The sequence below is a fragment of the Methylomonas albis genome (assembly GCF_014850955.1).
Lineage (GTDB): Bacteria > Pseudomonadota > Gammaproteobacteria > Methylococcales > Methylomonadaceae > Methylomonas > Methylomonas albis.
Genome location: NZ_JACXSS010000001.1, coordinates 5296230 through 5353900, shown reverse-complemented (window position 1 = coordinate 5353900; position 57671 = coordinate 5296230). Strand labels below are relative to the sequence as shown.

The 57671-nt window shown below is 53.4% G+C and carries 50 protein-coding genes and 1 pseudogene (2 of these 51 cut by a window edge); 21 read left to right on the top strand and 30 right to left on the bottom strand.

The genetic code is table 11. The annotated features are described in order from the left end of the window. The 15 genes from EBA_RS24235 to gshB form a co-directional block, all read right to left on the bottom strand. A protein-coding gene (locus EBA_RS24235) for a hemolysin family protein (protein ID WP_192377103.1) crosses the window boundary here: on the bottom strand, positions 1-322 show its 5' end (the start). It extends 977 nt beyond the left edge of the window; only the first 322 of its 1299 coding nucleotides appear in the window; its start codon is at positions 320-322; its stop codon lies off the left edge, out of view. A 72-nt stretch (positions 323-394) separates the two neighbouring features. Then, positions 395-2179 (bottom strand): vWA domain-containing protein, encoded by a 1785-nt coding sequence (locus tag EBA_RS24230; RefSeq protein ID WP_192377102.1) that lies wholly within the window; start codon positions 2177-2179, stop codon positions 395-397. Beyond that, positions 2176-3162, bottom strand: a complete 987-nt coding sequence (locus EBA_RS24225; RefSeq protein WP_192377101.1) for a vWA domain-containing protein — start codon at positions 3160-3162, stop codon at positions 2176-2178. The genes EBA_RS24230 and EBA_RS24225 overlap by 4 nt, the downstream gene beginning before the upstream one ends. Beyond that, positions 3159-3626, bottom strand: a complete 468-nt coding sequence (locus tag EBA_RS24220; protein ID WP_192377100.1) for a DUF4381 domain-containing protein — start codon at positions 3624-3626, stop codon at positions 3159-3161. Before EBA_RS24220 ends, EBA_RS24225 begins: the two co-directional genes overlap by 4 nt. An 18-nt stretch (positions 3627-3644) precedes the next feature. Continuing rightward, the gene (locus EBA_RS24215; protein ID WP_192377099.1) at positions 3645-7793 is read right to left on the bottom strand and encodes an EAL domain-containing protein; all 4149 of its coding nucleotides are present in this window, start codon (positions 7791-7793) and stop codon (positions 3645-3647) included. 18 nt (positions 7794-7811) lie between these two features. Then, complete coding sequence (locus EBA_RS24210) at positions 7812-8729, bottom strand: DUF58 domain-containing protein (protein WP_192377098.1); 918 nt, start codon at positions 8727-8729, stop codon at positions 7812-7814. Continuing rightward, a complete protein-coding gene (locus EBA_RS24205; protein WP_192377097.1) occupies positions 8729-9715 on the bottom strand; it encodes an AAA family ATPase in 987 nt (328 codons plus the stop codon). Before EBA_RS24205 ends, EBA_RS24210 begins: the two co-directional genes overlap by 1 nt. A gap of 66 nt (positions 9716-9781) precedes the next feature. Next, complete coding sequence (locus EBA_RS24200; RefSeq protein ID WP_036273879.1) at positions 9782-10486, bottom strand: LOG family protein; 705 nt, start codon at positions 10484-10486, stop codon at positions 9782-9784. Between the two features lie 65 nt (positions 10487-10551). Next, complete coding sequence (locus EBA_RS24195; RefSeq protein ID WP_192377096.1) at positions 10552-11841, bottom strand: dihydroorotase; 1290 nt, start codon at positions 11839-11841, stop codon at positions 10552-10554. Next, on the bottom strand, positions 11838-12803 hold the full coding sequence (locus EBA_RS24190; RefSeq protein WP_192377095.1) for an aspartate carbamoyltransferase catalytic subunit: 966 nt from the start codon (positions 12801-12803) through the stop codon (positions 11838-11840). The genes EBA_RS24195 and EBA_RS24190 overlap by 4 nt, the downstream gene beginning before the upstream one ends. Continuing rightward, complete coding sequence (gene pyrR / locus EBA_RS24185; RefSeq protein WP_192377094.1) at positions 12800-13321, bottom strand: bifunctional pyr operon transcriptional regulator/uracil phosphoribosyltransferase PyrR; 522 nt, start codon at positions 13319-13321, stop codon at positions 12800-12802. The genes EBA_RS24190 and pyrR overlap by 4 nt, the downstream gene beginning before the upstream one ends. Before the next feature lie 82 nt (positions 13322-13403). Continuing rightward, positions 13404-13850 carry a Holliday junction resolvase RuvX gene (ruvX, locus tag EBA_RS24180; protein ID WP_192377093.1) on the bottom strand — a complete coding sequence of 149 codons (447 nt, stop codon included), beginning with the start codon at positions 13848-13850 and terminating at the stop codon, positions 13404-13406. Continuing rightward, entirely contained in the window at positions 13843-14409 is a 567-nt protein-coding gene (locus EBA_RS24175; RefSeq protein ID WP_192377092.1) for a YqgE/AlgH family protein, read from the bottom strand. The genes ruvX and EBA_RS24175 overlap by 8 nt, the downstream gene beginning before the upstream one ends. A gap of 16 nt (positions 14410-14425) precedes the next feature. After that, complete coding sequence (locus tag EBA_RS24170) at positions 14426-15319, bottom strand: energy transducer TonB (RefSeq protein ID WP_192377091.1); 894 nt, start codon at positions 15317-15319, stop codon at positions 14426-14428. Position 15320: 1 nt separating this feature from the next. Beyond that, the gene (gene gshB / locus EBA_RS24165; RefSeq protein ID WP_192377090.1) at positions 15321-16271 is read right to left on the bottom strand and encodes a glutathione synthase; all 951 of its coding nucleotides are present in this window, start codon (positions 16269-16271) and stop codon (positions 15321-15323) included. Between the two features lie 140 nt (positions 16272-16411). Here gshB and rpmB point away from each other — a divergent pair, with 140 nt between their 5' ends. Together rpmB and rpmG are read left to right on the top strand one after the other, a co-directional pair. After that, complete coding sequence (gene rpmB, locus EBA_RS24160) at positions 16412-16648, top strand: 50S ribosomal protein L28 (protein ID WP_192377089.1); 237 nt, start codon at positions 16412-16414, stop codon at positions 16646-16648. 11 nt (positions 16649-16659) lie between these two features. After that, entirely contained in the window at positions 16660-16815 is a 156-nt protein-coding gene (gene rpmG, locus EBA_RS24155) for a 50S ribosomal protein L33 (RefSeq protein ID WP_013816853.1), read from the top strand. Between the two features lie 56 nt (positions 16816-16871). Here rpmG and EBA_RS24810 read toward each other — a convergent pair whose 3' ends face one another. Further along, positions 16872-18203, bottom strand: a complete 1332-nt coding sequence (locus EBA_RS24810; RefSeq protein WP_192377088.1) for a cyclic nucleotide-binding domain-containing protein — start codon at positions 18201-18203, stop codon at positions 16872-16874. A 152-nt stretch (positions 18204-18355) separates the two neighbouring features. Here EBA_RS24810 and EBA_RS24145 point away from each other — a divergent pair, with 152 nt between their 5' ends. Continuing rightward, the gene (locus tag EBA_RS24145) at positions 18356-19696 is read left to right on the top strand and encodes a DegQ family serine endoprotease (RefSeq protein WP_407663608.1); all 1341 of its coding nucleotides are present in this window, start codon (positions 18356-18358) and stop codon (positions 19694-19696) included. Between the two features lie 7 nt (positions 19697-19703). Here the strand turns inward: EBA_RS24145 and rep are convergent, their stop codons facing one another. Further along, complete coding sequence (rep, locus tag EBA_RS24140; protein WP_192377086.1) at positions 19704-21710, bottom strand: DNA helicase Rep; 2007 nt, start codon at positions 21708-21710, stop codon at positions 19704-19706. Between the two features lie 491 nt (positions 21711-22201). On the opposite strand from rep, the gene EBA_RS24135 reads away from it, so the two are divergent. Both EBA_RS24135 and EBA_RS24130 read left to right on the top strand, forming a co-directional pair. Next, on the top strand, positions 22202-22477 hold the full coding sequence (locus tag EBA_RS24135) for a type II toxin-antitoxin system Phd/YefM family antitoxin (RefSeq protein ID WP_192377085.1): 276 nt from the start codon (positions 22202-22204) through the stop codon (positions 22475-22477). After that, positions 22477-22809, top strand: coding sequence for a type II toxin-antitoxin system RelE/ParE family toxin (locus EBA_RS24130; protein ID WP_192377084.1), 333 nt, complete (start codon positions 22477-22479; stop codon positions 22807-22809). Before EBA_RS24135 ends, EBA_RS24130 begins: the two co-directional genes overlap by 1 nt. A gap of 220 nt (positions 22810-23029) precedes the next feature. Here EBA_RS24130 and EBA_RS24125 read toward each other — a convergent pair whose 3' ends face one another. After that, on the bottom strand, positions 23030-24016 hold the full coding sequence (locus EBA_RS24125) for an integron integrase (RefSeq protein ID WP_192377083.1): 987 nt from the start codon (positions 24014-24016) through the stop codon (positions 23030-23032). Between the two features lie 193 nt (positions 24017-24209). On the opposite strand from EBA_RS24125, the gene EBA_RS24120 reads away from it, so the two are divergent. Further along, entirely contained in the window at positions 24210-24671 is a 462-nt protein-coding gene (locus EBA_RS24120) for a hypothetical protein (RefSeq protein WP_192377082.1), read from the top strand. Between the two features lie 78 nt (positions 24672-24749). Here EBA_RS24120 and ltrA read toward each other — a convergent pair whose 3' ends face one another. Continuing rightward, the gene (ltrA, locus tag EBA_RS24115) at positions 24750-26039 is read right to left on the bottom strand and encodes a group II intron reverse transcriptase/maturase (protein WP_192377081.1); all 1290 of its coding nucleotides are present in this window, start codon (positions 26037-26039) and stop codon (positions 24750-24752) included. Positions 26040-26607: 568 nt separating this feature from the next. Between ltrA and EBA_RS24110 the strand changes: the two genes are divergently transcribed. The 5 genes from EBA_RS24110 to EBA_RS24095 all read left to right on the top strand — a co-directional run bounded on the left by EBA_RS24110 (position 26608) and on the right by EBA_RS24095 (position 30123). Then, positions 26608-26877, top strand: coding sequence for an AAA family ATPase (locus tag EBA_RS24110; RefSeq protein ID WP_192377080.1), 270 nt, complete (start codon positions 26608-26610; stop codon positions 26875-26877). Positions 26878-27746: 869 nt separating this feature from the next. Next, a complete protein-coding gene (locus EBA_RS24105; protein ID WP_192377079.1) occupies positions 27747-28607 on the top strand; it encodes a hypothetical protein in 861 nt (286 codons plus the stop codon). Between the two features lie 70 nt (positions 28608-28677). Beyond that, a complete protein-coding gene (locus EBA_RS24805) occupies positions 28678-28890 on the top strand; it encodes a hypothetical protein (RefSeq protein ID WP_324615374.1) in 213 nt (70 codons plus the stop codon). Between the two features lie 109 nt (positions 28891-28999). Further along, positions 29000-29272 (top strand): hypothetical protein, encoded by a 273-nt coding sequence (locus EBA_RS24800; RefSeq protein ID WP_324615373.1) that lies wholly within the window; start codon positions 29000-29002, stop codon positions 29270-29272. Positions 29273-29667: 395 nt separating this feature from the next. Then, complete coding sequence (locus EBA_RS24095; protein WP_192377078.1) at positions 29668-30123, top strand: hypothetical protein; 456 nt, start codon at positions 29668-29670, stop codon at positions 30121-30123. A 296-nt stretch (positions 30124-30419) separates the two neighbouring features. Here the strand turns inward: EBA_RS24095 and EBA_RS24680 are convergent, their stop codons facing one another. After that, the gene (locus EBA_RS24680; protein ID WP_192377077.1) at positions 30420-30758 is read right to left on the bottom strand and encodes an SDR family oxidoreductase; all 339 of its coding nucleotides are present in this window, start codon (positions 30756-30758) and stop codon (positions 30420-30422) included. 7 nt (positions 30759-30765) lie between these two features. Beyond that, positions 30766-31302 (bottom strand): SDR family NAD(P)-dependent oxidoreductase, encoded by a 537-nt coding sequence (locus EBA_RS24085; RefSeq protein WP_229427864.1) that lies wholly within the window; start codon positions 31300-31302, stop codon positions 30766-30768. 292 nt (positions 31303-31594) lie between these two features. Between EBA_RS24085 and EBA_RS24080 the strand changes: the two genes are divergently transcribed. Together EBA_RS24080 and EBA_RS24075 are read left to right on the top strand one after the other, a co-directional pair. Beyond that, positions 31595-32209, top strand: coding sequence for a DUF998 domain-containing protein (locus tag EBA_RS24080; RefSeq protein WP_192377076.1), 615 nt, complete (start codon positions 31595-31597; stop codon positions 32207-32209). 223 nt (positions 32210-32432) lie between these two features. Then, complete coding sequence (locus tag EBA_RS24075; protein WP_192377075.1) at positions 32433-32819, top strand: MAPEG family protein; 387 nt, start codon at positions 32433-32435, stop codon at positions 32817-32819. A 46-nt stretch (positions 32820-32865) separates the two neighbouring features. Here the strand turns inward: EBA_RS24075 and EBA_RS24070 are convergent, their stop codons facing one another. Further along, positions 32866-33297, bottom strand: coding sequence for a DUF2721 domain-containing protein (locus tag EBA_RS24070; RefSeq protein WP_192377074.1), 432 nt, complete (start codon positions 33295-33297; stop codon positions 32866-32868). Between the two features lie 263 nt (positions 33298-33560). Here EBA_RS24070 and EBA_RS24065 point away from each other — a divergent pair, with 263 nt between their 5' ends. After that, complete coding sequence (locus tag EBA_RS24065) at positions 33561-34541, top strand: TIGR03790 family protein (protein ID WP_225616424.1); 981 nt, start codon at positions 33561-33563, stop codon at positions 34539-34541. Here EBA_RS24065 and EBA_RS24060 read toward each other — a convergent pair. Genes EBA_RS24060 through nosP form a run of 4 tightly spaced genes read right to left on the bottom strand, consistent with a single transcriptional unit; the run spans position 34538 to position 38954 of the window. After that, positions 34538-35926, bottom strand: a complete 1389-nt coding sequence (locus EBA_RS24060) for a sensor domain-containing diguanylate cyclase (RefSeq protein WP_192377072.1) — start codon at positions 35924-35926, stop codon at positions 34538-34540. The genes EBA_RS24065 and EBA_RS24060 overlap by 4 nt on opposite strands. A gap of 45 nt (positions 35927-35971) precedes the next feature. Further along, on the bottom strand, positions 35972-36574 hold the full coding sequence (locus EBA_RS24055) for a nitroreductase family protein (RefSeq protein ID WP_192377071.1): 603 nt from the start codon (positions 36572-36574) through the stop codon (positions 35972-35974). Between the two features lie 57 nt (positions 36575-36631). Beyond that, positions 36632-37801, bottom strand: coding sequence for a sensor domain-containing diguanylate cyclase (locus EBA_RS24050; RefSeq protein WP_192377070.1), 1170 nt, complete (start codon positions 37799-37801; stop codon positions 36632-36634). Continuing rightward, entirely contained in the window at positions 37794-38954 is a 1161-nt protein-coding gene (nosP, locus tag EBA_RS24045) for a nitric oxide-sensing protein NosP (protein WP_192377069.1), read from the bottom strand. The genes EBA_RS24050 and nosP overlap by 8 nt, the downstream gene beginning before the upstream one ends. A gap of 267 nt (positions 38955-39221) precedes the next feature. Between nosP and ileS the strand changes: the two genes are divergently transcribed. From ileS to sodB, 3 genes are all read left to right on the top strand, one after another. Further along, positions 39222-42053: an isoleucine--tRNA ligase gene (gene ileS, locus EBA_RS24040; RefSeq protein ID WP_192377388.1), complete on the top strand. Its 2832-nt coding sequence runs from the start codon at positions 39222-39224 to the stop codon at positions 42051-42053. After that, the gene (gene lspA, locus EBA_RS24035; RefSeq protein ID WP_192377068.1) at positions 42046-42525 is read left to right on the top strand and encodes a signal peptidase II; all 480 of its coding nucleotides are present in this window, start codon (positions 42046-42048) and stop codon (positions 42523-42525) included. Before ileS ends, lspA begins: the two co-directional genes overlap by 8 nt. Positions 42526-42809: 284 nt before the next feature. Then, positions 42810-43391, top strand: coding sequence for a superoxide dismutase [Fe] (sodB, locus tag EBA_RS24030; protein ID WP_192377067.1), 582 nt, complete (start codon positions 42810-42812; stop codon positions 43389-43391). Between the two features lie 121 nt (positions 43392-43512). Here sodB and EBA_RS24025 read toward each other — a convergent pair whose 3' ends face one another. Together EBA_RS24025 and EBA_RS25040 are read right to left on the bottom strand one after the other, a co-directional pair. Beyond that, positions 43513-44307, bottom strand: coding sequence for a C40 family peptidase (locus tag EBA_RS24025; RefSeq protein WP_192377066.1), 795 nt, complete (start codon positions 44305-44307; stop codon positions 43513-43515). 261 nt (positions 44308-44568) lie between these two features. Next, positions 44569-45674, bottom strand: a pseudogene (locus tag EBA_RS25040) (IS3 family transposase). 268 nt (positions 45675-45942) lie between these two features. Here EBA_RS25040 and EBA_RS24010 point away from each other — a divergent pair. Genes EBA_RS24010 through EBA_RS23995 form a run of 4 tightly spaced genes read left to right on the top strand, consistent with a single transcriptional unit; the run spans position 45943 to position 47576 of the window. After that, a complete protein-coding gene (locus EBA_RS24010; RefSeq protein ID WP_225616423.1) occupies positions 45943-46140 on the top strand; it encodes a transposase in 198 nt (65 codons plus the stop codon). 15 nt (positions 46141-46155) lie between these two features. Next, on the top strand, positions 46156-47115 hold the full coding sequence (locus EBA_RS24005) for a DDE-type integrase/transposase/recombinase (RefSeq protein WP_225616422.1): 960 nt from the start codon (positions 46156-46158) through the stop codon (positions 47113-47115). Next, positions 47112-47315 carry a hypothetical protein gene (locus EBA_RS24000; RefSeq protein WP_192372468.1) on the top strand — a complete coding sequence of 68 codons (204 nt, stop codon included), beginning with the start codon at positions 47112-47114 and terminating at the stop codon, positions 47313-47315. The genes EBA_RS24005 and EBA_RS24000 overlap by 4 nt, the downstream gene beginning before the upstream one ends. Before the next feature lie 45 nt (positions 47316-47360). Continuing rightward, on the top strand, positions 47361-47576 hold the full coding sequence (locus EBA_RS23995) for a hypothetical protein (RefSeq protein ID WP_192377062.1): 216 nt from the start codon (positions 47361-47363) through the stop codon (positions 47574-47576). A gap of 165 nt (positions 47577-47741) precedes the next feature. Here EBA_RS23995 and EBA_RS23990 read toward each other — a convergent pair whose 3' ends face one another. Next, entirely contained in the window at positions 47742-48206 is a 465-nt protein-coding gene (locus tag EBA_RS23990) for a hypothetical protein (protein WP_192377061.1), read from the bottom strand. Beyond that, a protein-coding gene (locus EBA_RS23985; protein WP_192377060.1) for an Ig-like domain-containing protein crosses the window boundary here: on the bottom strand, positions 48196-57671 show its 3' portion. Its footprint extends 334 nt past the window's final position; 9476 of the gene's 9810 nt are visible here — the last part of the coding sequence; the start codon falls outside the window, past its right edge; the stop codon is at positions 48196-48198. The genes EBA_RS23990 and EBA_RS23985 overlap by 11 nt, the downstream gene beginning before the upstream one ends.

The following is a 57671-nucleotide window of genomic DNA, read 5'->3' as shown; positions in this document are numbered from 1 at the left end:
GCAGAAATACCGTCGCAATCAGGGCAATGCTCTGAGCATAGGGCACCAACAGGGGAAAATTTAATAGTTGACGATACAGCGGCTCGGTCAAAGCCTCTTCGCCCAAGGCGCCGCTGAGAATACCGACCGAGGTAATGCCGACTTGCACGGTGGATAAAAATCGCGATGGATCTTTGTGCAGCTTCAACGCGGTACGCGCACCCGGACGTTTTTCGCCGGCCAGTTTCTGCAAGCGAGCCAGGCCGGAAGACACTAGCGACATTTCCGACATCGCAAACACGCCGTTGATCAGGATCAAAATCAGTATCAGGCCAATATCCATGGTCTCATCGCCTCGAAATTTAAAAGAGTATTGAGCTTGCGGTACCTCGCCCCTGGTGATCGGCCTGCGGATTTACCACGCCGGTCCGGACTGGTTTGCTCGATTGCGCTGACCGTATTGATATTTGAATTTTCGCTTTAATAAGCCGGTCGGCTCGTCGGGTATGCGCTTCAATAATTGCTCGTTAGCGCGCTGGGTTTCGTCTTTTTCCGTAGCTTGTGCGGCTTTTTCGGTCTCGGTAGGTTCTTGCTTGGCCGGCTGCGCTGGTTGTTTGGCCTCGGCTTCGGACTGCTGCTTATCTTCTGCCGCTTTGTTCTGTTCAGCGTCCTGCTTTACTTCGGAGGGTTGTTTGTCTTGTGGTTTTTGTTCCTGTTGCGAATCTTTATCGGTTTGACCCGATTCCCCATCCTGCTTTTGCTGTTTTTGCTGTTGATCGGCCGACTGCTGCTGGTCTTTGTCTTGCTGGTTTTGTTGATTATTGTCCTGCGGTTTTTGTTCCTGTTCTTTCAGCTTGTTCTCGACAAGTTCCTTATTGAATTTTGCATCCTGATGGCCGGGATCGAGTTGCAAGGCCTGCTGATAAGCTTGCACGGCTTCTTGCAATTGGCCGGCCTGGGCCAGCGCATTGCCGCGATTGTAATGGCCTTCCGCAGTTTGGCTGTTTTTCAAGGTTTCGGCGGCTTCTTGGAAATTACCAGCCTTGTATTGAGCGGCGGCGCGCCAGTTCGGATTGTCGAACTGTTCTGCGGCTTGTTGATATTGCTGGCTATCGAAAGCCTGCTGGGCACGTTGATCTGGCGTTCGCCACAGGCTTTGCCAATCCAGCGCGTAGCTATTCTTCGGCAATGGCAATAAACACAGCAATGCCAATAACAAACCTTTTCTAAATTGCAAAGCCGCCCACGGTAACACCAGCAATAACAGCCAGGGGCCCTTTTCATCCCATTGTTGCAGCAACAAATTGCCATCCAAATTTTCGTTACCGGTTTCGGCGCTATTGAACAAACGCCCCAAATTATCCACATCCGCATCGTTTGCCGTCACAGGCTGATAAATGCCACGGCCATGCTGGGCCAGCGTGCTCAACGCCGCTTCGTTCAGCTTGGCGACCACGATAGAGCCATTGCTATCCTTCAAAAAACCTGCGCCTTGCAGCTGGATAGGTGCCCCTTCCGGCGTGCCCATAGCTAATACCGAGAGCCGGTAATCGCCCAGCCAATGTTCGGCCTGCTCAGCCACGTCGGCATCGGCGCCGTCGGTTACCAGCAAAATATGCCCTTTGACCAAGCCGGCCTGGCGCAGCAAGGCCGCCGCCGCATTCAGTGCCACACCGGTATTGCTGCCGGGGCTGGGCATAATGTCGGTAGTCAGAGCGCTTAGCTGGCTATCGATGGTAGCGGTATCGTTGGTCAACGGTGTGACGGTAAAGGCATCGCCGCCGTAAACCAGCAGTGCGGTCTGACCGTCCTTGCGCTGCTTCAGTAAATCGGCGATTTTGTAACGGGCCTTACCGATACGGCTGGGTTTGATGTCGGCGGCATCCATGGATTTGGATAAATCCAGCGCAATCACCAGCGCAGCATCGTTTCTGACGGCCGGGCCGGGCAAGCGTTGCCAGGTCGGGCCGGCCAGAGCGATGATGGTCAGCAATGCGGCAAAGCCGGCGCCAAACAAAGGGCCGCGCGATGCTTGCAGCGGTTTGTCTTGCAAAATAAAGGGCAGCAACTCGGCATCGCACACCTCGCTCCAGTTGCCGCGTCCTTGCCGATGCCGCACCAACAAGATCAAAAACAGCACGGCCGGCAGTAATGCCAGTAAGCACCAGGGCCGCAGGAAATGAAAATCGGCAAAATTCATGACCACCTCAATCGGGCCAGTGTTAACCATCCCGTCAATAACAAAGCCAAACCCAGCGGCCAATAGAACAACTCACTGCGCGGCCGGAAATATTGTTTGTCTTTTTCGACCGGCTCCAGCTGATCCAGCATTCTATAGATTTTTTCCAGCTCTTCGGTATTGCGGGCCCGGAAATAGTGGCCGCCGGTAGCGTCGGCAATAGCCGTCAGAGTCTTTTCGTCGAGATCGGCGGAGGGGTTGACCCGGCGGGTGCCGAACAGACTACGGACCAACACTTCGTCAGCGCCTATGCCTATCGTGTAAATTTTCAGGTGATGGTCGGCAGCGAGTTCGGCGGCTTTTAACGGCGTTAATTCGCCGGCGGTATTCGCGCCGTCGGTTAGTAGAATCAGCACCCGACTGGCATCTTTTTGATCTTGCAAACGTTTAATCGCCAAACCGATCGCATCGCCAATCGAGGTTTTCGGATCATCCTCGGTAATACCGATAAACGCTTCGTGCAACAAGGTTTGCACCGTCTTACGATCAAAGGTTAACGGCACGTGCAAATAAGCTTGGGTACCGAACAAGATTAAACCCAGGCGGTCGCCGACCCGGCGTTGAATAAAATCACCGGCCACTTGTTTAATCGCGGTTAATCGATCCACCCGCTGCTTGCCGAGGATGAAATCTTCTTCCTGCATACTGCCGGATACATCCACCGCCAGCATCAAGTCGCGGCCGCTGACCGCTTGCTCGATAGGCTCGCCCAACCACTGCGGACGCGCGGCGGCCACCAGCAAACACAACCAAGCCAAGGCCGCCAGCCACAAGGGCCAGCGTCGTTCGCTGCTGACCACCCGAGTTTCGTTGGGACCAAAATCGTCCAGAAAAGGTACTTTCAATGCCGCCTGCTGGGCCACGGCACGCGCCGGCAACAGCCAACGCAACAACAGCGGTAGTGGCAACAAGCATAACAACCAGGGCCAGAGCAATTCGATCATCGTTTTTTCGCCTGTTGTTTCAACCAACGTTCGCACAACTCGAACAATGCCTCCAGCTCGGCGTCGGCCTGCGGCGTTTGCCGATAATGGCCGTCAGCCAGACAGCGGCCGGAGCCTTGACTAAACGGCGCGTCCGGTAAAGCTTGGTCCAGGTACGCCAACCAAGCTTCGCCACGCAAGCTGGCCGCATCGCTGCGCGGCGCAGTACTAATAGCTACACGCCGCAACAACGCAGACAACGCTACCAAGGTCTGTCTGGCATCGGCCCCGCAATCCCGGCGAATGGCGGATAACAATTTGCCGGCGGTTTTGACCGCCGTTTGCCGGCGGAAGCGTTTATAAAAATACCGGCACAAAAAAATTAACAGCGGCAGCAATACCGCTAGCAACCACCAGCCCGGCGCCGGCGGCCAAAAAGTCACAGAGGGGGGCAAATGAATGTCTTTTAAAGGCAATGATTCCATGTTGAATATCTACAACGCTTACAAGTCGGGGAGTGGGGTGTACAAAACCAGCAGGTCGTCGATTTGCTGCTGAATAGCCCGCAGATCGTTAAATCCAGCCTGCGCGGCTTCGCGTTGGCCTGCCTCATAACGCTTTAGCAGACTCTCGGCCAGCACGTGCAGTTGCCGCTGCAATTGTTCGATGCGTTCCAGCCAATCCTGGCCATACTGTCTGTCTTGTTGCGCCCGCTTTAACCAGCGTCCCAGATGGGTGCGGCGTTGTTCCATGATCGGCCAGCTTTTCACAGCATCGCGCGGCTCGGCAAATAAACAGGCTTGCACCCGCTGCAACCACTGCCGCGTGTCGAAACGGCGAATCGCTATCGCGATTTGTTTCGCCGACAGTTCGGCATCCGCATAAAACTGCCAGTCGCTGAAAGGTTGGTAAGCAATCACCCAGTCGCCAATCGCCGCGGCCGGCATGGGCCGGGCAATCGCATAGCCTTGCAGCACACGGCAGCCCAGCAACAGCAGTACGATACCTTGTTCCTGACTTTCCACGCCTTCCGCCACGACTTCCCGGTTGAAGGCTTTACTCAAGTCGATCACGCTTTCGATGATGGCATAGTCGTCCGGGTCGTCGAGCATATCGCGGACAAAGGTCTGGTCGATTTTCACGGTATCCACCGACAAATGCCGCAAATGGGTCAAGGACGAATAACCGGTGCCGAAATCATCCAATGCCACGCTGATACCCAGCTGTTGCCGGCAACTTTTGATAATGCGATTTACCGCCGATAGGTCGTCCAATGCGGTACTTTCCAGAATTTCCAATTGCAGATAGCTTGCATCTATTTCCGGATGGCTTTGCAGCGTGGATTCGATATAAGCACCAATGCCGGACCACAGCAGATGATAGGAGGAGATATTGACACTTACCTCCAGCAGCAGGCCCCGCGCATGCCAGCCCGCCAGTTGCTCGCAGGCTTGGGCGATCACCCAATTGCCGATGCGGATCTCCAGATCGGTGGAGGCGATTACCGGCAGAAACTCCAGCGGCGGCACCATGCCGCGCTGCGGATGTTGCCAACGAATCAAGGCTTCCACGCCTTTGACCCGGCCGGTTTTGATGTCGACTTTGGGCTGGTAGTACATGCAAAACTCGTTGTTTAAAAACGCTGCTTCGATGTCGCGCAACTGCTGATGGCGATGCATGATCTGCTGGTCACGGTTGGCATCGAACCGCTGACAACGGTTTTTGCCAGCCAATTTGGCCTGATACATCGCATAGTCGGCATGCCGTAATAACGCGTCGGCGTCGGCGTTATCCGGAGGATATACGGTAAAGCCGCTACTGGCTCCGACCGAAATCGGCTGATCGCCGATCAGATATGGCTGGGCAATCGCTTGATGAATACGCATGATGGCTTGCTCGCATTGTTCAATCGACTCTACATCGCCCAGCAATAGCGCGAACTCGTCGCCACCGTGCCGGGAAACGCTGTCTTCCGCGCGAATTGCGTTTTTGATGCGTTCAGCTACTTCAACCAGCACTCGGTCGCCGACATCGTGGCCGAATTGATCGTTGACCGGTTTGAAACCGTCCAGGTCGAGAAAGCAAATCGCCAACAGCGATTTTTCCCGCTTGCTGTGGGCGATAGCCTGATTCAGGCGATCTGCGAATAAAATCCGATTCGGCAAGCGGGTAAGCGGGTCGTAATGGGCAAGCAATTCAAGCAGTTGTTGCTGTTGCTTGGCTTGCGTGACATCGGAGAATAGCCCGATGTAGTGGGTGACGTTACCATAGCCATCGCAGAGTGCGGAAACCGTCAGCCATTCCGCGTAAAGCTCGCCATTTTTTTTCCGGTTCCACAATTCACCCTGCCAATGCTGCGCTTCGCGCAAGGCTTGCCACATATCCCGGTAAAAATCCTGAGCGTATTTACCGGATTGCAACATGCTGGGATTTCGTCCAATGACTTCTTTGCGGCTATAGCCGGTAATCTCGCAAAAAGTGGGATTGACATCGATGATGGTAGCGGTTGCGTCGGTGATCAAAATGCCTTCGTGCGCTTCGCTGAACACGCGAGCGGCCAGCTTTAAATGCTCTTCGGCTTGCTTGCGTTCAGTAATGTCGCGGGTTAAACCCAGTAAGGCGGTGATATTGCCTTCGGCATCGCGCATGGGTACGGCATGGGTGTCCAGCCAAAGTTGCCGGCCCTTCAGGCCGACGAGCTCAAACTCCAGGGTTCCGGATGCGCCGGAAAATACTCGCCGGTTCAATCTGTTGAAAGCCTCGCGATACTTAGGCTGCACCAAATTTTCCATGCTTCCTTGCTGCGCTTGCTCCAGGGTATCGGCTTCTATCATATCCAGACCGGCCCGATTCATTTGCAACAAACTGCCGTCTCGCGCCAGCAGTTTCACGCATTCCGGCTCCGAGTCGACGATAGTGCGAAGTTTTAATTCCGACTCCCTGGCGATATTTGCCGAGACTTGCAACTCCGCAACGGCATCGGCCAGCGCTTGTGTGCGCTCTTCCACCAAGGCTTGTACGGAGGCGGTTCTACCACTAATGATTAACAGTAAAATACTCAACAGGCTGGTAAAACAAAGGCCGCCGATTAGCGTAATCAAGGGTAGCGATGAACCTTGTTCGTTGATAAACAGACTATCGGGTGTGATGGTGATTTGCCAGTTGCGATCTACGAATGGAAAACTATGTTGCCATTTCCGTAATGGGTAATTGAGCGGTACCGGGTTGCGCACCGGTTTTGCAAACAAACCCGTTTGCCCGATCGGCGCGCTGAGGTCGTCGATGCCGATACCTAGTGCGTCGAGATTCAAGCCCTTGGTAACAATCTCCACCATTCTGGTTGGCAAAATGATGGCCGAAACAAATCCGGCTATATCCAGTGCATCTCCGGCAGCGCTGTGCCGGCTAACCGGAATGGAAACCAAAATTCCGGGATCGACATCGCCGCGCTGCATCAATATCAGTTTTTGCGAAGCGCTGGGTTTGCCGCTGGCACGGGCAAGATTTTTTGCTTCGCGGCTAAGCGGATTTGATATGGAGTCGAAGCCGAAAGCTTTTTCGTTGCCAGCCATCGGCTCCACAAACATAATCGGAAAATATTCCGTTCTGGCCGTCGCCTTGACCAGTTGGCCCGAGCCATCACGCTCTGTTACCTGGAAATTAGAAAATCCCTCGGCACGTATCGCTTGTTCGAAGGCTGGCAAATCGGCTTGAACGATACGGGGCAGCCATTCCAGGGCTTGAATTTCCGGATGGCGTTGCAGAATGCCCTGCGAAAATACGGTAAATTCGGCTCTACTCACATCGTTGGACGCCAAAAATACATCTCTTAAAGCCAGCGTACTGTCGATCACATCAACTTTATATTCCACCAAAAGACGCTCTATTTCGCTCGCCCGGCTATCGAAAACCTGCTGAATTCGCGCACGTTCGGCTTGAAATACTTGCAAAAATACCAGCACCAATGCCAGCAATGTACCCAACAAGGGCAAAGCTACGCTTAAGCGCCGTGCCTGCCAAAGCGCATGGGGCCGGCCGAAATAACAAAACAACAGCGGGGTAACAATTATCACGCCCAAACTATCGCCAACCCACCAGTTGCGCCAGGACCACCATAGCTCGGACGAGCTCATCAAATCCAATGAATACAGCATGACAATGCCGATACTGGGCGCTATCAAACACGCCACCGGCCCAACCAAAACAAAAAACTTAAGAATAGTCCCTGGGCTATCCAGCTTCGGCAACCCCGGCTCTATGTACGCTCTGACCAAAGCCGTGGCGGCCAATGCTTGTAAAGTACTGCCGGCGCCGATCACGAAACAGGATATGACGGTCTCTGTGGTCAATTGGCCGGAAAAATCGATAGCCGCCAGGAAATTACTCAGCGCCGCGCCTAGCCAAACTCCCAGCCATAGGTAGCGCCCACCGATAAACAAGGCGGCCAGCGCGATCCCGGCCGCCGGCCACAATGGACTGGCATAGCCGGGCGGAATGATCATTTTTACGCCCATCCAGCCGCCGGCAAGCATCAGCAGAGTCAATACGCCGATATACATCAGCAATACCAGAGGTCTAACAGGTGCGATATTTCGGCCTTCGAGCTCCGGCAAAGATAAATCTACTGCGTTGGGTAAATGGGGGATTTGCATGGCCTGGTCGAGAACGCGTTAAGCCGCTGGGCGCGCGCGGGTTCCGTTCAATGCTTCCAAAGGCGCTTGCTGGGTAGAGCAGGGTATTAAGGTCAGACGCAGTTTGTTGCCAAGCTTTTGCAGATACTGCTGCCTGTCCTGAAAGCGCTGCCGATAGGCTTGCAGACGCTGCTTGTCGCCGCTATCGATCAGCACCTCGCGCCAGCCGTCGGTAAATCGATAGCGGCCCTGATTTGGCAAACTGCTCTCCAGCGGATCGGCAATATGCACCAACACCACGTCGCAATGCCGAGCCAAATTGGCCAGATGATTTTCCGCCGCACTATTCATGCCGCGAAAATCGCTGAGAATATACACCCGGCTACCGGGACGGGCATGATGCAGCAGCCTGGCCAAGGGTTGCGCCAGATTGACCACCGCCGCGCCGTTATATGCGGGATTGATCAACGCGTTAAAAAACCGCAACAGCGCCGGCTTGCCGGTTTGCGGTTTCAATTCCTGGCAACCGTCGTCGCTGAAAATCTGCCCGCCGATGCGATCGCCTTGCTTCAAAGCCGCCCACGCCAACAAACCGGCCAAACGGGCAGCCTGCACGGACTTGAACACGCCGCGCGTAGCAAAAGCCATGGTCGCACGGTAATCCACCGCGATGAACATGGGCCTTTCCCGTTCTTCCTTGAAAATTTTGCTATGGGGTTTATCCGTGCGGGCGGTGACGCGCCAATCGATGCGTCGCACATCGTCGCCTGCTTGATAAAGACGGGTTTCGTCGAAAGCCATGCCACGCCCTTTCAGATGCGATAGATAGTTACCGCTTTGCGCGGCGCGGATATTGGCATGCCCCAGGCTAAGCATACCGGCCGGCTTGACCAGATCCACCAAGGCTTTAAGAGTGACCGTAACCCGTGGGTTGTCGGTCGCTGGCGACTTATTCATCAGGGTACGGCAATTCTGGCGATCAATTCTTTAATCACATAATCGCTGCTAATGCCTTCCGCTTCCGCTTCGTAAGACAAAATCAGCCGGTGGCGCAACACGTCGTAAGCCATGTCCTGAATGTCGCCGGGATCGACGAAATCCCGCTGTTGTAACCAGGCCTTAGCGCGGGCGCAACGATCCAGCGCAATGCTGGCGCGCGGACTGGCGCCGTATTGAATCCAGCCGGCCAAGTCCTGGCCGTAAACGCCCGGATTTCGAGTAGCCAGGACGATTTGTAACAAATATTGCTCCAAGCTTTCGGCCAAATATAAATCCAACACTTCGCCACGCGCCGCGAATAAAGCTTGCTGGCTCACTTTAGGCGATGCGCTGCCTTGGTTTTGCAGAGCACCCTTGGCCTCGGCGCGCGCCAGATGCAGGATGGCCTGCTCGTGTTCGGCATTGGGATAATCAATTTTTACATGCAGTAAAAATCGATCCAGTTGCGCTTCCGGCAGCGGATAAGTGCCTTCCTGTTCGATGGGGTTTTGCGTGGCCATGACCATGAATAAGGGCGACAGTGGATAAGTGGCCTTGCCGACCGTGATCTGCCGTTCCGCCATCGCTTCCAGCAACGCGGCCTGTACCTTGGCCGGCGCGCGGTTGATTTCGTCGGCCAGGATTAAGTTATGAAACAGCGGACCTTTCTGAAACTCGAAACTACCTTGCTGCGGCCGGTAAATTTCGGTACCGGTCAAATCGGCCGGCAACAAATCCGGGGTAAATTGCACCCGATGAAAGTCGGCTTCTATGCCTTGACTAAGTACGTTGATGGCGCGGGTTTTCGCCAGGCCGGGCGCACCTTCCACCAACAGATGGCCATCGGCCAGCAGGGCAATCAACATCCGTTCCACCAGGACTTCCTGGCCGATGATCTGAGTATTGATGTGAGTTTTGAGATTTTGTAAGGCGGCTTGGCTAGGGCTAAGACTTGTCGCAGTCATGTGTATAAAAAATCCTTATGTTTAACGGGCATGTGACCGAGTTGAGTCAGAAAAGTTGCGCGGCGCTTAGTTTTTGCGCTGCAGATCTTTCCATTCGCGATGGGCGACCATGATGTCGACGACTTGTTGCGGATCGTCGGTGACCGTGATCAATTTAAGATCTTCCTCGGAAATAGTGCCGTATTCCATCATCTTGGCTTTCATCCAGTCCATCAGCCCACTCCAGAAATCGGTGCCAAACAATACTAGCGGAATCGGATAGATTTTGTGGGTTTGCATCAAGGTCAACGCTTCGAAGAACTCGTCCAACGTACCAAAACCGCCGGGCATACACACGTAGCCGATGGAATAACGCACGAACATCACCTTGCGCACGAAAAAGTAGCGAAAATTCAGCGAAATATTTTGGTACGGATTGGGCGTTTGCTCCATCGGCAATTCGATGTTCAAGCCGATGGATGGTTGATCGTGCAGGATGGCGCCTTTGTTGGCAGCTTCCATCACACCGGGGCCACCGCCGCTGATGACCGCAAAGCCTTCCTTACTGAGCATTTCCGCCAATTCCACGGTTTTTTGATAATAAAAATGCTCGGGTGGCAAGCGGGCGGAACCGAAAATCGAAATCGCATCGCACAAACCGGATAGTTCGTCGAAACCTTCGGTAAATTCGCTAATGATGCGAAAAATCCGCCAAGATTGATCGCCTTTCAGGTCGTCGATGATACTGGACGACGTTGAGCCGTCGGCACGGCGGTTTTTGATGCAACTCATGATTTATTCCTTAATGAGCACGCGGTGCTCCATGCATTGAGATGAAACGGCAAATCCAAACTTGTTCACGACAACTCTGCCAAACGATAAACCGTGTTGCCGGCCAACAAGGTATGAGTCACGCGTCCGCTGAGGGTTTGCTGCCAATACGGCGTGTTACAGCCAGCGCTGTACCAGTTGTCGCGGTTAACCTGCCAACTGGCTTGCGGATCGAAAATACAGACATCGGCCGCATAACCCGGCGTTAATGCGCCGGTCGCCAAACCTAGAATTTGCGCCGGATTGCAGGTCAGGCTGGCTATGGCTTGCGACAAACCGATGCGATGTTGCCGGGTCAATGCCAGCGTCAACGGCAACAGGGTTTCCAGCGCGGCAACACCCGCTTCGGTTTCCGGAAATGCACCGAGTTTAGCATCCAGATCGTGCGGTTGGTGGTCGGAGCAAATCGCGTCGATGGTGCCGTTAAGCAGTCCTTCGCGTAAATATTGGCGGTCGATGGCGCTACGTAGCGGCGGCAATACGTGGTAATTGCTGTCAAAGGGGGCGATGTTATCTTCGGTGAGATGCAGCTGATGGATAGCTGCGTCGGCGGTGACATTCAAGCCGTATTTCTTGGCCTGCTGCAATTTAATCACCGATTGCTTGCAACTGATTTGGCTGATATGCACGCGGCAGCCGGTCAGCTCCGCTAATTCCAGACACTGGGCCAATGCAATCGATTCGGCGGCTTCCGGAATACCCGGTAAACCGTAACGACTAGCAACCGCACCTTCATGCGCACAACCCTTGCCGGACAAGGCTGCTTCGTTGGCACGGAACATTAGCAATAAATCGTGGCTGCTGGCATATTCCATCGCCCGCCGTAATATCAATAGATTGCCGAGCGGCTCGCTGGCATTGCTGACGGCGATGCAGCCGGCCTGTTTCAACGCGAACATCGCGCTGAGTTCAGTGCCTGCCAAGCGCTGGGTCAATGCGCCTATGCTATGAATTTGCGGATAGTCGGCTTTTTCGGCTTTGTCTTTTATGAACTCAACCACCGCCGGGCTATCGATGCAGGGCTTGGTATCGGGCGGCAGGCATAGCGAGGTAACGCCGGCGCTCAGAGCCGCACGGGTTTCGCTGAGGATATTGCCTTTCTGGGTATGGCCGGGTTCGCGCAAACGCACGCTGAGATCGACGAAGCCGGGGCAGACGATTTGACCGCTGGCGTCGATAATCTGCTCGGGCGTGAAACCAGCGGCTTGCTCCAGCACAGCGATTATCTTGCCTTCGGCGATACAGACAGAGCCGATGGCGTCGATGTTGTTGGCCGGATCGACGACACGGCCGTTCTTAATCAAAATCTTAGTCATGCCGTAACTCCCTGGCTGTGCATGGCCATCGACATGATCGCCATTCGCACCGAGACACCGTTGCTGACTTGTTGCAAGATCACCGATTGCGGGCCGTCGGCGACGCTGGAGGCAATCTCCACGCCCCGATTGATGGGCCCTGGATGCATGACAATCGCGTCGGCTTTGGCGCGTTTTAGTTTGGCTTCGGTCAAGCCGAAACAGCGGAAAAATTCGCTTTCGCTAGGCAGAAAAGCTGAGTTCATGCGTTCTTTTTGCAAACGCAACATAATGACCACATCGGCATCATCCAAGCCTTCATCCATGTCGTGTATAGGTATCACGCCCATGGTTTTGACTTGTGCCGGCAACAAGGTTTTCGGCGCGATTACCCTAACTTCGGCGACGCCCAAGGTATTCAAGGCCAGAATCTGCGAACGCGCCACCCGCGAATGCAGGATGTCGCCGACGATGGCCACCTTCAGGCCTTCAAATTGCTTTTTATGCTGGCGGATCGTAAACATATCCAACATGGCTTGGGTGGGATGCGCATGTTGGCCGTCGCCGGCATTGATCACGCTGATATGCGGCGCGGTGTGCTGGGCGATGAAATGCGCGGCGCCGCTCAGCGCATGGCGAACCACAAACATGTCAACATGCATCGCTTCCAGATTATGGATGGTATCCAGCAGACTCTCGCCCTTGGAGGTGGCGGAGGTGGCGATGTTCATGCTCAGTACGTCCGCCGATAAGCGCGTAGCAGCCAGTTCGAAGGTGGTGCGAGTGCGGGTGCTGTTCTCGAAGAACAGGTTGACGATGGTCTTGCCGCGCAGCAAAGGCACTTTTTTGACTTGATGTTCAGACATGCCGGCAAACGATTCGGCGGTATCCAGAATTTCGGTCAGCAGCGCTTTGTCCAGCCCTTCGATAGTCAGGAAATGCTTGAGCTTACCTTGTTCGGTCAGCTGGATATGCCGGGTCATGCCACCACCACTTGCGGGGATTGGATCTCGATACCCAAAGGATCGGGGCCGGTGAGTTTGATACGTTGATCGCCGGCCAAGTCGATACGAATACCGTGGCAGTCCGGCTGGAGCGGTATCTGCCGGCCGTTGCGCTCGATCAATACCGCCAGCACCACTTGATTGGGGCGGCCATAATCGAAAATCTCGTTCAAGGCGGCGCGGATAGTGCGACCGGTGTAAAACACGTCGTCGATCAGAATAATATCGCGGCCTTCCAGGTGTGGCGGCAGTTGGCTGGTCTTGACCTTGGGATGCATGCCGATTTGCGAAAAATCGTCACGGTAAAAGGTAATGTCCAACATGCCCAAAGGCTCGCTCATCCCCAGACGCTGATGTATTTGTCGCGCGATCCAGGCGCCGCCGCTGTGTATGCCGATCAGCAAGGGATTATTAAGTTTACGCTCGCTAATCTGCCGACGAATCGCGGCTTCCAGAGTGTCGAGCAAGATATCGATGTTAAGAGTGGCGATTGGCATGGCGGTTGACAGTGGGACTCTTGTTATTTTTAAAAAATTCGGGCAAAAGATGAAAGCGGCAGGATAAAAAAGCTTAGTCTTTTTAAGTATCAAACCAGCTTTGCAGAATGATCTGGGCGGCCAGCTGATCTTGCACTGCCCACAGCTTAGCAGCGCTAACCTTTAGGTCGTCGAACAGCATTTGTTTGGCCGCGAATGTGGTTAGCGTTTCGTCGATTTGGTGCACCGGCAGATTGTAACGCCCGTTGAGCTGCCGACAGAACTTCTGCATGCGCGGGGTAATCACATTATCCGAGCCGTCACTTTGCCGGGAAATGCCGACCACCAAACCGATGGGCCTCCATTCGGTAATCAACTGACCGATTTTATGCCAATCGGGAACCTGATTAAGCGACTGGATGGTTTGCAGGGGACTGGCAATGCCGGTATTCGCATGTCCCACCGCGACACCGATTTTTTTATTGCCGAAATCAAAGCCTAAATAGGCGTCGCTGCTGAATTTTGCCGCCAGCGGATCGACCTTAACCATGGCCTGCCGGCGTGGTCAGACGATTAATATCGATACCCAACTGTCCGGCCGCCGCGTTCCAGCGCTGGCTGATCGGGGTTTCGTAGAGTATCGCTTCGCCACAAGGCGTGTTCAGCCAGGCGTTTTCGACCATTTCTTTCTCCAGTTGGCCGCTACCCCAGCCGGCGTAACCCAGCGCGATCAAATAATGGCTGGGGCCTTTACCTTCGGCAATGGCTTCGAGAATGTCCCGGGAACTGGTGAGAGTAATATTGTCGGCGGTGCTGATGCTGGAATCCCAGCGCTGTTCGCAGGTATCATGAATCACGAAGCCGCGTTCCTGCTGCACCGGGCCGCCGGCGAACACCGGGGTTTCCAACACATTTTCCAACTCGGTTTTAATGCCCATTTGCTCGAAAATATCGCGTAATGTCATGCCGGTCGGTCGGTTGATAACGATGCCAAGCGCACCTTCGTCGTTGTGCTGGCATAGGTAAGTCACCGTATGAAAAAAATGCGGGTCGGCCAAGCCGGGCATCGCAATCAAAAACTGGTTATTTAAATACGTAACGTCTGTCATTGGAGTGCTGTATGGGCTAGCGGGCAGTCATGCCGGTTTCGTCTGAGAATTTCCAGACCCTGGTAATCACCAAAACGTTCACTTCTCTTAACAAATCATCGGGTAAAGCGGCAAAGGGTGCGCTCATTTTCACAATGCGTTTCGCGGCGTCATCCAGTGCGGAATTGCCGGAAGATCTGACAATGCGCATACTGTAAATGCTGCCGTCGGCATTAATCCCAACGTCCATGGTCAAGGACTGTGAAACGCCTTTTTTGCGCGCAGCCTCAGGATAATTCAGATTGCCGGTCCGCTCAACCTTGTCCTCCCAATCTTTGACATATTGCGCCGCCAGATATTTATGCGTGCTAACCGAGTTAACGAATTTAATCTTAGTATCTTGCGCGCTTTGTTGGGTGTTTCTAATGCGCTCGCCGAGCTGGGCGATTTGTTGCTGAAGCGCTTCCGGAGATAATTTGGGGGCGGACTCCTGAACTTCAACGGCTTCAGGTAATTCCACCGGTTGCTCGGGCTCCGTCACTACCTTGACCGGGGCTTTGGCTTGGGTAAGCAGCCTCTCGGCGACCGGTTTGACTTGCGGAACCACCGGATGCGGCAAGACTTTCTTTACCGGCGGGCTGATCGTTTGTTCCTGTGTGGCAATTTTTTGCTGTGGCGGCTCCGGCTTGCGAGTTTCCTCGCCGGCGCCTATTTGATGCTCGGCTGCCAGATGTTTCGCATCCTTGGGCGCCTTTTTCACCGGAGCATGGGCCACGGTGATTTCAATCGAGCGGTTGATCTTGGGTGCTTGCGGTGCGGTGAAATTAACCCCCAACAACACGACCACATGCAGCACCGCCGCCACAAACAATGCCGTCAGTAGCGAATCACCTTGCGATAGCGGCGTGGGTGTCAATTCCGGCGCGTGCATATCAGGCCTGGCATTGGGCGGCGATGTGGTCCATTAATTGAGCACTGATATTGATACCGAATTGCTTATCCAACTCCTGCACACAGGTCGGGCTGGTAACGTTAACTTCGGTTAGATAGTCGCCGATAACATCCAGGCCGACAAATATCAGGCCTTTTTCACGCAAGGTCGGCCCGACTTGTTCGGCAATCCAGCGATCACGATCACTCAAAGGCCGGCCTTCACCACGGCCGCCGGCGGCCAAATTGCCGCGACTTTCGCCGCTGGCCGGAATCCGCGCCAGACAATAAGGCACCGGCTCGCCGTTAACTACCAAGATTCGTTTGTCGCCGTCTTTTACCGCAGGCAGATATTTTTGCGCCATGATGTAGCTGCTGCCGTGCTGGGTCATGGTTTCCAGAATCACGCTGAGATTGGGGTCGTTTTCCCGAACATAGAAAATGGACGCGCCGCCCATGCCGTCCAAGGGCTTGAGGATGATTTCCTTGTGCTCTTGCAGAAAGCCGCGAATTTTTTGCGGATCTCTGGCTACCAAGGTATCGGTACAGCATTGCGGAAACCAGGCGGTGAACATTTTTTCGTTGGCATCACGCAGCGATTGCGGTTTGTTGACCACATAAACACCTTTACGCTCCGCCTGTTCCAGCATATAGGTGGCGTAAATATATTCCTGGTTGAAGGGTGGGTCCTTGCGCATGATGATCGCGTCCAACTCGGACAGCCCTATCTGCTGCTCGCCGAGAAACCGATGCCATTGCTTTTCGTCACGCTCCACTTCCAGCACGCGAGTGCGTGCATAGGCGTCGCCGTTATGCATATACAGGTCCGACAACTCCATGTAATGCAGTTCCCAACCGCGCGCTTGAGCTTCCAAAAGCATCGCGAAACTGGTGTCCTTTTTGATATTGATTTGGTCGATGGGGTCCATGACCATGCCGAGTTTGATAGCCATTAAAGTCCTTTGTTATCCGAAGCAAGTGAAAGTAAAAGCGATTTTATCAAATTTATTTTGCAGGCTGTTGTTTACCAACAAAAGTTTTTTTGATATAAAGCCCGGCTATTTTGAATTATAAAGCTCGCATTGAGGTAGTCATGTCCAGAGTATGCCAAGTAACAGGTAAACGCCCAGTAAGCGGGCACAACGTTTCACACGCAATGAACAGAACCAAAAGACGTTTTACGCCTAATCTGCACCACCACAGATTCTGGGTTGAAAGCGAAAACCGTTGGGTTCGTTTGAGAGTAACTTCTAAAGGTATGCGCATTATCGACAAAAACGGCATCGATGCTGTTCTGGCTGATATGCGTAAACGCGGCGAACAATTTTAAGGAGGCTTAACATGCGTGACAAAATCAAATTGGTTTCTAGTGAAGGCACCGGCCATTTCTACACCACCACCAAAAACAAAAAAACCATGCCTGAAAAAATGGAGATCAAAAAATTTGATCCCGTGGTTCGTAAGCATGTGATGTACAAAGAAGCCAAAATCAAATAAACAGCGTTTTATTGATCTGCTTTTAGGCGTTGGCGGGCTAGCAAGGTTTTGTCCGACTAGCCACCGCCACCGGCTTTCTTGATCGCTTCCAGTTCGGCTTTTAACGATTCCGTAAACTTGGCAAGCGCCAAATATTTCATCTCCAAAGCCTTTTTCTCAGCGTCCAAAATATTGTATTTGGTTTTAAGCTGCTGCAGAAACCGGCGTAACCGTTCCATATCGTCTTGCATGGAAGGTTGTTCGGAAAACGAATGACTTGTCTCGGTTTCGCCGCCGGGCTCTCTGAAATTACTGGTTTCAATGCCATCATCAATCGGAAACGATGAAGGGGCTTTTAGTTGATCCGGACTGATGCTTTCGATACCGCCGCTTAAAATCAGCGCATTGAATTTATGCCGCATCAAGATAAATGCCGCCGTTTCACTAATCTTGCCGTTCTGGCAAACCACCACAATAGGATGTTGCCGATTCAAGGTTTTTAGCTGCATACGCAGCGAAAAAAACGGCAGATTGATACTGTAGGGCAAATGCTTGGGCTTGTATTCATCGGGCTCGCGCACATCAATCAAGTCGGCGCCTTTGGCCACTAAATCCTGCGCATCTTGATAGTTTATATATTTAAGCGTCGGTTGCTTAATCAAGGTCAGAAATTGCTCCTTGCCCAAGCGCAATAAGGAAACATCCGTCAAGGCACTGACTGAAACATTACGAGGTTCGCCTGAAATCAGTGCGTCCTCGCCAAAGGTCTCTTGATCGCTTAGTTGCGCCAGCTTAATCTCTTTGGCGTTGGGAGCCGGCTTTCTGCTCACCAAGCATTGGCCTCTTTTGATAATGTAGTAAAAATCGCCCTGCTCACCTTGATTGACAATCACAGTGCCGGCGTTGACGCGTACTTCCTGCATGCCCATCAAAATCTTTTGCAAATTAGCCGGAGGCAATGCCCGAAAGACGGGCGACTTCAACAAAGTCGTCATCCAGTCATCGTTATCCTCTACCTCGTCAACTACCATAAAACTCTCTGTTTCTTCATACGGGACATCTTGAGCCGATTTCATCATATCAGCATTCAATCGCAAAAAACGAATTCGGCTACTCGCAACAGCGTGTACTTTTCTGGGGATTTGATGCGCTAATGCGAAGCGCGCCGACGGGCTATCGGACTTGATCGTTTCGATCTTTAACAGATCGGTTTGCAAGGTCACATTACCATTAAGCAGATAGAGCAGATCGTTACGCTCATCGCCACATTTAAACAAAAATTGCCCCTCTTCCGCGTCCTCGATCTTGATTTGTGCGCATAACGCCTCAAATTTATTGAAGGGTAAGGTAGATAGCGGAATTAATTGCCGAATCACACGGCCTTCAGCGGAATGGATGTCGACAGCCACGTACTCGTTGCGAATAAAAAGTGAAGGGAAACCAACAAGAAAACTTAACCTATGATAGTCGATTATTAAGTAAACTCTCAGTGAAACATTTTGCCGGCCAGCGTGTCCATGCTGGCAACTTAACTGCCTGGAAAGCAAAAACCATGACGAACATGAACAAACTATTGCTGATTATCTTGTTTGGCCTGAGCAGTTGGCAGGCCAATGCGGTATTACCCGGACAAGTCGATGGCGCGCCACTGCCGTCATTGGCGCCGATGCTTGAGCAAAGCATGCCGGCCGTCGTCAATATTTCCACCTCCACCAATGTGCGAGTGCAGGAAAATCCGTTGATGAACGATCCGGCATTCCGGCGTTTTTTCAATATCCCGAAAAATTCAAAGCAACAACAACGGAACAGTCTCGGCTCCGGCGTGATTATCGACAAGGATCAAGGCTATGTGTTGACCAATAACCATGTGATCGACAAGGCCGATAAAATCACGGTCACGCTCAGCGATGGTCGTCAACTCAACGCCAAACTGCTTGGTACCGACCCGGAAGCGGATGTCGCCGTTATCCAAATACCCGCCGACAATCTTAGCGCGCTGAAAATCGCCGACTCCAGCCAACTTAGGGTCGGTGACTTCGTAGTCGCCATCGGCAATCCATTCGGTCTGGGCCAAACTGTTACCTCCGGTATCGTTAGCGCACTGGGCCGCTCCGGCCTGGGCATAGAAGGCTACGAGGATTTCATTCAAACCGACGCTTCGATCAATCCCGGCAATTCCGGCGGCGCTTTGGTAAATCTGCGCGGCGAATTCGTTGGCATGAATACGGCGATTTTGGCCCCCAATGGTGGTAACGTGGGCATCGGCTTTGCAATCCCCTCCAATATGGCTACCCGGTTGATGGAATCGTTAGTGCAGCACGGCGAAGTGCGCCGTGGCTTGCTAGGTGTGACTACCCAAGACTTGACGCCGGAACTGGTGAAAGCCTTTGCCCTAAAAAGCCAGCATGGCGCTGTCGTCAGCCGAGTGGACGCCGGATCGCCAGCGGAAAAAGCCGGTCTGGAGCCAGGCGATATTATCCTAGCCATCAACGGTCAAGATGTGAAAGGCGGCAGCACGCAAATTCGCAACGCGGTGGGTTTGCTGCAAATCGGCGATACCGCCAGCCTGGAAGTCATGCGCGGCGAGGAACGTAAATCGTTGCAAGCCACCATCGGCAAACCAAAGCGCCCGGAGCTAGCCGGCGACAAGTTACACCCGGTCTTGAGTGGCGCCGTGCTCGGTGTGACACCCAAAGATCAGGTGGAAGGCGTGATGATAGAAAAAGTGGAACAGAATTCCAAAGCCTGGAAAACCGGTTTGCGGCCCGGTGACATCATCGTCACCGCAAATCGTTATCGGGTCAGAAGCCTGGACGAGATCAAGCAAGTGGTCAATCCCAATGCACCCTTGCTGGTTAATTTGCAACGCGGCGGCGAGGCGTTTTTCGTGGTGCTGCAATAGAGCCTGATTAGTTCAACATCGATTTCAACGTGGCAAGGCTAGCCTTGCCACGTTGTTTAATTTCTTCCGGCGCCAACTGCTTTTTGTTGGCCCATTCCAGATCCTCTTCCGGCAGTTCGTTTAAAAACCGGCTGGGTTCGCACTCCGCCAAATCGCCGTAACGCTTGCGGTGCGTGCAATAGCTAAACGTCAAGGTTTGCTGGGCACGGGTAATCCCGACATAAGCCAAGCGCCGCTCTTCCTCGATATTATCGGTCTCGATGCTGTTTTGATGCGGCAGCAAGTTTTCCTCCATGCCGATCAAAAATACATGCGGAAACTCCAAGCCCTTGGCGGCATGCAAGGTCATCAAGCTCACCTGATCGCCGGCTTCGTCTTCCTGATTGCGATCCAGAATATCCAGCAGCATCACTTTAGCAATCACATCCGCCAACGATTGCTCGACGCCTTGCTCTTTGGTGGCGATGCGTTGCAGCCATTCGACCAGCTCGTACACGTTTTTCAATTTCCGCTCGGCCGACGCCGGGGTTTTGCTATTCTCCTGCAGCCAAGCCGCATAATTAATGTCGTCGATCATCTTGTTGATCACCACAAAAGTATCTTCTCGCTCGGTCTTTATGGCCGTCTCCTTCAGCCAATCGCAAAACATATTCAGGCGTTGCACCGATTTTTCCGGCAGGCGCTGTTGCAAACCCAACTCGTTGCAGGCCGCGAACAAGCTGATATGCCGCTCGTTGGCGTAGGCACCCAGTTTTTCCAATGTAGTCGGGCCAATCTCGCGGCGCGGCGTGTTGATCACCCGCAAAAACGCCGCGTCGTCATCGCGATTAACCAGTAAGCGCAAATAGGCCAGTACGTCCTTAATCTCGGCATAGGAAAAAAACGAAGCGCTGCCGCTGATAAAGTAAGGCACGTTGTTCTCGCGCAATTCTTTCTCGAACAAGCGCGACTGGTGGTTGCCGCGATACAAAATCGCATAGTCGCCGTAAGAACCGCCGGTTTTGAAACGCTGATGAATAATCTCGGCGGTCACTTGCTTGGCTTCGGCAATGTCGTTTTTGTGGCTTAACACCCGCAGCGGGTCGCCGAAACCCAAATCGCTCCAGAGTTTTTTCTCGAAGGCATGCGGGTTGTTGGCAATCAACTGGTTGGCCACTTTCAAGATCCGCCCGGCGGAACGGTAATTCTGTTCCAGTTTGATGACCTGTAAGCGGCCGTAATCTTTTTGCAGCTGCATAAGATTCTCGGGTTGTGCGCCGCGCCAGGCGTAGATGGACTGGTCGTCGTCGCCGACCACGGTAAAGCGGCCCAGATTACCCGCCAACAGCTTGACCAATTGATACTGGGTGATATTGGTATCCTGGTATTCGTCGACCAGCAAATAGCGAATCTTGTTCTGCCACTTTTCCAGTATGTCCGGATGTTGTTGAAACAACAGCACCGGTAACAAGATCAGATCGTCGAAATCGGTGGCGTTATAAGCCTTAAGGCTACGGGTAAAAGCTTCGTAAAGCAGCGCCGCCGGCAAGCTGTTGGCATCGGCTTGGCTCAAAGCCTGGATAGGCGTGATAAAGGCATTTTTCCACTGGCCGATTTGCCCGTTGTACTGCTCCACATTATCAATATCGCAGCCGCCGACCCCGTGACTGACCAGATTGCGCAGCAAAGTCAGCCGGTCCTGTTCGTCGAACAAGGTAATCGCCGCCTTATAGCCCAGGGCTTTGTGTTCTGCGCGCAATATGTCCAGACCTAAAGAATGAAAAGTCGAAACTCTGAGGCCGCGGCCCTGTTTGTCATCCAGCAAACGGCCAACCCGGCTCTTCATTTCCCGCGCCGCCTTATTGGTAAACGTCACTGCCGCAATATGCCGCGCCGGCGTGCCTTGCTGCACCAGATAAGCGATCTTCTCGGTAATCACCCGCGTCTTGCCGCTGCCGGCGCCAGCCAGCACCAGTAACGGGTGATCGATGATTTTGACGGCGGCGAGTTGTTGGGGGTTGAGTTTGGGAGACACGAAAACGACGAGATGAATAACAGAAAGCTTATTATCTCAAGCTGACGATTTCTGTGCTGCTTGTATTTGGGAGAGGGGTCTGGAGCAGCGGCTTCAAGGAGCTATCCCAAACTAAAATAGGGGCCGTGAAAATCATGGCTTTCCGTTTAGGACGGGACACATAAAAGGCTTAACCGTTCGCCCCGAGCAAAGTTGAAAGGTGGACGATTAAGTCCGCTCATAGTTCGACAGGCTCGCCGGGATACCCACAGGGCACAAGCGCGGGTATCCAGTGCCATGGATGGTAAGTTCAGCCCCATCCCTGGAGTCCGGATTCGCTCCACGCTCTAACGGGTCCGGCAATCCATGCCGGAATGACGCTCTCGAACAAGGTTGTCACGTAATCTACAAAGTAAAATTAAACGAGAAGCCAAAATCGTGACCATTTTGAACTTGTTTGGCGACCATTAAAAGACTACATTAAGTCCACACATTGATTCGCCGAGATTTGTATGCGCTATTCAACACAAGTAAAACCCATAAGCTATTTGAAGGCCAACGCTGCCGAAGTGTTATTGCAACTGACCGAGCGGCGTGAGCCGATGGTTATCACCCAAAACGGCGAGGCCAAAGCAGTGCTTCAGGATGTTGCATCCTACGAGGAAACCCAGGAGACGTTGGCGCTCTTGAAACTCCTGGCGCTTGGTAATAAAGATATTGAACAAGGCAAGGTCACGCCTGTTGGCGACGTGGTTGCTCGGCTACGCGCAAAACCATCCGGCAAGTAATGTCGGAACAACAATACGAAGCCTTGCTCACTAAGGGTGCCGAACAGGATTTGGAAACCATCTACGACTACATCGCTGAGTTCGACTCCGTAGCCAATGCCAACTATGTATTGGACGCTTTGCTGGAGATTGTTGAGAGTTTGGTCAACTTCCCTGACCGGGGGACCTATCCAAAAGAATTACTGGGATTAGGTATTCAAGATTTCCGGCAAGCATTTTTCAAACCATACCGGATCATTTACCGTGTAATAGGTCAAAAGGTTTACATTGTCCTCATTACAGACGGTAGAAGAGATATACAGGCATTGCTGAGCCGCAGGTTGCTTGGGTAACTAGGGAGGATACCGTTAGTTCTACTTTGTCAGATTACTCGAACTACCTCTCTAAGTCCGTCTTTTCGGCAGGGATTGCCGCAATCCAGACTCCATCGACGGATCGAAGCTTACCCTCCATGGCACTGGGTACCCACTTCCCGGCGGGTATGAGGAACCTTTTTCGTAATCTGACAAAGTAGAATTAGACGATCCACCCAATGGCATCCGCCTTACGGGTTCACATCCCTAAATCGTCCAACGGGCTGACGACACCTTGACCGCCCTGATTCAACACATGGGTATAAATCATCGTGGTCTCCAGCTCGCTATGCCCCAATAAAGCCTGAATGGTGCGAATATCGGTGCCGCGCTGCAGCAAATGCGTGGCGAAACTGTGGCGGAAAGTATGCGCAGAAACCTGCTTGGCGATGCCGGCCAGCCGAACCGCCGTCCGTATAGCCTTGTTGATCTGCGACTGGTCGACATGATGGCGCCGAGTCACGCCCGACTGCGGATCGGCCGACAACGAACGCGCCGGAAACACATATTGCCAGCTCCATTCGCGCTCGGCATTGGGATATTTTTTCGCTAACGCATAAGGCAAATAGACCGCGCCGTAACCCTCGGCCAAATCCTTATTGTGAACCGCCTTGACCTTATCGAGATAATTTAACAACAAAGGCGCCAGCGTGGCGGCAAAAGTCGTCACCCTATCCTTATCGCCCTTGCCGGAACGCACGGTAATCTGTTTGTAGGCAAAATCGATGTCCTGCACCCTGAGGCGGACGGCTTCGCTGATCCGCAAGCCTCTGCCGTACAACAGTTTGACCACCAGTTGCGGTACGCCCTCCAATCGCGCCAGCACTTGCTTCACTTCGTTCACCGACAGCACCACCGGAATATGGCGGTGCGTTTTGGAGCGAATGGCGTCTATGCGCTTAGTCAAAGGCTTATCCAGGACTTGCTTGTACAAAAACACCAGCGCATTCATGGCTTGATTCTGAGTCGCCGCCGCCACATTGCGCTGGGTCGCCAAGTAAGACAGGAACGCTTCGATCTTGGCCTCGCCGTCATCGAACAAGGCCTGCCGTTCCGTCATCTTGTGAAATTTGACGAATTGCTTGATCCAGTCGCAGTAACTGCGTTCGGTATGCAAGGAATAATGTTTCAGTCGCATCACGCGGCGCACATCTTCCAGCAAACTGGGCCGTTTTTCACTTGACATAAAACACCTACCTGATAAAGTCAGTGGCGAATTTAATATGCAGGCAAGATTGCCTGATTTGACGACTAATATCAAGTTATCAAGGCAAATATGCCTAGTTTTCCAAATACGCAAGCAAATGTGCCTGAAAAGGCGGGTAATAGCAGCTTATATGGGCAGATTTGCCTGATAATCAATAGTTAGGCGGCGAAAAATGAGCTACTGGCGCAATCTTTTGATTCTTGTTTTGCTTCAGTTTGTTGCACCTCCCCTGTGGGCGTGCTCACGACCTCCGGGTGAAGCGCAGCCCACTGAAGGCGAACTCGTTCAAAAGGCTAAGGCCGTTTTTGTTGCCCACGTGTACCGAACGACCGAGGGATCACGATCTATCGACAGCAGCGAGAAGCTTTTCCCTGTTGTCGAAGGCGAGTTTCGAGTTATCGAAGTGCTAAAGGGAGTACCTCCCTCTAATGGAAAGGTGACAACGCTCGTTCCTAGTCCTGGAAACTGCGCGGTGCTCCTCGTGGCTGGGGTTGATTATGTCTTCTTCATTCAAGAGGGACACGACTTCATCTGGTGGCCTGACGGCTCGCAGGCATTTACAAATCTCCACGCCACCGAACCGAAGAGATTTCTCGAAAGGCTTCGCACATTGGCGACGGAGAGGCCGCAATGAAGCGCGTTTCGCCGCCTAATCGGGTAAGGGCGAGTTTCTCTCTCGCCCTCCCCACACCACCTAGCATGCGGGTCCGCACTAGGCGGTTGAAACAGGGTAATGAAAACGTACCCACTGGTCTTTGATCGACACCAAGCCCTGCGCTTTTAACCACTCGTTGTTCATCGCCATCTGCGTAATCGGTGTCCGCGACATGGCGTAAGGCCCTTTCGAGCTCACGCCGGTTTTAATCGCTTCCTTCAGGCTGACGCCCAAACTGACCAGATGGCTGATCTTGGTGCGCGGCCACCGCCACTGTTTCCAGTAGCAACAGCGCATGCGCCGCCGTAGCCATTCGTCCAGCTCGGGAACTGGCCGGTAATATTCCGATAACGCAAAGCAGTTCATCCAACCCACGATATAGCGTCGCAATTCGCGGTAGCGGTAAGCCAGGCTGACGCCCCACGAGCGCCCCGTGAGTTGTTTGATCCGATGTTTAAAGCGGTGTAACGCTTTGTCGCTCCAGACGATTTTGTTGCCTCGGAAGCAGAACCCGAGAAACTCCAGTTCGTTGCTGGTACAGATACGACTTTTGTTGAGATTGACGTGCAGTTTCAACCGCTGTTCCAGAAACCGTGTGACGTTGGCCTGCACCCGTTGCGCCGCCCGCAGGCTGCGCACGCAGATAACGAAGTCATCGGCGTAACGGGCAAAACGGTGGCCGCATTGATGCAGGTAGACGTCCAATTCGTGCAATACGACGTTAGCCAGCAACGGCGATAGCGGACCACCTTGGGGAACACCCTTCGGGGTCGCTTGCCATTGCTCGTTTTCGATGACGCCGGTGCGCAAATAACGACCGATCAGTTGCAACACCCGCTTGTCGCGGATGCGTTGGCTGAGCAGCCGCATCAACACATCGTGATTGACGTTGTCGAAGAAGGCAGCCAAATCGATGTCCACCACCATCCGGTATTTCGCTCGAATATAGTCGCGCACTTGCCGGATGGCTTGGTGAGCGTTACGTCCGGGACGGAAACCGTAGCTGTTGTGGCTGAACTCGCGCTCGAAGTGCGGCGCGAGCTGTTGCGCGATGGCTTGCTGGATGACGCGGTCGGCGATTGTGGGGATGCCCAACGGCCGTTTATCGCCGTTGGGTTTGGGTATCCACACCCGCCGGACCGCTTCCGGTTGGTAGTCGCCGCTCATCAATTGGGCCTTGATGGTCGGCCAATGTTGTTGCGCCCAAGCCGGAAAATCCGCCACGGCTATTGCATCAACTCCGGCCGCGCCCTTGTTCGCCTTCACGCGCTTCCAGGCGCGTTGCAGGTTGTCGCGGGCGACGATGGTCTCCAGTAAAGATTGTTCCAAGGCGTGCACGGTTGTCATACGCCAGCACTCACTTCCCGCGGGTCGCAGGCTCCGTCAATACCGAGTCTGACAAGGCGCTGCCCTGTCCTGTTTCTTTGGTCCTTCGCGCCGCCGGCAATCCCGCCGCCAAAGCTACTATGACCGCTGCTGACTTCTGAAACGTCACACACCGCATGGCTACGATGCGCGCTGCTCTTCAAGAGCCGCTGGCGTCTCAGATCTCCCCAGATAAGAACATGAACTGTCACGACACAACCGCCGGATTTACTGTACAGCGCGAATTCATGGCCTTCGTTGTCCTGTGCCAACTCGACCCTGCTGCTCAGCCTTATATCCGATTTCTGTTCGTCGGCTCGTCGTTTTGCACTTAGGCTTCCTTCAGACAATCCCTCGCGGGCTTGCCTTTGCCTTCGGCTAGTCGTTATGATCGCTAACATGATTAACGTTGAATTCTCCGACAGGGGACTTGCACCCCATAAGTTCATGCCCATGCTGGGCGTACACCCCTCCGTCAAGGGGACGTCCCGCAAGCGGGCCGCCCCTTACGTCGAACGTTAGGCCTCTTCTGAACACGAGAAAGTAAGTAATGGGGAAAATTCATCTGATATTGGGGCCACAAGGCTCAGGCAAGTCGACCTACGCAAGACGCCTCGCACAAGCTGAACACGCCACGCGTTTTTCTATCGACGAGTGGATGCAACAAATGTTCGTTCCTGACATTCCAAAGGCCATTGCGTGGATCTATAGCGCATCCAAACCGGTGGCGTTTATTCGAATGCTTTTTGAGTTCGGCCTGCCACTTGTATACGGTTTGTCCGTAGCTGGTATGCTAGGCCACCATGTGTTACGCCCCTAACAAGGCGCTTCACCAGACCAAAAACCGCGATGCGGTTTTTGGTCTGGTGAGCTTGTCGTTAGATCTCTATGGACAAAAAGCCCGACCCACTTTGGCTCCACGCATATTCCGGCAAAGAGAACGGACTAATGGTAGTCGGTTCTCCCTCCTCGATGCGAGCTTTGGGCCAACAACTTGTCGCTGCGGCAGATGACACCGCTAGGGGTGGGGAGGAGTCCATGTCATCATCCTATCGGCGCACCTTATCGAGTTCTTCTTTTTACGGCGTTATTAACGCATGGCGCTTCACCAGACCAAAAACCGCGATGCGGTTTTTGGTCTGGTGAGCTTGTCGTTAGATCTCTATGGACAAAAAGCCCGACCCACTTTGGCTCCACGCATATTCCGGCAAAGAGAACGGACTAATGGTAGTCGGTTCTCCCTCCTCGATGCGAGCTTTGGGCCAACAACTTGTCGCTGCGGCAGATGACACCGCTAGGGGTGGGGAGGAGTCCATGTCATCATCCTATCGGCGCACCTTATCGAGTTCTTCTTTTTACGGCGTTATTAACGCATTCGGCATTTTAGCCAGTTGAGCCGGCGATGCGAGACATTTCAGATAAAAAAGCCGTTCAGGGCGTTTCGCGTGACACTTAAATCGTTATTCAGTTTGTTTTAGGTAGGAGAAGTCCCCAGGTTTTGCACCTTAAAGTACACCCCCCGCAAGCCTCACCAGTAGAGGGAGATGTCTCTGTGTAGCATATGATTGCCTTCATTTGACAGAGACCGCGATTTGTTTTGCATTCAGCTATGGTTTTACTCTAACATTTTCTGCGTGCGCTGAATCCGTTGTTAACTTAGCCAGATACTTTCGACAGGGGTGTGTCGGTATGATCGTTAGAAAAATCAAAGAACTATGCTGGTTAGCGGTGCTGGTGTCGTTAAGCGCTTGCACAAAACCAGGTGTGCAAACCGGCGGTAGCGCCAACCTACTTAGCGGTTCGGCGGGAGGGTCCACTAGCGTCAACGCCAATAAAGTGCTGGAACATTGTGACAATCCATTGGGTACCCTGGCGGTCAGCGACGGTCGTATCACGGGAGCCAGCGCCGTCACCACGGTAGATCCGTTGATTCGTTTGGCGGTACAGCAATCCAACTGTTTTGTGATCACCGGCATCGGCAACCAGGCCACCTTGGCACTACTCAACGCTATTACGTCACAGCAACGTGAATCCGGTGAGTATCGGGCCGGCTCCAAACAGCAAAAAGGCCAGCGGGTCGCGGCAGATTATCTGCTGGAGCCGCAGGTCATCGTCCTTAACGAAGCCACCCAGGGCAACAGAGCCGGACTTTACGGCGGCGGCATGCATCAGCATTACGCTCCACCGGGACAAATCTCGTTGGGCGGGATTTTTGTAGATGCCTTGGCGGGTGCCGCGGCGAGCGCCGCCGATAAACGCACCACGGACGTAGCATTGACCTTGATCGATATTCGCTCGACAGTGCAAATCGGTATTTCCCAGGGCAGTTCCACCGCTAATGCCCTACAGGTATCGGGATGGGGCGGATTCTTAGGCGAGAACGTCGCCGGCGGCTTTGGTTTGGCCAGCTTTACGCGAACCCCGGAAGGCTTATCCACCGCCGCCGCGTTTTTTGATGCCTACAACAACCTGGTGCAATCTTTACGGAATTACAAAGCCCAGGAAGTAAAAGGAGGCGCCGGCACCGGCGGCCAGCTGCAATTCAAATAGAACGCGATAAGATGCGCTAAATTGGATGTGCCGACGCAAGGGGGCGCATCGTTCGAGTATCAAACACACCATGACCGAATATGGTCGCTTTTACATACCGAAAGCCATGTGGTTTTTTACCGTCAATCTTGCCGAACGCAAAAATAATCATTTATTGACTGACAAGATTGATGAATTACGCGATGCCTTTCGATCTGTAAAACAACACGAACCTCTTCATGTTGATGCCAACATCATCATGCCGGATCATTTGCATTCGACTGCATGGATGCAGGAGGTATAGCAACGCATGGAGCAGTTGCCGAGCATTTGGACATTGCCCCCCGACGACGGTAATTTCTCTGTCAGATGGAATATATTGAAAGGGCGATTTTCCAGGACAATCGACCACAGTGAAAGAATCTCAAAAAGCCGTCAAAAACGACGAGAGCATGGAATCTACCCAAGGGCACAAGTGGCAGCGCCGATTTTGGGCTCATTTAATCGAAGACCAAGACGATTACAACCGTCATGCCGATTATATCCATTGGAATCCGGTAAAACAGGGGTGGGTCAATAAAGTTTGTGATCGGCCTTATTCGAGTTTCCATCATTATGTTGAGCAAGGTATTTATACGGAAAATTGGGGAAATAATGAAAACGCAGATATTTACGGCATTGAGTAACTCGACCGATGCGCCTCCTTGCGTCGGCATCCTATCGGCGCACCTTATCGAGTTAGGCTCACTCCCGTGCCATTCGGGTCAGGTTACATTATTGGTGTCGCAAACCCATCAATTTGTAGTAGCCAGCGTCTACCTCGCATCGCTAGACAGGCCTCAATACCGTTAGTAATAACCGTATATTTCAAGCGGTTGAAAATAAAATAAACTTCAAATTCAGTATCTTGCAAGCATAAAAAACCTGCTGACCATTCGGACAAAGCTGGCCGTGATTTTGCTTACTTTGTCCTAAGGACGCCTGGCGCTCCGCAATTGTTGGTTTTCTTACCACCGTAGGCGAAAGACAGCGGCGGGAGCCAGGCCAGCTCTTCATTCCGTTAAACTTAGAGAGAGGCAGTATGTTTGAACATAAAAACTTAGATGGCCAATGGAACAAAGCAATTCCGGCAACCGACAGCTTCATCAGTAGCGAAGTTCTGGAATGCCGGGATACCGTGGGCGAAGAGCCTGCGAAAATCAGTCGCAAACAATATGCAGTGATCGGCGACCATCTGGTCGAACGCTGCCTGCCGCCCGAATCGATAGGCAACACCTGGGCCTATGATGTCGCCCAAATGCCTTGGTGGAGCGCGGTGATGAATCCGCCGCACGCCGGCATCATTGCCGAATTCAACAGTCAAAACGGTGGATTGCACCGCCGGCATTTGGATGTCGCGCATTATGTGGTCGGCTATGCCAGCGCCGGTGAGGAAATCACCCTGCTCGATACCTTGTACCACGTCACCCGCGCCAGCGATGGCACGGCGCTAAGCGCTAGCTCGATGTTGGAATTGCGCAAATTGTATTTTGCGTAACACCCGCGCTTGTCCCTTCGGCAGTTGATCGGAGGGACAGAAGGCCTTAAGGTGCGATTGCCAAACGGCATCGCGCCGCTGGTCGATAAAGCGCACGCCCCGCCTTACGCTCACGCCTGCTCGACGCTCAATTTTTCTAGTCTGCCGAGCGTGCTCCAGTAAACCCATCGTAAACGCTAGCTCAGTCAGGCGAATGTCCCAACATAAATCAGTGCGGCATCATCGAGCCGTTTGAGGGCCCGCTGGACCGAAGTCGACAGCGGACGCCCTGGTAGTTTTGGCGTTTTTTCAGAGATCTACATTTTAATGGCCGACATGCCGCCATCAACTTTCAGAATTTGACCGGTAATCCAGCTGGATTTGTCCGATAGTAAAAATAACGCCATCCGCTGAAAATCTTGGAAACGGAGCGATAGCGAAGTGAAGATTTTTAGTCCCCGATAGCCGTAGCGCTGGGCGGGTTTTCGCAGCGAAGCGGAGAAAACCTGCAAGGCATCGCGACACGGCGTCAAGTCATGCGAGAGCCTAAGTTTCGACCCCCTGTTGGGTCGAAATGAGGTGACGCGGACGAATCGGGGCCGCCGAAGGCATAAACTGCCAGCAAATTTTTCGCGCTGAAATCGGATGGGACCCATTTCAGCTTTACCGAAAAATGCTGGCGCTCTTGTGTGCAATATCGTCTGCTTCGCCCAAGCGTTTCAGCGGATGCTTCGCGGCGGCGGCCTGTTTTTTGCTGTCTTCGCGCAGCAAATTTTCCGCTAATGGCGTGTTGGTCAATGACGGTGCTATCGCATTTACCCGGATTTTCGGCGCCCATTCCGCCGCCAAGGCGCGGGTCAAGCCCTCTAACGCCCCCTTTGACGCCGATACCATGGCGTGGAAAGGAAACCCGGTTTGCACCGCCACGCTGCTAAACAACACGACCGAAGCGGACTCTGCCGCTTGCAAATTTCGTTGGTAGTGTTGCAAACAGCGTACGGCACCGACCAAATTCAACTCCAAATCCGCTCTGAACTCCTCGGCTTTAATCCTGGCAAACGGTTTTAAGTTGATACTGCCCGGGCAGTAAACCAAACCCTGCAACGGTTCGTCGATGGCGGGTAATACGTCGCTTAGAATATCGCAGCTATGATGCCTGAAGACATTCGGCACTACAGCAGAACGGCTTAAGGAATGCACTTGACACTGTGTTAGCTACAAACCGGCTAGCGCTGCACCGATACCGCTGCTGGCCCCTATGATCAAAATATTACGCATTCGGCCCCCTCTGTTAGCCAATAAGCCCGCAGAAAAGCCATCTCTTGCGGTGGGGGTGCTAATGATTTCTTCTTCTATGCATCTTAATAGACCGAGTTTTTGCACCACTAGCCCCCCGAGCTAGAAGGCTACCCTGCGGATTCGGTTAGTCAATCCGATGCGCACAGCCCGGCTGGGCGGGATAGAATGCTATTTTCGTTTGCGGGACTGATACATGAATCTGCGCCGATTTGGCATCTACTGCGGCATCGCGGCCCCGCTAATATGGCTGTCGCTGATTAGTCTGGCCGGCGCAATGCGCCCGGAGTTTAGCCACAGCTATCAGTACATCAGCGAGCTTGGCGAACGCGGCAGTAGCACGGAAATACCGATGCGCTATATCGGCTTCGAATTCGCGGGCGTTTTGTATGTGTGTTTTGCCACTGCGCTCCCGGCAAGCCTGCGAGAAGGTTGGCGTTCAGCACTGGTTGCCGTATTTATCGGCCTGGATGGATTGGGGCGCGTCGGGGCGGGTGTATTCGCCTGCGATCCGGGCTGCGATGGCTTGTCGTCGAGCCAGGAATTACATAGGCTGTTCGCTACCACCGGCTTTTCTTCGGCTATTCTGGCGGCAATTGCTTGCGGTATTGTGTTCCGCGGCCATGCCTGGTTAGGCATTCTTAGCGTCTACTCGATTGGCAGTGGCATTCTGGCGGCGATTTTTCTGCTGCTTATGACTTGGGATACTAACCCGATACAGACTCCCGGCCTGTTTGAGCACTTGGCAACCGGCGTCCTCTCCCTCTGGCTGTTGGTGTTTGCCGCGCGTTTATCGCGCGCGTCTACTTAGGCGATTTATGGCAATAAATGTACCCAAAGCAAGCAATTTTCCGTTGACTGAGCTGACTTGTGCTGAGCGAAGCCGAAGTCAACCGTTCGCTTCGGCTCCGCTCAGCGAACAACATATGAGGAATAGCTACAGTATTAAGCGGCGCGGTGCTATTTCCAGCCGACAGGAACTTTCCAGGATTTAAACCGCCGAAAATACCAACCTAAAATCAGTGGGAGGAAACATGATCAGTGCTGTGTATGCCGCGTTGGCGGCCTTATTGATAGCATGGTTATCTCTAAGAGTTATCAAGCTGCGGCGGGCGAAAAAAGTGATTTTCGGCGATGGCGGCGAAACCGATTTGCAAATCGCCATTCGCGCCCAAGGCAACGCCACGGAATACATCCCGATATTGCTGATTCTATTGCTTGTGTTGGAATTAAGCGGCGGACACGTTGCGTTGCTGCACACCGGCGGTTTAGCAATCATCCTTGGCCGTGTGGTGCACGCGAGGGGCTTGTTGCACGCGAATCTGGACCAACGCGTGCTGGGCATGCAAATGACTATTTTTACCTTGATCGGCCTGGCCATTGCCAATTTCGGCTACGCCGCTCATGCGGCATTCGGGTAGGCTTAAGTGCCGTTTTGCAGACAAAAAATCGGATTTTCTCGATAGCTTAAGGACGCTCGCGCCAAGCAATAATACCGGTGGCCAGCGAGATTTCCCTTAGAAAACACAGCAAACCGCCAATCAAGGCCAACATCGCCGCGATAAATAATAACGACACCGCATCGGACAAATCGATGGCAAACTCCACGCCCACGAACATGGCAACGATGGACATGCAAACCAGCAACGCGCAAGTGGTACACAAGCTAATAGCCCAATGGATCCAATGCGCCCGCCGTGCAAGCGTTCGCATCTCGATATGCTGGGCTTCGGCTTCGGCGCCATTTAATTCGCGTAATAAGCGAAACCGGTCTACGGTTCGTCCCAAGCGATTGGTCAATACGCCTAAAATACCGGCCACACCGGTAAGCAGAAAAACCGGAGCGACCGCCTGCTGAATCACATGAGCAACGGTTGGTATATTGGCTATGACATCCATAATAATGATCTACAAAGTTAAGAATTTACAAAATTACCTTATCCGCTGGGACATGCAAAACGGCGAATTTGTCGCTTATCGAATAATTTAAACATGCGTGTTGCATTTAAACAGCATCCGGTTACATTGACCGATGCCATTAATCCAACCGCCAACTCACGGAGTACCGCGTGTTTCCCGTTAAATCATGCATCTTCGCCCTGACAGGGCTTATCCTGAGCCCATTCCTATTTACGCCGAGCTTGGCCGCCCCCGTCTCGCCCATGTACCGACCTTCTTCGGCGCTGACCGGCCATGATCTGGCGATCATTGTCAACGACGCCGACCCCTTAAGCGTACAGATCGCCGCTTACTATCAACAACAGCGACAAATACCGGCCGAGCAGATGATACATGTCCGCTTCGCGCCGAATCAGGCGGTTTTGTCCAAACAACAATTCGAGCAGGTCAAGAAGGAAGTCGATCAAAAAACCCCGGAGCATGTGCAGGCCTTCGCACTCACCTGGCTGCAACCGTTTCGGGTCGATTGCATGTCCATCACCACGGCCTTCGCGGCGGGCTTTAGCGAATCGTTTTGCGCAAAAGGCTGCGTGGAAACCCACAATAGCCCTTATTTCACTTCCGAAACCGATAAACCGTTTAAAACTCATGGCTGGCGGCCGACCATGGCCGTGGCCGGCAAGACCTTCGCGGAGGCGAAAAAGCTGATCGATACCGGCGTTGCCGCTGATTATTCGCACCCGCAAGGCTCGGCATATCTGTTGAAAACCTCGGACAAAGCGCGGAGCTCCAGAGCAGTACTGTTTCCGAGAGTGGCCGAATCGCTCACCAGTTTTTGGCCGGTGAATTATCTGGAGCAAGACTACATTGAAGGACGCCAGGACGTGATGTTTTATTTCACCGGCCTGACCAAGGTGCCGCATCTGGCGGATAACCGCTATTTGCCGGGCGCTGTTGCCGACCATCTCACGTCCACGGGCGGCGTGATGTCGGGCAGCGACCAGATGAATATCACCGAATGGCTGCGCGCCGGTGCCACCGCCAGTTATGGCGCGGTGGTGGAACCCTGTAATTTCCCGGCCAAATTTCCAAATCCCGGGGTATTAATGTACTTTTACCTGCGCGGCAGCAGCTTGATCGAAGCGTATTGGAAAAGTGTGGCCCAACCCGGCCAGGGCATTTTTGTCGGCGAACCGCTGGCTAAACCGTTTGCCTATCAGCCGCACCAAACACCAACTCACTAATCCTCGGCGCCGTCATCGGCAACAATTAGCCGATTACGGCCGGCCTCTTTGGCGACATAGAGAGCTTGATCGGCGCGGTTTAACAAATCGAGGCGATTGCTCCCTTGGGTGGGATAAAAGGCGACGCCTATCGATACCGTCACCTGCGGCAGCTGATGACTGCCGAATTTCAACGATAAAGTTTCGATAGCGGAACGCAATGCTTCCAAGCGGCGCAAGATTTTATCCGGCTGGATTTCGGTAGTGACCACCACGAATTCTTCGCCGCCAAAACGACAAACCATGTCACTACCTTCCCGAAAGCCGCTCATCAATTGTGCGGTTTTCTTCAAGACTTCATCGCCGGCATCGTGGCCGTAGTTATCGTTAAATTTTTTAAAATGATCGATGTCGATCATCGCCACGGCCAGCATTTTGCCGCTGCGGCTCATCCGCAACAATTCCCGGTCCAGTACTTCTTCCAGAAAGCGCCGATTGAACAAACCGGTCAGCGGATCGCGGATCGACAACTCGTGCAACTCCTCGCGTAGTGCCAAATTAGCCAAAGCCAGACGGGCACTATCACCCGCCGCTTCGGCTATCGACAACTCTCTTTGGATATCTTCCTGATTTTGACTGCTGAATTGACATTCGATATACATCAAACCCAAGACTCGCGAATGCGCCAATAAGGGTATGCAGAGATAAGGACTACTCCCCGGTTTGACATGGCTACAGACCGGGTTGATGCTTTGGCCGATGCGGGCAATATGAATACAACCACGACGTATGCCCCAGCATTCGTCCGGGGTAAACACTGTCTCCAGCTCGCTTTCGCCGCTGCCCCAGGCATCGACCAACACCAGCGAGTTACCGGCAGCATCCAACATGTAAAGCCCACCAGCGGAACCGGCAAACAAGCGTACCAATGCCGCTTTTATAATCGGATAGGCCTCGTCCATTTTTTGGCAACTTTGCAACAAATCGGTCATCTCGCGGATTAATTGCATATGCAAAATCGCGGCTTCCAATTCGTTCTGGGCTTTTTTTAAAGCGGTGACATCCCTGGCCGCGGCAAAAATGCCGGCAACGTCGCCTTCATCGTTGCGATAAACCGAGGCGTTGTACATCACCTCGGTAATCTTGCCGGAGACATGGCAGATAGCCAGCGGATAATCCGTGACTTTACCTTGCGAAAACGCCAAGCGATAACCGTCGCGGGCTTTTTGCGGATCGGTAAAGTAATTGGAAAAATCGCTGCCGATCAGCTGTTGCCGCGCGACCCCGGTGACTTTTTCGGTCGCGCTATTTACATCCATGATCTTGCCATCGGCGCTGATGGTGACCAGCGGATCGAGACTAGCCTCGATCAGGCTGCGCGCATAAGACGTTTTAACGCTCTTCATTCGCGCAGCTCAATTGCAAAAAGGGTTCACGAGTAACAGCCGCGCTTATTGATACGCCTCGCCCCACTGCCCCAGATAAAATCGCTGCTCCAGCGCTACGCGGCTGCGTTCGGCCTGCTCGGCGGCTTGAAAGTCTTCCGCCAAGGTGTCAACCTCGGCTTGATAACCCAGTGCCAGCATCGCCATCGGCGTGCAGTCGTCGGGTAAACTCAGCGCTTGCCGGGCTTTATCGGCATCGAAACCACCCATTTGATGAACAATTAAACCCAATGCGGTGGCCTGCAGGCACAAACTAAGGGAGGCCGCGCCGGTATCGTAAGCCGCCCAGCGGTTAGGTTTACCATTGTGATTGAAGTTTTCCATAGCCACCGCCAGGATCAGCACGGGCGCATTTTTGGCCCATAACTGATTTTTCTCGGCAATTACCGCCAACGCATTTTGCCAAGCCGCAGCATCGTGGGCTTTATCGCAAACCACATAGCGCCAAGGTTGGTCGTTAAAGCAAGAGGGCGCCCAACGTGCCGCCTCCAACACTGCTGTTATATCGGTTGGGCTGACCATTTTATCGGGATCGAATGCTCTAGGGCTCCAACGCTTAGCGATAAGCTCGTGAATATTTACCTGGGTATTGGCGGTTTTTTGTTGCATGGGTCTATCTCCTAAATGGTTAAACCTCTTCTATAGCCGTCTAGCCGATCGCATATTTTAAATACTTGTATCAGCGCCAGTTTCTGTTGTAAAGCACTCGGAAATGCATCTAACTTGATTACGTCCGGCATACTTAGCCATATATAAAGCCGCATCGGCACTCGCTATCAGCTCGCGGCATGTCATACCACCGGCTGGATAAGCCGCTACTCCGAAAGAAGCGGTGATCGTAATCGAGGCACAATTGAAAAACACCGATTCGGCGGCAATTGCCATGCGCAATTCATTTGCTCTCTCGTAGGCGGTTGCTTCGGTGGTATTGGGTAACACCCAAAAGAACTCTTCGCCCCCATAACGACAACTAATATCGCTACCTCGCGAGTAGCGTTTCATGATGGCGGCAAAATGCTTCAACGCTTCGTCGCCAGCCAAATGCCCATGCCTATCGTTGATAGCTTTGAAATGATCCAGATCGGCCATCACGACGCTAATCGACTGCCCCAATCGTTTGGCCTGAAGTAGTTCCCGCGCCAAGTTTTCGTTGAGAAATAGCCGATTGTAAAGCCCGGTCAGCGGGTCCCGAGTTGCTTGTTCGCGGAGTTGTTCCTGCAATAGCTGAACGGCGCGCTCGTTGCGCAGTCGTTCGGTAATATCTACCCAAACCGCAATCAGCACCCGCTTGCCGGCGATAGAAACCGATGAGTTGCCGGAGACTTCCACCGTAATGACTTGGCCGTCCTTGCGCTTGGCATCCGTCACAAAACTGATTTGTTCCGTCTCGCCAGCCAGCAGCCGCGTGGTTTCACGGACGAAGGATTCGTCACAGCCGTCGGCAATATCGGTTGGCCGCATCCTTAAAATCTCATCAACGCTGTAACCGATAATGCCGGCAAACTTTAGGTTGACGTAATGGAAGCTGTCTTCAACCATCATGGTGATGCCCACCAGGGATTGATCCAGGACACTGTGGAATTTTTGTTCGGCCTCGCGTAAGGCCCGGTTGATCTTTTCGTTCTCACGCAACGCTTTGGCGAGCTCCTGGGTGCGCCGCTCGACTAACTCTTCCCAAATAACCGTGGTTTGAAACCGGTCAAAATCCGAGCCATTTGAACCGCCAGCGCGTTCGGCACGGTCCATCAAGGCCTGAATGACTTTGTTTAAACGGACGATCTCCGCCCGCAAGCCTTGTTCGTCTAATGCACTTAACGACGCTTCAGAGTTAGACATATTCGCTCTCGTGGCTCACGTTGCCAATTGCGATAGCGGCGAATGTCTGATTAACGTGTACGCCGCAATACTGTTCGCCATAGGTGTTAAACCCCACGGCCTGGTTTTCGCGGAGCAATTCGCCAGCCAGCGCGGTCAACCCTTGCTGATCCAACTCCAAGCGACGCAACACGCAATCGAAGGCCAAAGTAAGCTGCGGCTGGCCGATTTCGGAGCGGACCAAGGCAAACGTTTGCCGTAAATTCTCGAGCAAATCGACGCCATGCGCCATCCGCAGTACCAAGCCTTCTTCTATGGCGCAATAAAAAGTCAAACTTTGATCGGGGTTGGCGCGTTGGATGGAACGTACGTAATGATTGCCGGCAATAGTCACCACCACGGGCGAGGCGGCAAAATGCCTGGCGTTAAGATCGTTTACTTCCACACCCAATAAGCGGGCATATTCATAGGCTGCGGGCAGGCCATTCAATTCCATGACAGCGCGGCGGCTGACATCGGCGGCAGTCACCACCATTCTTTGCTCGGTGGGCATGAAATGTTGCGTTTTAAAGATTTTGAAGGGTAGCGAGGTATTGATCAGCAGCAATATGGCACTGTCCTGATAAAACCTGCCGTTTAGAAAAACATGAGTGCTTTTAAGGTGCAAACTATCTCCCGCCGAACCGCCAACCAGGGGAATTATGCTAAGTTGTGTTTGCAGGGCTTGGATCACCGGCTCTTCCCGCACAGACAGGCCATCGATCAATAAAAACCCGAAACTGTTTTGGCTATTGGCCTGCGGTGCTTGGGCTTCCAAATCTTGTAACAATTTCTGCGCGAATTTACGCACATCCTGCGTTTCAAAATGCTGTAAATCGGTGATCAAGCCAGCGACTGCATGGAATGCGTCCGCAGAAAAACTGACGCCGACCAAGCTGTTATTCTGTATCCCGGTCGGCCCGATTTCACCGGCCGTCGTACAACCTACCACCTGGGTGTCGCCAAATAGCTGCGTAATTGCCGCCGCCAACCGCGGGCGATCATAAACACTGGCACAAAAAATCACTACCAAGGCCATGGCGGGTTGCACCAGCCCGGCGTGTAACTCATGAACTGCCAGCTCCAAGTCCGGTGCAGTTGATTGGGCGATGCGAACAGAGGTTTGGCTAAGCATGGTTATCAACATTTGAGGACGGTCGAACAACTAGCCTGCGATGGTAAATCAGCCTGGCCACTGGGAATAGCCCATAATGGTACAGGGCTAAAACAATCAAGTCCAAATTTGCCGCCATACATCCGGCGTGCTTTATAGCGCTTGGCAGTTGGTGTTAAAATCGCGCGTTTACTATCATCCTTAGATTCATCCGGCTAATCGGCGCAACCGTTATTTTCAGCGGCCTAAGTCGGCAACCCAGCCGCTGGAATGCAACGCAGACAACACATGACCATGGATTACAAACAAACCCTGAACCTCCCCAAGACCGAGTTTGCGATGAAAGCCAATCTGGCGCAACGCGAACCGGAGATGCTGAAAAAATGGAACGAAAACCAGCTGTATCAAAAAATTCGCGAGGTGTGCGCCGGCCGGCCTAAATTTGTGTTGCACGACGGCCCTCCCTACGCCAACGGCGCGATTCACATCGGCCACGCGGTGAATAAGGTCCTGAAAGACATCATCGTCAAATCCAAAACCCTATCTGGCTTTGATGCGCCTTACGTGCCAGGCTGGGATTGCCACGGCTTGCCTATCGAGTTGATGGTGGAAAAGTCGGTCGGTAAGGCCGGTGTCAAAGTCACGCCTGCCGAGTTTCGTAAAGAATGTCGCGCTTACGCCAAGAAACAAGTCAACATCCAGAAAGAAGAATTCATCCGCTTGGGGGTGTTAGGTGATTGGGACAATCCGTATTTGACGATGGATTTTGCCTTTGAAGCCGACATCGTCCGCGCGCTGGGTAAAATCGCCGCCAAAGGCCATCTCAGCAAGGGCGCCAAGCCGGTGCATTGGTGTACCGATTGCGGTTCGGCGCTCGCCGAAGCGGAAGTGGAATACGAAGACAAACATTCGCCGGCTATCGATGTACGCTTTCAAGTGGTGGACGAACATGCTTTCATGGCAAAGTGCCATCATGCCGGCGACCGCGAAGGCAAAGGCCCGCTGTCGGTGGTGATCTGGACCACTACGCCGTGGACGCTGCCAGCCAACCAAGGCGTGGCCTTGAACCCCGATCTGGAATACGCCGTCGTGCAATGCGATATCGACGGCCAAACCGAGCGCTTGGTGATCGCCGAAGCCTTGTTGAAAGATGCGGTACTCCGTTACGGCATCGGCGAACACCACATCGTCGGCTATTGCAAAGGCGCGGCACTAGAACATCAATTGCTACAACATCCGTTTTATGACCGGCAAGTGCCTATCATCCTCGGCGACCACGTCACCACCGATGCCGGTACCGGCGCGGTACATACCGCTCCCGGCCACGGTCAGGAAGACTATGTGGTGGGCATGAAATACGGCTTGCCGGTGGACAACCCGGTCGGTAGCAACGGCGTGTTTTTGCCTAGCACCGAATTATTCGCCGGTCTGCATGTGTTTACCGCCAACGACAAAGTGTTGGAAGTCTTGCGCGAACGCGGCAAATTGCTGCATCACCACGCCTTGCTGCATAGCTATCCGCATTGCTGGCGCCACAAAACCCCGATTATTTTCCGCGCGACCCCGCAGTGGTTTATTTCTATGGAAAAAAACGGCCTGCGCGACACCGCCCTGAATGAAGTGAAGCGGGTGGACTGGATCCCCGATTGGGGCCAAGCGCGCATCGAAGCGATGCTGAATAACCGTCCGGACTGGTGTATCTCTCGCCAGCGCACCTGGGGCGTGCCCATCGCTTTTTTTGTGCATAAAGAAACGGGCGATTTGCATCCGCGTACCGGCGAATTGATCGAGCAAGTGGCCAAACGTATCGAACAACAAGGCATAGACGCCTGGTTTGAACTGGACGCGGCGGACTTGATTGGTGCCGATGCCGAGCATTACCAAAAAATGACCGACACGCTGGATGTCTGGTTCGACTCCGGCGTGACCCACGCGGCAGTTTTGGAACGCCGTGAGCAATTGCGCTTCCCGGCTGACCTGTATTTGGAAGGCTCGGATCAACATCGCGGCTGGTTCCAGTCATCCCTTTTGGCGTCGGTAGCGATGAACGATGTCGCGCCGTACAAACAAGTATTGACCCACGGCTTTACCGTCGATGCCGAGGGCAAGAAAATGTCCAAATCCAAAGGCAACGTGGTGTTGCCGCAAACCGTGATGAAATCGCTGGGTGCCGACGTACTGCGCTTGTGGGTAGCCGGTACCGATTATCGCGGCGAAATGTCGGTGTCCGACGAGATTCTGAAACGCACCTCCGACGGCTACCGCCGCCTGCGTAACACCGCCCGCTTCCTGTTATCCAATCTGGACGGCTTTGACCCGGCGCAACATCTGGTAGCCAAAGACGATTTGCTGGCGCTGGACCGCTGGGCAGTGGATAAAGCCTGGCAGTTGCAGGAAGAAATCAAAGCCGCGTACCACACCTATCAGTTCCAAAGCATTTACCAAAAAGTGCTGACTTTCTGCAGCATCGACTTGGGCGGCTTTTATCTGGACATCATCAAGGACAGACAATACACCGCCAAGGAAGATTGCCTAGCCCGGCGTTCTGCGCAAACCGCGATGTACCATGTTATCGAAGCGCTGACCCGCTGGTTGGCGCCTATCACCAGCTACACTGCCGATGAATTATGGCAATTCATTCCCGGTCAACGCGGGGAATCGGTATTTCTGGAAACCTGGTACGAAGGCCTGTTCCCACTGGACACCAATGCCACGATCAGCCGCGATACTTGGGACAAAGTGATAGCCGTGCGCACGGTAGTCGCCAAAGAACTGGAGCAACTGCGCGGCAAGAGCGCGATTGGCGCATCCTTGAATGCGGAAGTGGAATTGTATTGTGACGACGCTTACGCCGCCGAGCTGAATAAACTGGCCAGCGAGCTGCATTTTGTTTTCATCACCTCCAACGCCGGCGTCGCCGACATGCAATTCTGCCCGGACGATGCGGTGACGACTGAACTGGATGGCGTGAAATTGAAAGTCACGGTATCCGAGCATCCAAAATGCGTGCGCTGCTGGCACCAACGCTACGACATCGGCGAACACCCGGAGCATCCGGAACTGTGCGGCCGTTGCGTCGAAAACGTCGCCGGCAATGGCGAGACCCGTCGTTATGCTTAAGTGGTTGTGGATTTCCGCTGTGACACTGGTGCTGGATCAAGCCAGCAAACTGGCGGTGGACGGCTCCATGCAATTGTTCGAGTCGATCCCGTTGATTCCCTACTTTAATCTGACCTACGTGCACAACACCGGCGCGGCCTTCAGCTTCCTGGCCCAGGCCGGCGGCTGGCAGCGCTGGCTGTTCGCCGGTTTAGCAGTAGTGATGAGCAGCATCATTGCGGTTTGGCTGCATCGCTTACAAAAGCACGAAACCTTGATGGCCGTGGCTTTATCCTTGGTTTTGGGCGGCGCCATCGGCAATCTGATCGACCGCGTTGCTTACGGCTATGTCATAGACTTTCTGGATGTCTACTACGAGGACTGGCACTGGCCGGCGTTCAATATTGCCGACTCGGCGATTTGCATTGGCGTGGGGCTGATGTTGTTGGAGAGTTTTGGGGTAGGGCGCAAAGCGGTTGACGCTTTGGAATAGTCCCTAGCTTTCTGATGAAGCGGGTTTCCTCCCTTCTTCCTCGGAAATTTATCGGACGTATTTTCTAAAGTATGCTAAACAACTTGAGCGTGCATATAGCGCGCTGTTGACAATAGACCAACTTATTTTCCTTTCTAACGCATTGATTTATCTTGTGTAGACGCCGCCGATGCTGCGGAGTCTATTGTGGAGGGGAATTCTTTATTATAATGCTGGGTAATTAGGTTTGGGCTGTTAGCCCAGACCTAATCACTGCTGCTGTTCAATCAATCTGGAGAATAAAGATGGCTTTTGAATTACCTGCATTACCGTACGCAAAAGACGCTTTGGCGCCGCACATTTCCGCAGAAACGATCGAATTCCACTACGGCAAACATCACCAAACTTATGTCACCAACCTGAACAATCTGGTTCCTGGCACCGAGTTTGAAGGCTTGTCTCTGGAAGAAATCGTGAAAAAATCTTCTGGCGGCGTATTCAACAACGCAGCACAAATCTGGAACCACACCTTTTATTGGAACAGCCTGTCTCCAAACGGCGGCGGCGAACCTACCGGTGGTTTGGCGAACGCCATTGAGAGAACTTTCGGTTCTTTCGAGAAATTCAAAGAAGAATTCACCAAAACCGCTGTTACCACTTTTGGTTCCGGCTGGGCGTGGTTGGTTAAAAATGATAAAGGCGGTTTGGAACTGGTTAGCACCAGCAATGCCGGTTGCCCTTTAACTGCCGGTCAAACGCCTTTATTGACTTGCGACGTTTGGGAACACGCTTATTACATTGATTTTCGCAATCTGCGTCCTAAATATCTGGAAGCGTTCTGGGCATTGGTTAACTGGGAATTCGCCAGCGCCAATTACGAAGCTTAAGCATTAAAAAGGCGCGGGCCGGCGTCCTCACAGGCCCGTCCGCGCCGCTCACTGTTGCCGCAGTTCAGCCGGCACAGCGCGCTTTTCCGCTAAAACATCCATTCGCCCGGTCTTGCCTGGATCATTTTTTTACCAAAACCTGTTGTAAATTCGTGCGTAAGAAATCGTCCGGACGCAGTACTTTCTTGCTGAAAAACAGGATGCTTTGTTCGACCAGTTTGACGTCCACAAACGGGCAAACGCAACGGTAAATAAAGTAGATAAACTCCGTGCAGCTAAAACTTTTGTGGGTTTCAAAATCAAACCCAAAATCGTAGGCATAGCCTAAATGCGCTAGCGCCAGTCTTTTGGCCTGAGCGATTGCGTCTGCATTGGCCACCGTATCGCCGCCTTTTAAAGCTTGATAAATGCGCTCTTCCTCCGGGCTGAAATCAGGCGTCTCTGTGCTGACAACCTGTACTTTCTGCTCGGTTTGTTTACCCACCCGTTCCGGTAAACGCAGGATGGCGATCTTGTCGCAACGGGTAAAAGTCAAAATATCTTCCATGAATACCCCTTCCGCCATGGAATGCACCACCATTTGTTTGCCGGGCGTAAACCAGTCTTTACCGTCCTCCTGCTGACCAACCCGCGCCAGCGGCTTATCCAAGGCGTCCGTAGCTTCGCCGTAATAAAATCCGGCATGGCTAAAGGTGCCGCCGATAAATTTTCCGTCCAGATAATTGTCGTAACCACGCAGCAAGATATCGCCGGGTTGCAGTATGTCGAGAATCTCACGCAAGTCTGAACCCTTAATGCGGTAAGAGCCAGGATCGTAAACGATGAACATCGGGTGCGGATAAATCTTAATGTCACCGAAAAAAGTTAAAAACTTTTCCCAGGGATTCTGTTTACGGGTCTTTGGGGTCGCACTCATGCTCTGTTTCCTTATTGTTGGTTTTGATATTGGTAAACGCACGTGGGCGCTATCTTCCTCTCGCGGGCTTTTCAATGCAAGATTGGCGCTAAGCGGAGATTAAAAGCCGTAAACATCCGCACATTCTTTACCCACTCAGCCACGTATTCCGATGCAAACTATGCAACCGATTCCTATACGTTTACGCCAGCCATTGAATGGCAGATTTTGGAAGTGATGAATTGTCGCAATTGATGTGTCAACACTTTTCCAGACACACAGCTAAGCAGCTTTGAGCTGCAATTCGTAGTCAACGGGCGACAGGTAGCCAATTGCGGAATGAAGTCGCTCGCGGTTATAAAACACTTCGATATATTCGAACACGGCTTGTCCGGCCTCGACTCGAGTTCGATAAGTCTGGTGATGAATCAGTTCGGTTTTCAGGGTGTGAAAGAAGCTTTCCGACACGACGTTATCCCAGCAATTGCCCTTACGGCTAATGCTTTGCCGGATGCCGTGTTGCTTCAATAAGGCTCGGTGGCTATCTGCTGCAGCGACAGTATGCCATAGCAAGCCTTTCTCGGGCTTGCGCTTCCAAACCACCATCAGTAGCGCGTCGTTAACCAGTTTGGTCCGCATGTGTTCAGCCATCGACCACCCCACGACTTGCCGGGAATAAAGGTTTATGACCACGGACAGATACAGCCAGCCTTCATGTGTTGCGGTATAGGTGATGTCGCCGGCATAGACCTGATTGGGCTTTCCACGGCGAATTGCCGGTCCAGCAAATTGTCTGCAATCGGTTGATGATGCTTCGAACTCGTCGTGGCTTTGAATTTGCGCTTGGTTTTACTGACTAACGCTGCCTCGCGCAGCAAGCGACGACTGACGGTTCGGTTCGGAGCGGACAAGGCGGCCTTGAGGCTGCGCGTACCGTAGGGCAGCGCTTCAGCCGTTCGTAATAGGCGCTTCGGGATACATTCATAAGCCGGCACATGACATCCACCGTAAATTCCTCTGAATGCTGTTTTATCCAGGCGTACTTCTCGGCAACCGCTCCTGAGTTGCCCTACCTCCTGCATCCTTGCAGTCGACCGTTGTGCCTTGGCAAAGTACGCCGCTGCCTTTTTTAATAACTCGAGCTCCTCGGTCAATCGGGCCATTTCTTTCTTAAAGCGCTTGAGCTCATCGTGCAGATGTTCGTTGGTACGGACCGTTTTATTGCTGTCTTTGGGCTGACTGAATTTGCCTATCCAGGTATGCAGGGTATTAACGTTAATACCAAGATCCTGGGCTACCTGACTGATCGATTTATCGGATTCATTCGCCAACTTGACGGCTGACGCTCTGAATTCGGCTGAATAGGTGCTGGGTTTTTCTTTGCTCATTTTGGCTTCACACGTTTTTCAGGTTATTTTAAAAGTGTGTCCGGTTTAGTGTAGTCACATCACAATCGACCCTTTGCCGCCAGTCACCTTATTCAGTCTGCTATGTCTGCAGTACTTCAAATAGCCGACATTCCGCATTGCAAATTATTCATCCTCTTTCAAATTAAACGGCTCATCGGCTGTAAAAAATCCCTGTTACTCAGTGACCCCCTGCGTCAGAATAGTTGTCGCCTCAAATTTTTATAACCTTTTAAATTTGAGATAAAAAATGATTACCCCGAAAAAGCAGTATTCTGACGAGTTCAGAGAGCAAGCCCTGGCGAAAGTCTACAATCGTGGAACACGAACCATTCAAGACATTGCCGACGAATCTAACCTCAGCATACATACCTTAAAAACCTGGATGAGCCAAACAGCACCGACCGATATTCCAAAACCCAATCCGGCCAAACGTCCCCAAGATTGACGCCCCGAAGAACGCTTGCTGGCCCTTCAGGAAAGTCATGGTTTGATCGGTGAAGTGCTGAATGCCTGGTGTCGGGAGCGTGGCGTATTTGCCCATCAACTTATCCAGTGGAAAAGTGATTTCTGCACCGTTACCCGCACTGCTTCAGGACGTGATGACAGCCTGACCTTGCGCAGCCTGAAAGCCGAGAATCAACGCCTGGAACGCGAACTCAACCGTAAGGACAAGGCCCTGGCTGAAGCCGCTGCCTTGCTGATCCTGCAAATACCCACACGGGGCACTAGAAAAGGTCCGGGCGCTGTTGGCGGGCGAGGTCGAATGACATCCCTTCAGCCGCGCCAACACCTGATTGAATCCGTCGCCGAAGCGACCATGGCCGGTGCCCGCCAAGACCAAGCCTGTGCGGTGTTGGGCTTAAGTTCGCGCACCTTGCAGCGCTGGCAAGCCGGTAAAGCCCTGGGCGAAGACCGGCGACCGCTGCGGCAATACACGCCACCGCAGGCGTTGACCGAGGCCGAGCGCACCCACATTTTGACCGTGGTCAATTCCGTTGAATTTGCGGATTGCCCACCCAGCCAGATTGTTCCGCGCCTGGCAGATCAGGGCATTTATCTGGGCTCTGAATCGATGATCTATCGCATTCTAAAAGTCGCCCGGCAACTGAAACACCGCCGCAGTGAACGCCCTAGCCAGCCTCGCACCAAGCCCAAAGCCTTAAGTGCGACGGCACCGAAACAACTTTACAGTTGGGACATTACCTATCTGCCGACCGCCATCAAAGGCCAGTTCTACTATCTCTACCTGTTCCTCGATATTTTCAGTCGCCAGATCGTCGGCAGGCAGGTGTTTGCAGAAGAAAGCAGCCACTACGCCAGCGAGCTGTTGCGGGATATTGTTGGGCGCGAAGGTCTACAACCTGGGCAAGTCATCCTGCATTCCGATAACGGTAGCCACATACCCACAGGGCACAAGTGAAAGGTGCCACCATACTGGCCACACTGCAACAGCTCGGCGTCATGCCCTCGCTGAGTCATCCGGCAGTGAGTAACGACAATCCGTTTTCGGAATCGCTGTTCAAAACCTTGAAATATCGGCCGCCATACCCGTTGAAACCGTTGGCCGATCTGAGCGTCGCTCGTGAATGGGTGGCCGATTTAGTGCATTGGTATTTATGACCTTCAGGATATAACCACGAGCATCGACATAGTGCTATTGGTTTCGTGACCCCGGCCCAACGCCATACTGGATTGGACGAGGCGCTGTTGAATCAACGCAAAGCGCTTTATGAAGACGCCCGCCGCCAAAACCCTCGGCGCTGGAGCCAAAACACCCGGAACTGGAACAGAGTCCATACCGTGCACTTAAATCCGGATCATGCCGAAACCCAAAACAACTCGCCCCAGGAGGTCGTGAATCCCAACAAAATAGCCGCATAAAATTTTATATTGAGGCGACAACTAGCTTGAAATTTTCCGAATTAAACGGCTCATCGGCTGTAAAAATCCCTGTTACTCAGTGATGAACGAGCAAACTCCAAAACCCGTATTACCAACATAGCCACATGGCTTTATAAACAAAAACTTGTTCATATCAGATTCAGATCATTTTTCGTGTTGTAGCTGAGCCTTGCCAAGTTGCAGCATTTTCGCTTTATATTCTGGCAGCATATTTTTAAATTCAGTTTCTGCAACTTTTCGCTGTTCACGATTATTCAAGTTCTCATCGAACCGCTCGATCACTCTTTTGGCCTGCTCTTCGGTAGCTTTAGTCTCTTCCGACATTACCCTTAGTTCGCTCCTGGATGGTGGTTCGGCATCTGGATGAACTGTGCCGGATGAGGGTAAAGTATCGGTGTCCGAATTCAAAGGATCTTTAGGGGAATTTACAATTTGTTTGCTGACTGCATCCTTTCTGCTAATTTTCGATTGACTTTCTTCCGAAGAACACCCCTGAAGCTGCAGCACCGCGAATCCAAGGAAGAGAGCAAGAAACCTGGAAGTAATCACTTCATTTTCTCCAATTGATATTGCATGACGATCAAAAACATTAAGAATACTATTGAGCACCGGCGGTAAAGTACCAATTGGTATAGTTAATCGAGTTCCCCGCCTGGTCGGTTAAGGTTGCCCAGTTCGAGATGTACACGTAATATTGCCGGTTGGCCGTCAGCAACGCGTTCGGCGTCAGCGTCACGGTTTTACCGTCCGCGCTGATGCTGTAGCTCACGCTCGGCCGCTGGCCCGTCGCCGTGTCATATAACGCAATCGTATCGTTGTTCACCGCCAGCGGATTGAGACGGTCCCCGAACGTTAAGACCATGCTGGCGTTCAAGCCCACACCGCTCGCGCCATTCGCCGGACTGTAGGATTGCAGGCTGCTGCCCTGCAAGTCCGCACCCGCGCCCGTCGTAAAACTACGATCGCCCGGCGCCGCCAACACGTTGCCGCTCAGGTCTTCCACGCCTTCGACATGCAGGCTGTAAGCGGTGTTGGCCAATAGCGGTTGCTGCAGTTTCAAAGACAGGGTTTTGCGGTCGCCGCTCAGTTCGCGGGTCGTCGCAATCGTTTCGCCACTCTTACGCAGTTCCACGCCGCCCAAGCTCAAACCGCTCACCGGCTCGTCGAATTGCACTTGCAACTGCACGTTGGTCGGCACACCCGTTTGATCGGCATCGATACTGTAACCACTCACTTGCGGCGCAGCATTGTCGACCGCCAGCGCCGTGGTGAAGTTGCGATAGCCATAAACGTTATTACCGTTCATGTCCTGAACAGGGTAAACATAAAGGTAATAACTACGTCCCACCGCCAAGGCTTGATCCGGCACCAGCGTCAAGGTTCGACCATCAGCGCCCACGCTGCGACTGGCTGCTACATGTTGACCCGTAACGTTGTCGTAGAGGTAGAAACTACTGTCGTTGACCGACACCGGATCGACCTGTTCGCTCAAGCGCACCTTGAAGATGGCATTGACCGGTACATTGGTGGCACCAGAGACAAAACTCCATTCCTCTATGGTCGGTGCGGTGGTATCCGGACCGTTAGCAGTATGGAAGGTGTGGCTCAATGGCGTCACCAAGTGGCCGGCATAGTCTTCTGCTTGATCCACCGTGACCGTGACATCGCTATCCGCCGGCCAGGGTTCATGCGGTACATACGTCACTTGCCGGTTGTTGTCACTAAAGCTCAACGAGTAGTAACGGGCATCACTATTAGGTACTTGTGCCAACGGCAGATCGACATCATCGCCCAGGAAGCTGATCGGGCTGACCGCTTCATCGAAGCGGATCGAGATCCGGTTGTTGATGCCAACATTGGTCGCTGCATCGGCCGGACTCAAGGCCGTGACCTTCGGTGCAATGCCGTCTTCAGCATCACCGGTCCTAAAGCTCCAGTTATAGTCGGAGGCTTGCTCGGTCGTCGTGCCGCCGGCATCCTTCAAACCGCTACGAATACCAACATAATAGTACTGGTTGGCCGTCAATGGGTCTGTCGGCTGTAAACGGACCACGCGACTGCCTTTCAACAAGCTGACCGTTACCGGCACTTCATTACCATAGTAACCATCACGCAGCACCAAGGTCGAACTGTTAACGGTACTCGGATCCAGCGCTTCGTTAAACTGCAGGTCGATGACCGGGTTCAACGGCAGGTTAGGATTGTAATTGTTGTAATAGTAGTAGTAATTGAAGTTGAGGTTCACCACATACGGTGCTTTCTGCGCCGGGTCTTCCTCGATCCGGAATTGGCTATGGAAGCTGTTCAAGGCATTGCCGGACTGGTCTTGCGCCGTGCTGTCCAGGAATACTTCGATATAGGCTTCTTTCACCCAAGGTTGCGCCGGGGTGTAGACCAGGGTACGGCCATCGCCGATCAGTTGCACCGTGCCGTTGACCAACACGCCGTTTTGCGAGACGTGCAAGGCACTTTGCAGGCTGCTGCCTTTCAGCGGTTCGTTGCTGTACAGCACGACTTTGTTTTTCGACAGCACGTTGTAGGCGCCATTGCCCGGCAAGGCCGTGGCGATGCTGGGCCGCGTGGTATCGCTGGTCGCTGTTGTCGCAAAAACTTTCGCGGTATCGGCCAAGCGGTTGCCACTCAGGTCTTTGATGTCGTTGGTCAACAAGACCGTCACCACACTAGAGGCCGGCAGGTTGTAGTTCAGCGTCACGGTACGGCTATCGCCGGAGAAGCTGATCGACGGCCGAACAATGCTGCCGTTGACGAACAGGCCCACGCTGTTGCTGTTGACCGTGCTTTGGTTCAGCGACTCGGAGAAACTCAACACGATCGGGTTGTTGCCATAGACGTCCAACGCACCGTCGTTCGGGGTGATGGATAACAGTTGCGGCGCGGTGGTATCCCCGCCAACACCGGTCGTAAAGGATTGAGACCGGTAGCTGTTGCTGTTGCCGGCTAGATCCAATACGCCGTTGACGTAAACGTAGATCGTTGTATTGCCGGGTAATGGCGACAGCGGACTGAAGGTCACGACATTGCCGTTGCGGGCAAAAGTGCCCGCCAACTCGCCGCTATAGCCGCTGGCATTGACCGTAATGCCACTGTCCAAGGTAGTCGGGTCTATCGCTTCGCTAAAGGTGAAGCTGATCGGCGTGTTAACGCTGATACCGCTCGCACCGCTGGCCGGGGTGATGGTTACCGTGGCGCCCGCTGTGTCGGCGGTAGCAGTCGCGGCGGTAGTGAAGTGACTGGTGACCGGCGCCAATTTGTTGCCGATGTAATCATAGAGGCCGTCCAGCACTACGCTGTATTCGGTATTAACCGCCAACGCGCTGCTTGGGGTAAAGGTAATGGTACGGTTGTCGCTACCCAGTACGGCCGTGCCGGCCACATCGACACCGTTGACTCGCAGGTGCACACTGCCTGCCACACTGTAAGGGCTGACGGCTTCGTCAAGTACGAAACGCAGTTTGCTGTTGACGGCAATGCCGGTGGCGCCGTCGACAAGGTTGCTGCCGCTGACCAGTGGGGCTTCCAAATCGGTGGCCGTACCGGTTTTGAAATACCAAGAGGTATAGCTAATCCGGTTACCGCCCTGATCATACACATAGTCATAGTACGAGACGTAGACGTAGTACTGGCGGTTCGCCACCAAGGCGGCCGTCGGCGTCAGCGTCAGCGTCTTGCCGTCGCTGCTCATGGCGCTGGTCACCGCCGGGTATTGGCCGGTGACGGTATCGTACAGCCGGATGCTGTCGCCGTTGATCGACAGCGGGTTGATCCGCTCGGCAAACGAGACCACGATGCCGGCGTTCAAGCCAACACCGGTGGCGTTATTGGCCGGGCTGTACTGCAACACACTGGTCGACTGCAAGTCCGCACCCGCGCCCGTCGTAAAACTACGATCGCCCGGCGCCGCCAACACGTTGCCGCTCAGGTCTTCCACGCCTTCGACATGCAGGCTGTAAGCGGTGTTGGCCAATAGCGGTTGCTGCAGTTTCAAAGACAGGGTTTTGCGGTCGCCGCTCAGTTCGCGGGTCGTCGCAATCGTTTCGCCACTCTTACGCAGTTCCACGCCGCCCAAGCTCAAACCGCTCACCGGCTCGTCGAATTGCACTTGCAACTGCACGTTGGTCGGCACACCCATTTGATCGGCATCGATACTGTAACCACTCACTTGCGGCGCAGCATTGTCGACCGCCAGCGCCGTGGTGAAGTTGCGATAGCCATAAACGTTATTACCGTTCATGTCCTGAACAGGGTAAACATAAAGGTAATAACTACGTCCCACCGCCAAGGCCTGATCCGGCACCAGCGTCAGAGTTCGGCCATCGGCGCCCACGCTATGACTGGCTGCCACCTTTTGGCCCTTAACGTTGTCGTAGAGGTAGAAACTACTGTCGTTGACCGACACCGGATCGACCTGTTCGCTCAAGCGCACCTCGAAGATGGCATTGACCGGTACATTGGTGGCACCAGAGACAAAACTCCATTCCTCTATGGTCGGTGCGGTGGTATCCGGACCGTTAGCAGTATGGAAGGTGTGGCTCAATGGCGTCACCAAGTGGCCGGCATAGTCTTCTGCTTGATCCACCGTGACCGTGACATCGCTATCCGCCGGCCAGGGTTCATGCGGTACATACGTCACTTGCCGGTTGTTGTCACTAAAGCTCAACGAGTAGTAACGGGCATCACTATTAGGTACTTGTGCCAACGGCAGATCGACATCATCGCCCAGGAAGCTGATCGGGCTGACCGCTTCATCGAAGCGGATCGAGATCCGGTTGTTGATGCCAACATTGGTCGCTGCATCGGCCGGACTCAAGGCCGTGACCTTCGGTGCAATGCCGTCTTCAGCATCACCGGTCCTAAAGCTCCAGTTATAGTCGGAGGCTTGCTCGGTCGTCGTGCCGCCGGCATCCTTCAAACCGCTACGAATACCAACATAATAGTACTGGTTGGCCGTCAATGGGTCTGTCGGCTGTAAACGGACCACGCGACTGCCTTTCAACAAGCTGACCGTTACCGGCACTTCATTACCATAGTAACCATCACGCAGCACCAAGGTCGAACTGTTAACGGTACTCGGATCCAGCGCTTCGTTAAACTGCAGGTCGATGACCGGGTTCAACGGCAGGTTAGGATTGTAATTGTTGTAATAGTAGTAGTAATTGAAGTTGAGGTTCACCACATACGGTGCTTTCTGCGCCGGGTCTTCCTCGATCCGGAATTGGCTATGGAAGCTGTTCAAGGCATTGCCGGACTGGTCTTGCGCCGTGCTGTCCAGGAATACTTCGATATAGGCTTCTTTCACCCAAGGTTGCGCCGGGGTGTAGACCAGGGTACGGCCATCGCCGATCAGTTGCACCGTGCCGTTGACCAACACGCCGTTTTGCGAGACGTGCAAGGCACTTTGCAGGCTGCTGCCTTTCAGCGGTTCGTTGCTGTACAGCACGACTTTGTTTTTCGACAGCACGTTGTAGGCGCCATTGCCCGGCAAGGCCGTGGCGATGCTGGGCCGCGTGGTATCGCTGGTCGCTGTTGTCGCAAAAACTTTCGCGGTATCGGCCAAGCGGTTGCCACTCAGGTCTTTGATGTCGTTGGTCAACAAGACCGTCACCACACTAGAGGCCGGCAGGTTGTAGTTCAGCGTCACGGTACGGCTATCGCCGGAGAAGCTGATCGACGGCCGAACAATGCTGCCGTTGACGAACAGGCCCACGCTGTTGCTGTTGACCGTGCTTTGGTTCAGCGACTCGGAGAAACTCAACACGATCGGGTTGTTGCCATAGACGTCCAACGCACCGTCGTTCGGGGTGATGGATAACAGTTGCGGCGCGGTGGTATCCCCGCCAACACCGGTCGTAAAGGATTGAGACCGGTAGCTGTTGCTGTTGCCGGCTAGATCCAATACGCCGTTGACGTAAACGTAGATCGTTGTATTGCCGGGTAATGGCGACAGCGGACTGAAGGTCACGACATTGCCGTTGCGGGCAAAAGTGCCCGCCAACTCGCCGCTATAGCCGCTGGCATTGACCGTAATGCCACTGTCCAAGGTAGTCGGGTCTATCGCTTCGCTAAAGGTGAAGCTGATCGGCGTGTTAACGCTGATACCGCTCGCACCGCTGGCCGGGGTGATGGTTACCGTGGCGCCCGCTGTGTCGGCGGTAGCAGTCGCGGCGGTAGTGAAGTGACTGGTGACCGGCGCCAATTTGTTGCCGATGTAATCATAGAGGCCGTCCAGCACTACGCTGTATTCGGTATTAACCGCCAACGCGCTGCTTGGGGTAAAGGTAATGGTACGGTTGTCGCTACCCAGTACGGCCGTGCCGGCCACATCGACACCGTTGACTCGCAGGTGCACACTGCCTGCCACACTGTAAGGGCTGACGGCTTCGTCAAGTACGAAACGCAGTTTGCTGTTGACGGCAATGCCGGTGGCGCCGTCGACAAGGTTGCTGCCGCTGACCAGTGGGGCTTCCAAATCGGTGGCCGTACCGGTTTTGAAATACCAAGAGGTATAGCTAATCCGGTTACCGCCCTGATCATACACATAGTCATAGTACGAGACGTAGACGTAGTACTGGCGGTTCGCCACCAAGGCGGCCGTCGGCGTCAGCGTCAGCGTCTTGCCGTCGCTGCTCATGGCGCTGGTCACCGCCGGGTATTGGCCGGTGACGGTATCGTACAGCCGGATGCTGTCGCCGTTGATCGACAGCGGGTTGATCCGCTCGGCAAACGAGACCACGATGCCGGCGTTCAAGCCAACACCGGTGGCGTTATTGGCCGGGCTGTACTGCAACACACTGGTCGACTGCAAGTCCGCACCCGCGCCCGTCGTAAAACTACGATCGCCCGGCGCCGCCAACACGTTGCCGCTCAGGTCTTCCACGCCTTCGACATGCAGGCTGTAAGCGGTGTTGGCCAATAGCGGTTGCTGCAGTTTCAAAGACAGGGTTTTGCGGTCGCCGCTCAGTTCGCGGGTCGTCGCAATCGTTTCGCCACTCTTACGCAGTTCCACGCCGCCCAAGCTCAAACCGCTCACCGGCTCGTCGAATTGCACTTGCAGTACCGCATTCGTCGGTACACCGCTTTGAACCGCATCCACACTGTAACCGGTGATTTTCGGTCCGGTAGCGTCTTTATCGAAGGACGTCGTGAAATAGTAGTAACCCGAACTCAACGGATTACCAAACAAATCCTTGATGACGTTGGTCATGTATATATGGTGTTGACGCCCAACCGCCAAAGCCCGGTTCGGCACGAAAGTCGCACTCTGCCCATCCCCGCTCAGGGTTACTACGCCAAGCACCGGTTGACCGGTTACATCGTCGTAAACGGTTACGGATTGGTCATTAACCGAGTCGGCATGTACCGGCTCGCTGAAGCGGACTGCGATGACGACATTGACCGGCACATTGGTGCTGTTCGAATTCGGATCGACCCCCAAAACTGTCGGCGGCGTTGTATCAACCGTGTTGCCGGTTTTGTAATGAAAGGTATAAGCCGTCGCGATAGGATTGCCGGCGCGATCCCTGACACCATCGACGACGACTTTATATTCCGTGTAATCATCAAGGATATCGCTAGGCGTAAAAATCAATTGCAGTCCGTCACTTGACAAGCGTACTCGACCGGCAACTTTAGCTGCACCTTCCAATAAGCCCTTATAAACAGAAATCGAATCAGTATTGATAGATTTGGCCTGCAGGGCTTCGCCAAAGGAAACAATAATCGGGTTATTTTCCGGAATGTCTGTCGTTTCGTTGGCTGGAGATGTTGAACTCACCGTCGGCGGCGTAACATCAGGATTCAGAGGGTCAGTACCTTTCTGCAACTCGACACCGTCAACGATGCCGTCGTCATCCGAGTCGGTATCGATCGGACTCGTATGCATATCGACTTCGTCGCCATCGTTAATGCCATCGCCATCCGTGTCGGGATTCGCGGGGTTCGATCCGAAAATAGCTTCCTGTTCGTCACTCAAACCGTCACGGTCGGTATCGGCTTGTACGGTCAAGGTTAAAACCGGCGTGGTTTCCTGGTTTCCGCCAAAATCCGCCGCCCTGGCGGTAATGGAAATCGTACTGCCGACCGTGCCGAAGGGTACGGTGACCGGATACTGATAGGGCCGCGAGGTATCGGTATAAACCACTTGCCCGTTGACCAGGAACGATACCGATTTCACACCGATATCGTCGTCGGCGTTTGCAGTTATCGTCACTTTCTTGCCCTCGACGACAACAGTATCTTGCGGCGGTTCGGTGATTTCTATGGTGGGAGCAACGCCACCTTTGTCTTCGGTCAATCGGTATTGAGCAATGAACAACCGCGTCGTACCATTGGAGCCGTAGTCCTGACTTACTACATAGGATTCCTCGGTTACATAAACATAATTGCTATCCAACGCAATACCGGTTCCGGCATAATCGCCGAGGCCCGACAGGTCGATGGTACCCTGGAACACCGCATTTTCGGGGTCTTCAATGTTGACGTAAGCGGTCACATTAGGAAACAACTGCTCCGCTGCAAAGGCGAAACCGTCAGTCAATTCAATGTCGCGGGGAACGAAATTGGCGTTGCCAGCTACAGCAACCGGATTCGTGGCATCACGAATGTCAACCACTTTCCAACCCGAAGAATAGGCGGCAACGTAAGCGTAGCCGTCTTTTAAAGTAACGTCCTGTACCGGCCCGATACCAAGGCTTCCTTTTTTGACCGGATTAGCCTTGTCGGTGATGTCAATCACGTGCAATGAACTGCCGGCGACAACAACTACGCTATTACCCTGCACGTCCACCCCTTTTGCCTCGCCTAGACCGTTTAAGGCTCCGGCGAATAAAGGTTGGTTTGGTTTACGAACGTCAACAATTTCCAGGCCGTTATTGCCATCCGCAATGTAGGCAAACTGGTTGTCGATTTTGACGTCCTGGGCGATGCCGGCCGTTTCGTAAGACGCAATAAGGCTCGGAGCGGTCGGATCGGTGACGTCGATGACCTGCAAACCGTGATCGCCGTCCGCTAAATAAACCACATTGCCGACGACACGCACGTCGATTGCGGTACCGGCGGTATCCAGACTGCCGACGATGCTGGGCGCGGAACGATTGGACACGTTGACGATTTGCAGCCCCTTGCTGCCGGCCGCCACGTAGGCGTAATCGCCGGCGACGTCAACATTATTGGCATAGCCGGGGATACTAATTGACGCCAACGCGGTGGGATTGAAAGTGCCGATGGTGACGGTAACGGTTTTCTCCAAACCGCTATTGCGCACCGTCAGATTCGCCGTACCGGACTGGCCGGCAAACAATAAGCCGTCTTTGCCGCCAAAACTGACAACACTCAGATTACTAGAGCTGTAGCTAGTACCGCTCGATTTGGCAGTAAGGTCGACCAAACTGCCGTCGCTACGCTTACCGGAAACCTTGACTTGCAGATTAGCCTCGTTATAGACCGTATTGAAGGTCATGGTTGGGTTAGCGGGTGCAATAACCAGCTCCACGAAGCTGCGGCCGCCGCCGTCGGACTTATCGGTGGGGTTATAACCGGCCAAGATTTCGTCATTGTCGTTAACGCCATCGCCGTCTGTGTCGGCTTTCAACGGATCGGTAACGTAACCCTTCGATCCGGAAACTTCAACGCCGTCGATCAAACCATCGCCGTCGCTATCGGCCACTTTAAAATTGGTACCAGCCTGATACTCCTGCTTGGTGGTCAGACCATCGTTATCCGGATCTTCCAATGCATCCAATGGGTCGTTCGGGTTTAAGCCGTTGGCTATTTCAAAATCGTCGGGCAGACCGTCGTTATCGGCATCGCCGGTCGTCACGACGTTGATGCGCTTGAAAGCAACCACTTCATCCTTGCGCGCAGTAATCAATACGCTGCCACTGGATACTGCCGTGACTAAACCATCGGTATTGACGCTAACGATAGCCGGGTTACTGGAGGTGTAGTTGGTACCGTTGCCGGACGCGGTCACGTCCTTGACTGTACCGTCGCGGTAGGTAGCGGCGACTTTCAACTGCGCAATCGCGCCTTGGCTGGATAAAGTCTCGACGGCAGGCT

Excerpts from the sequence above, each read along its gene's own strand:
- rpmG (WP_013816853.1), top strand. The coding sequence starts at position 16,660 with ATGCGTGACAAAATCAAATTGGTTTCTAGTGAAGGCACCGGCCATTTC.
- EBA_RS24210 (WP_192377098.1), bottom strand. The coding sequence starts at position 8,729 with ATGAATAAGTCGCCAGCGACCGACAACCCACGGGTTACGGTCACTCTT.
- EBA_RS24205 (WP_192377097.1), bottom strand. The coding sequence starts at position 9,715 with ATGACTGCGACAAGTCTTAGCCCTAGCCAAGCCGCCTTACAAAATCTC.
- EBA_RS24220 (WP_192377100.1), bottom strand. The coding sequence starts at position 3,626 with ATGGAATCATTGCCTTTAAAAGACATTCATTTGCCCCCCTCTGTGACT.
- EBA_RS24080 (WP_192377076.1), top strand. The coding sequence starts at position 31,595 with ATGAATCTGCGCCGATTTGGCATCTACTGCGGCATCGCGGCCCCGCTA.
- EBA_RS24110 (WP_192377080.1), top strand. The coding sequence starts at position 26,608 with ATGGGGAAAATTCATCTGATATTGGGGCCACAAGGCTCAGGCAAGTCG.
- EBA_RS24105 (WP_192377079.1), top strand. The coding sequence starts at position 27,747 with ATGATCGTTAGAAAAATCAAAGAACTATGCTGGTTAGCGGTGCTGGTG.
- EBA_RS24175 (WP_192377092.1), bottom strand. The coding sequence starts at position 14,409 with ATGACAGACGTTACGTATTTAAATAACCAGTTTTTGATTGCGATGCCC.
- lspA (WP_192377068.1), top strand. The coding sequence starts at position 42,046 with ATGCTTAAGTGGTTGTGGATTTCCGCTGTGACACTGGTGCTGGATCAA.
- EBA_RS24230 (WP_192377102.1), bottom strand. The coding sequence starts at position 2,179 with ATGAATTTTGCCGATTTTCATTTCCTGCGGCCCTGGTGCTTACTGGCA.
- EBA_RS24125 (WP_192377083.1), bottom strand. The coding sequence starts at position 24,016 with ATGTCAAGTGAAAAACGGCCCAGTTTGCTGGAAGATGTGCGCCGCGTG.
- EBA_RS24075 (WP_192377075.1), top strand. The coding sequence starts at position 32,433 with ATGATCAGTGCTGTGTATGCCGCGTTGGCGGCCTTATTGATAGCATGG.
- nosP (WP_192377069.1), bottom strand. The coding sequence starts at position 38,954 with ATGCTTAGCCAAACCTCTGTTCGCATCGCCCAATCAACTGCACCGGAC.
- gshB (WP_192377090.1), bottom strand. The coding sequence starts at position 16,271 with ATGGCTATCAAACTCGGCATGGTCATGGACCCCATCGACCAAATCAAT.
- EBA_RS24145 (WP_407663608.1), top strand. The coding sequence starts at position 18,356 with ATGAACAAACTATTGCTGATTATCTTGTTTGGCCTGAGCAGTTGGCAG.
- EBA_RS24135 (WP_192377085.1), top strand. The coding sequence starts at position 22,202 with ATGCGCTATTCAACACAAGTAAAACCCATAAGCTATTTGAAGGCCAAC.
- EBA_RS24805 (WP_324615374.1), top strand. The coding sequence starts at position 28,678 with ATGACCGAATATGGTCGCTTTTACATACCGAAAGCCATGTGGTTTTTT.
- EBA_RS24190 (WP_192377095.1), bottom strand. The coding sequence starts at position 12,803 with ATGACCCGGCATATCCAGCTGACCGAACAAGGTAAGCTCAAGCATTTC.
- EBA_RS24170 (WP_192377091.1), bottom strand. The coding sequence starts at position 15,319 with ATGCACGCGCCGGAATTGACACCCACGCCGCTATCGCAAGGTGATTCG.
- EBA_RS24055 (WP_192377071.1), bottom strand. The coding sequence starts at position 36,574 with ATGCAACAAAAAACCGCCAATACCCAGGTAAATATTCACGAGCTTATC.
- EBA_RS24130 (WP_192377084.1), top strand. The coding sequence starts at position 22,477 with ATGTCGGAACAACAATACGAAGCCTTGCTCACTAAGGGTGCCGAACAG.
- EBA_RS24680 (WP_192377077.1), bottom strand. The coding sequence starts at position 30,758 with ATGGGTCCCATCCGATTTCAGCGCGAAAAATTTGCTGGCAGTTTATGC.
- EBA_RS24060 (WP_192377072.1), bottom strand. The coding sequence starts at position 35,926 with ATGAAGAGCGTTAAAACGTCTTATGCGCGCAGCCTGATCGAGGCTAGT.
- EBA_RS24065 (WP_225616424.1), top strand. The coding sequence starts at position 33,561 with ATGTACCGACCTTCTTCGGCGCTGACCGGCCATGATCTGGCGATCATT.
- EBA_RS24215 (WP_192377099.1), bottom strand. The coding sequence starts at position 7,793 with ATGCAAATCCCCCATTTACCCAACGCAGTAGATTTATCTTTGCCGGAG.
- EBA_RS24010 (WP_225616423.1), top strand. The coding sequence starts at position 45,943 with ATGATTACCCCGAAAAAGCAGTATTCTGACGAGTTCAGAGAGCAAGCC.
- ruvX (WP_192377093.1), bottom strand. The coding sequence starts at position 13,850 with ATGGTTAAGGTCGATCCGCTGGCGGCAAAATTCAGCAGCGACGCCTAT.
- EBA_RS24050 (WP_192377070.1), bottom strand. The coding sequence starts at position 37,801 with ATGTCTAACTCTGAAGCGTCGTTAAGTGCATTAGACGAACAAGGCTTG.
- ileS (WP_192377388.1), top strand. The coding sequence starts at position 39,222 with ATGACCATGGATTACAAACAAACCCTGAACCTCCCCAAGACCGAGTTT.
- EBA_RS24200 (WP_036273879.1), bottom strand. The coding sequence starts at position 10,486 with ATGAGTTGCATCAAAAACCGCCGTGCCGACGGCTCAACGTCGTCCAGT.
- rpmB (WP_192377089.1), top strand. The coding sequence starts at position 16,412 with ATGTCCAGAGTATGCCAAGTAACAGGTAAACGCCCAGTAAGCGGGCAC.
- EBA_RS24195 (WP_192377096.1), bottom strand. The coding sequence starts at position 11,841 with ATGACTAAGATTTTGATTAAGAACGGCCGTGTCGTCGATCCGGCCAAC.
- EBA_RS24070 (WP_192377074.1), bottom strand. The coding sequence starts at position 33,297 with ATGGATGTCATAGCCAATATACCAACCGTTGCTCATGTGATTCAGCAG.
- sodB (WP_192377067.1), top strand. The coding sequence starts at position 42,810 with ATGGCTTTTGAATTACCTGCATTACCGTACGCAAAAGACGCTTTGGCG.
- ltrA (WP_192377081.1), bottom strand. The coding sequence starts at position 26,039 with ATGACAACCGTGCACGCCTTGGAACAATCTTTACTGGAGACCATCGTC.
- EBA_RS24225 (WP_192377101.1), bottom strand. The coding sequence starts at position 3,162 with ATGATCGAATTGCTCTGGCCCTGGTTGTTATGCTTGTTGCCACTACCG.
- EBA_RS24025 (WP_192377066.1), bottom strand. The coding sequence starts at position 44,307 with ATGAGTGCGACCCCAAAGACCCGTAAACAGAATCCCTGGGAAAAGTTT.
- EBA_RS24095 (WP_192377078.1), top strand. The coding sequence starts at position 29,668 with ATGTTTGAACATAAAAACTTAGATGGCCAATGGAACAAAGCAATTCCG.
- pyrR (WP_192377094.1), bottom strand. The coding sequence starts at position 13,321 with ATGCCAATCGCCACTCTTAACATCGATATCTTGCTCGACACTCTGGAA.
- EBA_RS24120 (WP_192377082.1), top strand. The coding sequence starts at position 24,210 with ATGAGCTACTGGCGCAATCTTTTGATTCTTGTTTTGCTTCAGTTTGTT.